49 protein-coding genes (2 of these 49 cut by a window edge) are annotated in these 57,671 nt (G+C 48.9%); 31 read left to right on the top strand and 18 right to left on the bottom strand.

Going from position 1 to position 57,671, the window contains the following annotated elements; all coding sequences use genetic code 11:
- The 9 genes from ACO0LL_RS04975 to ACO0LL_RS04935 form a co-directional block, all read left to right on the top strand.
- Nucleotides 1-1,236 carry the 3' portion of a glycosyltransferase family 39 protein gene (locus ACO0LL_RS04975; RefSeq protein ID WP_422949778.1) on the top strand. 456 nt of this gene lie to the left of the window's left edge, so only the last 1,236 of its 1,692 coding nucleotides appear in the window; its start codon lies beyond the left edge, outside the window; its stop codon occupies nt 1,234-1,236.
- Nucleotides 1,237-1,242: 6 nt separating this feature from the next.
- Nucleotides 1,243-1,614 carry an EamA family transporter gene (locus tag ACO0LL_RS04970; RefSeq protein WP_162041263.1) on the top strand — a complete coding sequence of 124 codons (372 nt, stop codon included), beginning with the start codon at nt 1,243-1,245 and terminating at the stop codon, nt 1,612-1,614.
- A gap of 64 nt (nt 1,615-1,678) precedes the next feature.
- Nucleotides 1,679-2,806 (top strand): DegT/DnrJ/EryC1/StrS family aminotransferase, encoded by a 1,128-nt coding sequence (locus ACO0LL_RS04965; RefSeq protein WP_422949777.1) that lies wholly within the window; start codon nt 1,679-1,681, stop codon nt 2,804-2,806.
- Nucleotides 2,807-2,825: 19 nt separating this feature from the next.
- On the top strand, nt 2,826-3,791 hold the full coding sequence (locus ACO0LL_RS04960; RefSeq protein ID WP_422949776.1) for a glycosyltransferase: 966 nt from the start codon (nt 2,826-2,828) through the stop codon (nt 3,789-3,791).
- A 10-nt stretch (nt 3,792-3,801) separates the two neighbouring features.
- Nucleotides 3,802-4,740, top strand: coding sequence for a formyltransferase (locus ACO0LL_RS04955; RefSeq protein ID WP_422949775.1), 939 nt, complete (start codon nt 3,802-3,804; stop codon nt 4,738-4,740).
- Nucleotides 4,741-4,797: 57 nt separating this feature from the next.
- Nucleotides 4,798-5,838 carry a bifunctional UDP-4-keto-pentose/UDP-xylose synthase gene (locus ACO0LL_RS04950; RefSeq protein WP_110253336.1) on the top strand — a complete coding sequence of 347 codons (1,041 nt, stop codon included), beginning with the start codon at nt 4,798-4,800 and terminating at the stop codon, nt 5,836-5,838.
- An 11-nt stretch (nt 5,839-5,849) separates the two neighbouring features.
- Nucleotides 5,850-6,785: a polysaccharide deacetylase family protein gene (locus ACO0LL_RS04945; RefSeq protein WP_422949774.1), complete on the top strand. Its 936-nt coding sequence runs from the start codon at nt 5,850-5,852 to the stop codon at nt 6,783-6,785.
- 36 nt (nt 6,786-6,821) lie between these two features.
- Entirely contained in the window at nt 6,822-7,304 is a 483-nt protein-coding gene (locus ACO0LL_RS04940; protein WP_422949773.1) for a peroxiredoxin, read from the top strand.
- A 116-nt stretch (nt 7,305-7,420) separates the two neighbouring features.
- Nucleotides 7,421-9,139 (top strand): PhoH family protein, encoded by a 1,719-nt coding sequence (locus ACO0LL_RS04935; protein WP_422949772.1) that lies wholly within the window; start codon nt 7,421-7,423, stop codon nt 9,137-9,139.
- Nucleotides 9,140-9,239: 100 nt separating this feature from the next.
- On the opposite strand, the gene ACO0LL_RS04930 is transcribed toward ACO0LL_RS04935, so the two are convergent.
- The 6 genes from ACO0LL_RS04930 to ACO0LL_RS04905 form a co-directional block, all read right to left on the bottom strand.
- A complete protein-coding gene (locus tag ACO0LL_RS04930) occupies nt 9,240-9,437 on the bottom strand; it encodes a hypothetical protein (RefSeq protein WP_422949771.1) in 198 nt (65 codons plus the stop codon).
- A gap of 365 nt (nt 9,438-9,802) precedes the next feature.
- A complete protein-coding gene (locus ACO0LL_RS04925) occupies nt 9,803-11,689 on the bottom strand; it encodes an MFS transporter (RefSeq protein ID WP_422949770.1) in 1,887 nt (628 codons plus the stop codon).
- Nucleotides 11,690-11,778: 89 nt separating this feature from the next.
- Nucleotides 11,779-12,510 carry a polysaccharide deacetylase family protein gene (locus ACO0LL_RS04920; RefSeq protein WP_422949769.1) on the bottom strand — a complete coding sequence of 244 codons (732 nt, stop codon included), beginning with the start codon at nt 12,508-12,510 and terminating at the stop codon, nt 11,779-11,781.
- A gap of 2 nt (nt 12,511-12,512) precedes the next feature.
- The gene (locus ACO0LL_RS04915) at nt 12,513-13,910 is read right to left on the bottom strand and encodes a hypothetical protein (RefSeq protein ID WP_422949768.1); all 1,398 of its coding nucleotides are present in this window, start codon (nt 13,908-13,910) and stop codon (nt 12,513-12,515) included.
- Nucleotides 13,911-13,916: 6 nt separating this feature from the next.
- Nucleotides 13,917-14,654, bottom strand: a complete 738-nt coding sequence (gene lolD, locus ACO0LL_RS04910; protein WP_422949767.1) for a lipoprotein-releasing ABC transporter ATP-binding protein LolD — start codon at nt 14,652-14,654, stop codon at nt 13,917-13,919.
- A complete protein-coding gene (locus tag ACO0LL_RS04905) occupies nt 14,647-15,903 on the bottom strand; it encodes a lipoprotein-releasing ABC transporter permease subunit (protein ID WP_422949766.1) in 1,257 nt (418 codons plus the stop codon). The genes lolD and ACO0LL_RS04905 overlap by 8 nt, the downstream gene beginning before the upstream one ends.
- Nucleotides 15,904-15,968: 65 nt before the next feature.
- Here ACO0LL_RS04905 and ACO0LL_RS04900 point away from each other — a divergent pair, with 65 nt between their 5' ends.
- The gene (locus tag ACO0LL_RS04900; RefSeq protein WP_422949765.1) at nt 15,969-16,964 is read left to right on the top strand and encodes a hypothetical protein; all 996 of its coding nucleotides are present in this window, start codon (nt 15,969-15,971) and stop codon (nt 16,962-16,964) included.
- Nucleotides 16,961-18,649, top strand: coding sequence for a single-stranded-DNA-specific exonuclease RecJ (recJ, locus tag ACO0LL_RS04895; RefSeq protein WP_422949764.1), 1,689 nt, complete (start codon nt 16,961-16,963; stop codon nt 18,647-18,649). Before ACO0LL_RS04900 ends, recJ begins: the two co-directional genes overlap by 4 nt.
- A 22-nt stretch (nt 18,650-18,671) precedes the next feature.
- Here the strand turns inward: recJ and ACO0LL_RS04890 are convergent, their stop codons facing one another.
- Nucleotides 18,672-19,379, bottom strand: a complete 708-nt coding sequence (locus ACO0LL_RS04890; RefSeq protein ID WP_422949763.1) for an alpha/beta hydrolase — start codon at nt 19,377-19,379, stop codon at nt 18,672-18,674.
- 351 nt (nt 19,380-19,730) lie between these two features.
- Between ACO0LL_RS04890 and ACO0LL_RS04885 the strand changes: the two genes are divergently transcribed.
- From ACO0LL_RS04885 to ACO0LL_RS04860, 6 genes are all read left to right on the top strand, one after another.
- On the top strand, nt 19,731-21,350 hold the full coding sequence (locus ACO0LL_RS04885; protein WP_422949762.1) for an ABC transporter substrate-binding protein: 1,620 nt from the start codon (nt 19,731-19,733) through the stop codon (nt 21,348-21,350).
- 135 nt (nt 21,351-21,485) lie between these two features.
- Nucleotides 21,486-22,490 carry an ABC transporter permease subunit gene (locus ACO0LL_RS04880; protein WP_162041246.1) on the top strand — a complete coding sequence of 335 codons (1,005 nt, stop codon included), beginning with the start codon at nt 21,486-21,488 and terminating at the stop codon, nt 22,488-22,490.
- Nucleotides 22,491-22,538: 48 nt separating this feature from the next.
- Entirely contained in the window at nt 22,539-23,474 is a 936-nt protein-coding gene (locus ACO0LL_RS04875) for an ABC transporter permease subunit (protein WP_422949761.1), read from the top strand.
- A gap of 14 nt (nt 23,475-23,488) precedes the next feature.
- On the top strand, nt 23,489-24,505 hold the full coding sequence (gene dppD / locus ACO0LL_RS04870) for a dipeptide ABC transporter ATP-binding protein (protein WP_422949760.1): 1,017 nt from the start codon (nt 23,489-23,491) through the stop codon (nt 24,503-24,505).
- The gene (locus tag ACO0LL_RS04865) at nt 24,505-25,491 is read left to right on the top strand and encodes a peptide ABC transporter ATP-binding protein (RefSeq protein ID WP_422949759.1); all 987 of its coding nucleotides are present in this window, start codon (nt 24,505-24,507) and stop codon (nt 25,489-25,491) included. Before dppD ends, ACO0LL_RS04865 begins: the two co-directional genes overlap by 1 nt.
- A gap of 191 nt (nt 25,492-25,682) precedes the next feature.
- Nucleotides 25,683-27,713, top strand: a complete 2,031-nt coding sequence (locus ACO0LL_RS04860) for a M13 family metallopeptidase (protein ID WP_422950014.1) — start codon at nt 25,683-25,685, stop codon at nt 27,711-27,713.
- A gap of 136 nt (nt 27,714-27,849) precedes the next feature.
- Here the strand turns inward: ACO0LL_RS04860 and ACO0LL_RS04855 are convergent, their stop codons facing one another.
- On the bottom strand, nt 27,850-29,973 hold the full coding sequence (locus ACO0LL_RS04855) for a hypothetical protein (protein ID WP_422949758.1): 2,124 nt from the start codon (nt 29,971-29,973) through the stop codon (nt 27,850-27,852).
- A gap of 231 nt (nt 29,974-30,204) precedes the next feature.
- Between ACO0LL_RS04855 and ACO0LL_RS04850 the strand changes: the two genes are divergently transcribed.
- Together ACO0LL_RS04850 and ACO0LL_RS04845 are read left to right on the top strand one after the other, a co-directional pair.
- Nucleotides 30,205-30,900, top strand: a complete 696-nt coding sequence (locus ACO0LL_RS04850; RefSeq protein WP_422949757.1) for a response regulator — start codon at nt 30,205-30,207, stop codon at nt 30,898-30,900.
- Nucleotides 30,901-30,962: 62 nt separating this feature from the next.
- Nucleotides 30,963-32,921 (top strand): ATP-binding protein, encoded by a 1,959-nt coding sequence (locus ACO0LL_RS04845; RefSeq protein WP_422949756.1) that lies wholly within the window; start codon nt 30,963-30,965, stop codon nt 32,919-32,921.
- On the opposite strand, the gene ACO0LL_RS04840 is transcribed toward ACO0LL_RS04845, so the two are convergent.
- Both ACO0LL_RS04840 and ACO0LL_RS04835 read right to left on the bottom strand, forming a co-directional pair.
- Nucleotides 32,918-34,918, bottom strand: a complete 2,001-nt coding sequence (locus ACO0LL_RS04840) for an ATP-dependent DNA helicase (protein WP_422950013.1) — start codon at nt 34,916-34,918, stop codon at nt 32,918-32,920. The two genes, ACO0LL_RS04845 and ACO0LL_RS04840, sit on opposite strands and share 4 nt — an antisense overlap.
- A 44-nt stretch (nt 34,919-34,962) precedes the next feature.
- The gene (locus ACO0LL_RS04835; protein ID WP_162041241.1) at nt 34,963-35,163 is read right to left on the bottom strand and encodes a YdcH family protein; all 201 of its coding nucleotides are present in this window, start codon (nt 35,161-35,163) and stop codon (nt 34,963-34,965) included.
- 84 nt (nt 35,164-35,247) lie between these two features.
- Here ACO0LL_RS04835 and ACO0LL_RS04830 point away from each other — a divergent pair, with 84 nt between their 5' ends.
- Entirely contained in the window at nt 35,248-36,048 is an 801-nt protein-coding gene (locus ACO0LL_RS04830) for a PP2C family protein-serine/threonine phosphatase (protein WP_162041240.1), read from the top strand.
- A gap of 46 nt (nt 36,049-36,094) precedes the next feature.
- On the opposite strand, the gene ACO0LL_RS04825 is transcribed toward ACO0LL_RS04830, so the two are convergent.
- From ACO0LL_RS04825 to ACO0LL_RS04815, 3 genes are all read right to left on the bottom strand, one after another.
- Nucleotides 36,095-36,742, bottom strand: a complete 648-nt coding sequence (locus ACO0LL_RS04825; protein WP_422949755.1) for a glutathione S-transferase — start codon at nt 36,740-36,742, stop codon at nt 36,095-36,097.
- A gap of 98 nt (nt 36,743-36,840) precedes the next feature.
- Nucleotides 36,841-38,673, bottom strand: a complete 1,833-nt coding sequence (locus ACO0LL_RS04820; protein WP_422949754.1) for a type IV pilus assembly protein FimV — start codon at nt 38,671-38,673, stop codon at nt 36,841-36,843.
- Nucleotides 38,674-39,167: 494 nt separating this feature from the next.
- Complete coding sequence (locus ACO0LL_RS04815; RefSeq protein WP_422949753.1) at nt 39,168-39,926, bottom strand: RNA methyltransferase; 759 nt, start codon at nt 39,924-39,926, stop codon at nt 39,168-39,170.
- Between the two features lie 199 nt (nt 39,927-40,125).
- On the opposite strand from ACO0LL_RS04815, the gene ACO0LL_RS04810 reads away from it, so the two are divergent.
- The 3 genes from ACO0LL_RS04810 (at nt 40,126) to mutS (ending at nt 45,400) form a co-directional block, all read left to right on the top strand.
- Nucleotides 40,126-40,917 carry an inositol monophosphatase family protein gene (locus tag ACO0LL_RS04810; RefSeq protein ID WP_422950012.1) on the top strand — a complete coding sequence of 264 codons (792 nt, stop codon included), beginning with the start codon at nt 40,126-40,128 and terminating at the stop codon, nt 40,915-40,917.
- Nucleotides 40,918-41,006: 89 nt separating this feature from the next.
- Nucleotides 41,007-42,377 carry a DEAD/DEAH box helicase gene (locus tag ACO0LL_RS04805; protein ID WP_422949752.1) on the top strand — a complete coding sequence of 457 codons (1,371 nt, stop codon included), beginning with the start codon at nt 41,007-41,009 and terminating at the stop codon, nt 42,375-42,377.
- A gap of 392 nt (nt 42,378-42,769) precedes the next feature.
- Nucleotides 42,770-45,400, top strand: a complete 2,631-nt coding sequence (gene mutS / locus ACO0LL_RS04800) for a DNA mismatch repair protein MutS (protein WP_422949751.1) — start codon at nt 42,770-42,772, stop codon at nt 45,398-45,400.
- Between the two features lie 75 nt (nt 45,401-45,475).
- On the opposite strand, the gene ACO0LL_RS04795 is transcribed toward mutS, so the two are convergent.
- Entirely contained in the window at nt 45,476-46,033 is a 558-nt protein-coding gene (locus tag ACO0LL_RS04795) for an FKBP-type peptidyl-prolyl cis-trans isomerase (protein ID WP_422949750.1), read from the bottom strand.
- 78 nt (nt 46,034-46,111) lie between these two features.
- Here ACO0LL_RS04795 and ACO0LL_RS04790 point away from each other — a divergent pair, with 78 nt between their 5' ends.
- Entirely contained in the window at nt 46,112-47,248 is a 1,137-nt protein-coding gene (locus ACO0LL_RS04790; RefSeq protein WP_422949749.1) for a JmjC domain-containing protein, read from the top strand.
- Between the two features lie 444 nt (nt 47,249-47,692).
- On the opposite strand, the gene ACO0LL_RS04785 is transcribed toward ACO0LL_RS04790, so the two are convergent.
- The 3 genes from ACO0LL_RS04785 to ACO0LL_RS04775 all read right to left on the bottom strand — a co-directional run bounded on the left by ACO0LL_RS04785 (nt 47,693) and on the right by ACO0LL_RS04775 (nt 48,694).
- Nucleotides 47,693-47,815 (bottom strand): hypothetical protein, encoded by a 123-nt coding sequence (locus tag ACO0LL_RS04785; protein ID WP_422949748.1) that lies wholly within the window; start codon nt 47,813-47,815, stop codon nt 47,693-47,695.
- A 180-nt stretch (nt 47,816-47,995) separates the two neighbouring features.
- Nucleotides 47,996-48,343 (bottom strand): c-type cytochrome, encoded by a 348-nt coding sequence (locus ACO0LL_RS04780; protein ID WP_422949747.1) that lies wholly within the window; start codon nt 48,341-48,343, stop codon nt 47,996-47,998.
- A gap of 27 nt (nt 48,344-48,370) precedes the next feature.
- Nucleotides 48,371-48,694: a c-type cytochrome gene (locus tag ACO0LL_RS04775; RefSeq protein ID WP_162041229.1), complete on the bottom strand. Its 324-nt coding sequence runs from the start codon at nt 48,692-48,694 to the stop codon at nt 48,371-48,373.
- 271 nt (nt 48,695-48,965) lie between these two features.
- Here ACO0LL_RS04775 and ACO0LL_RS04770 point away from each other — a divergent pair, with 271 nt between their 5' ends.
- On the top strand, nt 48,966-49,829 hold the full coding sequence (locus ACO0LL_RS04770) for an AAA family ATPase (RefSeq protein WP_162058843.1): 864 nt from the start codon (nt 48,966-48,968) through the stop codon (nt 49,827-49,829).
- Nucleotides 49,830-49,912: 83 nt separating this feature from the next.
- On the opposite strand, the gene acs is transcribed toward ACO0LL_RS04770, so the two are convergent.
- Nucleotides 49,913-51,907: an acetate--CoA ligase gene (gene acs, locus ACO0LL_RS04765; protein WP_422949746.1), complete on the bottom strand. Its 1,995-nt coding sequence runs from the start codon at nt 51,905-51,907 to the stop codon at nt 49,913-49,915.
- A 301-nt stretch (nt 51,908-52,208) separates the two neighbouring features.
- On the opposite strand from acs, the gene ACO0LL_RS04760 reads away from it, so the two are divergent.
- The 6 genes from ACO0LL_RS04760 to ACO0LL_RS04735 all read left to right on the top strand — a co-directional run.
- The gene (locus ACO0LL_RS04760) at nt 52,209-52,808 is read left to right on the top strand and encodes a YqhA family protein (RefSeq protein WP_422949745.1); all 600 of its coding nucleotides are present in this window, start codon (nt 52,209-52,211) and stop codon (nt 52,806-52,808) included.
- A 182-nt stretch (nt 52,809-52,990) separates the two neighbouring features.
- Nucleotides 52,991-54,514: a fumarate hydratase gene (locus tag ACO0LL_RS04755; protein WP_422949744.1), complete on the top strand. Its 1,524-nt coding sequence runs from the start codon at nt 52,991-52,993 to the stop codon at nt 54,512-54,514.
- A gap of 65 nt (nt 54,515-54,579) precedes the next feature.
- Nucleotides 54,580-55,425: a glutamate racemase gene (murI, locus tag ACO0LL_RS04750; protein ID WP_422949743.1), complete on the top strand. Its 846-nt coding sequence runs from the start codon at nt 54,580-54,582 to the stop codon at nt 55,423-55,425.
- Nucleotides 55,426-55,565: 140 nt separating this feature from the next.
- Nucleotides 55,566-56,225, top strand: a complete 660-nt coding sequence (locus ACO0LL_RS04745; RefSeq protein WP_422949742.1) for a MarR family winged helix-turn-helix transcriptional regulator — start codon at nt 55,566-55,568, stop codon at nt 56,223-56,225.
- 205 nt (nt 56,226-56,430) lie between these two features.
- Nucleotides 56,431-57,201 carry a hypothetical protein gene (locus ACO0LL_RS04740; RefSeq protein ID WP_422949741.1) on the top strand — a complete coding sequence of 257 codons (771 nt, stop codon included), beginning with the start codon at nt 56,431-56,433 and terminating at the stop codon, nt 57,199-57,201.
- A gap of 30 nt (nt 57,202-57,231) precedes the next feature.
- Nucleotides 57,232-57,671, top strand: the 5' portion of a protein-coding gene (locus ACO0LL_RS04735) for a carboxymuconolactone decarboxylase family protein (RefSeq protein WP_422949740.1). The gene runs 112 nt beyond the window's last position; 440 of the gene's 552 nt are visible here — the first part of the coding sequence; it begins with the start codon at nt 57,232-57,234; its stop codon lies beyond the right edge, outside the window.

Below are 57,671 nucleotides of genomic sequence, written 5' to 3'. Positions count from 1 at the left end.
GGCTTGCTGGTCGCGCAAATGGCTGATGCCAATAGCAAGACTGAGCGCAATGCCATGCTGGTTTGCTGGGCCGGCATGGCGCTGGCGACGATGTCAAAAGGCTTGATCGGATTTGTATTGCCGGGAGGTGTATTGGTTATTTATACCCTGGTGACGCGTGACTGGGGTTTATGGAAGCGCCTGCACATGGGCAAGGGTTTAATCCTGTTTTTTGCTATCACAGCGCCTTGGTTTATCTTGATAGCGATAAAAAATCCTGAACATCCGCATTTCTTTTTTATTCATGAGCACTGGGACAGGTTTACAAGTGACGTGCACAAACGTGGCGGCCCCTGGCATTACTTTATTCCCCTGCTTATCATAGGTATCGTTCCCTGGATAGGCGTCTTGCTTCAGGGCTTGTGGTCTGGAGTCAAAGATAAAACACCGGGTTTTCAACCGCAAAAAATGCTGCTCATTTGGGTCGCTTTCCTGTTTTTCTTTTTTAGTATTTCAGGCTCGAAATTACCAGGCTACATCCTGCCTATCTTTCCTGCGCTCGCACTTCTTATCGCTTGCCACCTGGAGAAATCAGATAATCATCCGGTGAAAATAGCGGGCATTCTGTTCATTATATTTGGCATAGCTATCGCGGTCGGCCTCACAATCTATCTGGGTAAATTACATGAAGCAGACGCATTTGACCAAGCCTTGGCGATTGCATACAAACCCTGGATAATCTGCGTCGCCGTGTTGGCGATCATCGGCGGGGCGCTCACATGGCTGCTGGCACGCAAAGGCACAACAGGAAAAGACTGGGCGATTATTTGCCTTGCTGCCAGTGGTTATCTGGTAGGTCAAATTGGTTTTCTGGGACATAACCCTTGGGGTAAATACATTGCGGGCAGCGAATATATACCCGCAATCAAGGCAGAATTGGTTTCACCAACAACGCCTTTCTATGCAGTTGGCCGTTATGAACAGGCTCTGCCGTTTTATCTGGAGCGCACTACGACACTGGTTGAGTTTCCCGATGAAATGCAGTTTGGCTTGAAATTACAGCCAGAATTGTGGATAGAGCAGCGCGAAGATTTCGTCAAACAGTGGCAGATGCATCAGGACAAGGGTGAAACTGCAGTTGCCATCTTGCGTAATGATATTTATGACGATTTGAAAAAAACTGACTTCCCCATGCGGATAATTGCAAAGGACCCGCGCCGGGTCATCGTCGCCAATCTGGTCAATAAAAACAAATAAATCATTATGAATATCAATACCTTTGGCTTTATCTTCACCGGCATCATGCTCAATGCTGTTGCCCAGCTTTTGCTTAAAAAAGGCACGAATGCAGTTGGTGCCATACATCTCACTGCAGAGAACTGGTTTTCTACAGGATTGCAACTGGCAACGCAGTTACCCATTATTGGCGGTCTGACCTGCTATGTCATTTCTGTCGTCGTCTGGATCATAGGTTTGTCGCGTGTTGATGTCAGCATTGCTTACCCCTTGCTGTCCTTGGGCTATATTGTTAATGCCATCGGCGCATGGTATTTCCTCGGTGAAGTCATGTCCATGCAAAGGATGCTGGCGATTGGTGTCATCATCATTGGCGTAGCCTTGCTGGTAAAAAGCTGAATTGCTTCAATGGCACACCCCTCATATTCCATAAGAATAGCTTTGTTTTATTGAAAGGTTCACCATGAGTGATACACCCAAATTCCTGCCCTTCACCAAACCGACTATCGATGAAGAAACCATCGCTGCCGTCACAGAAGTCTTGCGTTCTGGCTGGCTGACCAGTGGCCCTAAAGTGCAAGCTTTGGAAGCGCAATTGTCTGAATATTTTGGTGGCCGTCCTGTGCGCACTTTCAATTCTGGCACCTGCACCATGGAAATAGCCCTGCGCATTGCGGGCATAGGCGCGGGCGATGAAGTGATCACGACACCAAATTCATGGGTGGCAACCGCCAATGTCATCATAGAAACAGGTGCGACACCGGTGTTTGCTGACATTGATCCAAAAACACATAATATCGATCTCGACAAAGTCGAAGCCGTGATCACACCACGCACAAAGGCCATCATCCCCGTGCACATGTGCGGCCTGCCTTGCGATATGGACAAGCTGTACGCCATCGCTGAAAAATATAATTTGCGCGTTATAGAAGATGCGGCGCAAGCCATAGGTTCCAGTTGGAAAGGCAAGCGCATAGGCGCTTTCGGTGATTTTGCTTCATTCAGCTTCCAGGTCAACAAAAACATCATGACAGGCGAAGGTGGTTGCCTGGTCCTGAACAACGCTGAAGAAGTGCGCCTGGCCGAAAAATACAGGCTGCAAGGCGTGACGCGCAGTGGTTTGGACGGCATTGATGTTGATGTACTCGGTGGCAAATACAATATGACCGATATTGCCGCTGCCATAGGTCTGGGGCAAATGAAGCATCTGGCAGAGTTCAACGCCAAACGTGCAGCTCTGGCAAAGCACTATTTCACCAGCTTTGGTACTGACTTTGAACAAAAGACAGGCGCAGAGTTGCCCGTTGCCGACTTTGAAAACAGTAACTGGCATATGTTCCACCTAGTCTTGCCAGAAAGCGTCAATCGTGCGACTTTCATGCAGCAAATGCTGGACCGACAAATTGGCCTGGGTTATCACTATCGCGCCATCCATTTATTCAGCATGTATCGCGAGCGTGGCTTTACCGATGGCATGTTCCCGATTGCAGAACGCATAGGCAAACAGATTATTACTTTGCCATTATTTCCATCAATGAACACAGAAGATGTCGAAAGAGTCGTGTCTGCGGTAAAATCCTGCCTTCTCTGAAATCGGCAGAACAATACCAATGAAACCCGAACTCTCCGTTGTCATACCCGTCTATAACGAAGAAGCTGGCCTGGCCAAGCTGTTTGAACGCCTGTACCCTGCGCTTGATACGCTGGCAGCACGTGGCGTCAGCTATGAAATAGTCTTTGTCAACGATGGTAGTCGCGATAACACGCCTGCCTTGCTGGCTGACCAGTATCGTCTGCGCCCGGATGTAACCCGTGTCGTGCTGTTCAATGGCAATTATGGCCAGCACATGGCTATTCTGGCTGGCTTTGAAGCTACGCGTGGTGAGATCGTCGTCACCCTGGATGCGGATTTGCAAAATCCACCAGAAGAAATCGGTGCCCTCGTCGATAAAATGCGTGAAGGCTATGATTACGTAGGCTCCATACGTCGCAAGCGTCAGGATTCTGCCTGGCGTACTTATGCATCCAAGGCGATGAACCGCTTCCGCGAGAAGATCACGCGCATCAAGATCACTGATCAAGGCAATATGCTGCGCGCCTATGGCCGCAATGTGATTAACCTGATTAACCAGTGCAGCGAAGTGAATACCTTCGTCCCTGCCCTGGCATATACCTTTGCCCGCAAGCCGACCGAGATTACGGTTGAACATGAAGAACGTTCAGCCGGCGAATCAAAATATTCACTGTACAGCCTGATACGCCTGAATTTCGACTTGATGACAGGTTTTTCCATCATGCCTTTGCAATGGTTCTCCATGCTGGGTATGGTGCTGTCGGTCTTGTCTGGAGGCCTGGTTTTACTGTTGCTGATACGCCGCTTTGTACTGGGTGCAGAAGCGGAAGGCCTGTTCACCCTGTTTGCCATCGCCTTCTTCCTGATGGGTGTGATTTTGTTCGGGATAGGTTTGCTGGGTGAGTATGTAGGCCGGATTTACCAGCAAGTGCGTGGTCGCCCGCGTTATGTGGTGCAAACCATACTCGAGCAATCCAGCGCAGATTTGCCTGAAGTTAATTAAGAAAGCAGAGATGACACCATCAGCATCCCCTGCAACAGCAGCGATAAAAGCAGTGGTTTTTGCCTATCACAGCGTAGGCGTGCGTTGCATCAAGACTTTGCTGGCACGCGGTATAGATGTCAAACTGGTCGTTAGCCACACTGACAACCCGGCAGAAACCATCTGGTTTGAATCAGTGGCCGATCTTTGCCGTGAGCAAGGCATACCCTGCATCACACCTGATGACCCAAAATCAGCTGAACTGAAAGAGCGGGTAGCAGCCATAGCGCCAGATTTCATTTTCAGTTTCTATTACCGTCACATGTTGCCACTGGATGTATTGGCACTGGCCAAACGCGGAGCTTACAACCTGCATGGTTCCTTGCTGCCCAAATACCGTGGCCGTGTACCGGTTAACTGGGCAGTCTTGCATGGTGAAACTGAAACTGGTGCCACTCTGCATGAAATGGCCTTGAAACCTGATGCCGGTGACATTCTTGCTCAAGTATCAGCACCTATTTTGCCGGATGACACTGCCTACGAAGTATTTGGTAAATTGACTGTAGCAGCAGAGCAATGCCTGTGGGCCGCGTTACCGGACTTGATCGCTGGTACTGCCAAGCGTTTGCCCAACGATTTATCTGCCGGTAGTTACTTCGGTGGCCGCAAACCGGAAGACGGACGTATCAACTGGGAACAGACTGCACAACAGGTATATAACCTGCATAGGGCGGTAGCTCCGCCCTACCCTGGTGCATTCACTGATCAAGCTGACCAACGTTTTATTATCGGAAAAGCACGTTTATTCAAATCTGATACCGCAAATTTGCCGACAGGCTTACATGTAGTAGATAATAACGTCCTTGGCGTGTGCGGCGATGGCCGGGCACTGCATATTATTGAATTGTTAATGGATGGCAAAATCGTGGGCACGCAGGAATTGGCAGCCCTATTGAAGCAAGCGGCATAAGCCTTTGTTTTGCGCATCTGAACTGGCAATCAACATTTACTTTAAAAAGAATTCATTATGAAAAAAGTCCTCATACTCGGCGTGAACGGTTTTATCGGTCACCATCTGTCCAAGCGCATTCTGGAAACCACAGACTGGGAAGTGTATGGCATGGACATGCAAACCGAGCGTCTGGGCGACATGATCAACCACCCACGCATGCATTTCTTTGAAGGCGATATCACCATCAATAAAGAATGGGTTGAATACCATGTCAAGAAGTGTGACGTCATCCTGCCTCTGGTGGCGATCGCTACACCCTCCACATACGTCAAACAGCCTTTGCGCGTGTTTGAGCTCGATTTTGAAGCCAATCTGCCTATCGTTCGCTCCGCTGCAAAATATGGCAAGCATCTGGTATTCCCATCCACTTCTGAAGTTTATGGCATGTGTCATGATGAAGAATTCGATCCAGAAGAATCTGAACTGATCTGCGGCCCTATCAATAAACCACGCTGGATTTATTCTTGCGCCAAGCAATTGATGGACCGCGTGATCTGGGGTTATGGCATGGAAGGCCTGAACTTCACCCTGTTCCGCCCATTTAACTGGATCGGTGCTGGCCTCGACAATATCCACACACCTAAAGAAGGCAGTTCACGCGTCGTGACGCAATTCTTTGGTCATATCGTCCGTGGTGAAAATATTTCCCTGGTCGATGGCGGCGCGCAAAAACGTGCTTTCACCTATATCGACGACGGTATCGATGCCTTGATGCGCATTATCGATAACAAAAACGGCGTAGCCAGTGGCAAGATCTATAACATCGGCAACCCGACCAATAATTTCTCCATTCGCGAACTAGCTCACATGATGCTTGATCTGGCCGCTGAATATCCTGAGTACGCTGAAACAGCCAAAAAAGTAGAACTTACAGAAACCACTTCTGCAGCCTACTACGGCAAAGGTTACCAGGACGTGCAAAACCGCGTTCCAAAAATCACCAACACTTGTGAAGAACTGGGCTGGAAGCCAGTAACCACGATGCCAGACACCATGCGCAATATTTTTGATGCTTATCGCAGCCAGGTAGCTGAAGCACGCGCCTTGATGGACTAATACTGGACTACATGCCTACCATCGTTCTCAAGATCGACGTCGATACCTATCGCGGCACCAAAGAAGGCGTACCTAATCTGGTGCGCATTCTCAAGAAGCATAATGCAGGCGCAACTTTCCTGTTTTCTTTGGGCAAGGACCACACAGGCTGGGCCTTGCGCAGAGCATTTCGCCCTGGTTTTTTCCAAAAAGTGTCCCGAACTTCGGTCCTGGAGCATTATGGCTTCAAGACTCTGATGTATGGTGTTTTCTTGCCAGCCCCGGATATCGGCAGTTGCAAGACCGAAATGCAGGCGGTGCGTGATGCCGGTTTTGAGTGTGGCATCCACACCTGGGACCATGTGGTCTGGCAAGACAATGTGCGAGTGCGTGATCTTGAATGGACTCGCAAACAAATGCAGCAAGCCCACCAGCGCTTCCAGCAAATTTTTGGTGTCACACCAAAAACCCATGGTGCCGCTGGCTGGCAAATGAATGATCACGCTTTTGCCCAGCTTGACCAGTTCGGCATGCAATACGCTTCTGACGGGCGCGCCATGCTTAATGATGATGGTAGCCTCGCCAATGCAGACGCTGGCCCCTACCGACTGCAAGTGGGTAGCAATGTCATGTCCTGCATACAGATGCCAACTACCCTGCCGACTCTCGATGAGTTGCTGGGGCGCGACATCGCTGGCAATGTCATTAGTGAGTCAAATATCGCTGCCAATATACTGAAACTGACAGCAAATCCAAAAGATCATGTATTTACCTTACATGCAGAGCTTGAAGGACAAAAACTTGCCCCCATATTCGAGGAATTGCTGACAGGCTGGCACAAGCAAGGTTATCGTTGTATTTCCATGGCGGACTACTATGCGTCCATCAAGAATAGTGACTTACCGACACGTCCATTATCATGGGCAAGCTTGCCAGGTCGTTCCGGAGAGTTGGTCGCCCTGATCTAGTCAGTCAGCAACATTTCTCCACCCCTAACCAAGGAGATGAAAGTGGCTGAGACCCCTTCTGCACTAAATTGTCAGGTACCAGAATTTTCTGCCGTCATGACTGGCGACAAAGCGTTTCAATTAAATGATCATATTGGTAAAAATATCATTATTTATTTTTACCCAAAAGACAACACTCCAGGCTGCACCACGGAAAGTATCGCCTTCCGTGACCTGCACCCGCAATTCCAGCAAGCTAATTCCGTGGTTTTTGGTGTCAGCCGTGACAGTCTGCGTTCTCACGATGGCTTCAAAAATAAATTAGACCTGCCTTTCGAACTGATTTCTGACCCTGACGAAACTTTATGCCTGTTGTTCAATGTCATGAAAATGAAGAACATGTACGGCAAACAAGTGCGCGGCATAGAGCGCAGCACATTTGTGATTGACGGCAACGGTAAATTAGTGAAAGAATGGCGTGGAGTCAAAGTAGCAGGACACGTAGATGAAGTACTCGAATTTGTGAGCGCCCAAACTTAATTGAACTCTCCAGAATTACTCTTGATAAAAGCCGCAAAAGACAGTGCCAGCAGCGATATTGGTATGTCCTTAGCGGCTTTTAACTTTTCAGCTCTCACTTTTTGATTGAGGTTTTCATGCCATTGCCAAAAATGCCGACCAAGCCAGCAGCACTGCTTTCACCAAAGGATTATCCGAAGGCAGAAAAAGGCAAACCAGCCAAAACTATAAAATCCGCAACGCCAGAGAAAATCAAAGCTATTGATGTAGCACCCGCACCACAAAGAAAAAAAGCCGCGCCTGTACCAGCAGTCGTCAGTAAAGCGGTTGCAGAAAAAGTGGCACCAGCCGTTATTGCAAAAACCTTGCCGGTTGTTGCAGTAAACAAGGCCAAAACGCCGCAGGACAGCCGCGTCAAGTCGGGTACCAGCCGTGCTGCAGACAAGTCAGGTACTACCAAGTTGTTTGTGCTTGATACCAATGTCCTGATGCATGATCCATCGTCGCTGTTCCGTTTTGAGGAGCACGATGTTTACCTGCCGATGATCACTCTGGAAGAACTGGATGATCACAAGAAAGGCATGTCTGAAGTTGCCCGCAATGCGCGCCAGGTATCGCGTTCGCTGGATGCACTGGTAGGCGATATCGATCATCACGATATAGAAAAAGGTATCTTGTTGTCCAAACTGGGCAACAAAGATGCCAAAGGCCATCTGTACTTCCAGACCAAGCTGCAAAGTGCAGACTTGCCAGTTGGCCTGCCCAAAGGCAAGGCAGATAACCAGATCCTTGGGGTTGTACGCGCCCTGGAAACAGAAATGCCTGGTCGCCCTGTGGTACTGGTGTCGAAAGACATCAATATGCGCATCAAGGCGCGTGCCATGGGCCTGCCTGCCGAAGACTATTTCAATGATCATGTGCTGGAAGATTCTGATCTGCTGTATTCAGGCATCGTACAATTGCCTGACGACTTCTGGAACAAGCACGGCAAGGGTATAGAAACCTGGCAAGAAAACCGCAATGGCCTGAGCACGACTTTCTACCGTATTACTGGCCCGGTCATCCCTTCGTTGCTGGTGAACCAGTTCGTGTATCTGGAACCCAAGAACGGTGAAGCCTCTTTCTATGGCCAGGTAAGGCAGATCAATGGCAAGACCGCAGTGCTGCAAACCTTGCGTGACTACGGTCATATCAAACATAGCGTCTGGGGCATCACCTCACGCAACCGCGAGCAAAACTTTGCATTGAATCTGTTGATGGACCCGGAATGCGATTTCGTTACGCTGCTGGGTCAGGCTGGTACAGGCAAGACCTTGCTCGCTTTGGCTGCAGGTCTGGCACAAGTGCTCGAAACCAAAACCTATAATGAAATCATCGTTACGCGCGTTACTGTGCCTGTAGGTGAAGACATAGGTTTCCTGCCAGGTACAGAGGAAGAAAAAATGTCGCCATGGATGGGCGCTTTTGACGACAACCTGGAAGTACTCAACAAATCAGACAATGATGCCGGTGACTGGGGTCGTGCCGCCACTCAGGATTTGATACGCTCGAAGATCAAGATCAAGTCACTGAACTTCATGCGTGGCCGTACTTTCGTCAATAAATTCCTCATCATCGACGAAGCGCAGAATTTGACACCGAAACAGGTCAAGACGCTGGTAACACGCGCAGGTCCTGGCACTAAGATCATCTGCCTGGGCAATATCGCCCAGATCGATACGCCGTACCTGACGGAAGGTTCCAGCGGTCTGACTTATGTCGTAGACAGATTCAAGGGCTGGGCGCATAGCGGTCATGTGACACTGGCTCGCGGCGAACGTTCTCGTCTGGCAGATCACGCGAGCGAGATTTTGTAATCAATAAATAGCTGGCGGCAATTGAAAATGGCACCCAAATTTGGGTGCCATTTTTTTAGCCGCTCATGAGTTCACTAGAGTAGAACCCATAACGAAACCATTAAGGTTTAGGCAACTCCCAAGGATAAGGAACATAACCTGGAGGTGGTTCCTCACCTGCACTTGGATCGTGGTTTTGTCCGCCATCACTATTATCACCACCAGAAACCATCAATATTTCCTGCTCACTCAATTCGCGTGCAATCTTCATTCCCATAACATCAGCCTTCGCTTCATTTTTTTCAGCTTGGATATTCATTATCAAAATTTCCTATGATTGCGCAGATTTTATGTGCTTAGGTACATGGTCTGCGGTCCCATGCACCAAACAAGTGCATCACAACCATGTGTAGTCGTCATTCCCTGAAAGAACTATCAAGCAGACTAATTACACAGTACAAGCTAACTTTTATAAAAAATGTTAAATTGCGTATTAAGTATTAATTCCTTACCAAGGCATGTCAAGCGAATTGAATATTATATAAATAATTTGTTGTAAATCGGCTTACAAATCATTGGAGAAATTGAAAATTATTTCACCACAAAAAAATTGGCACCCTAAGGTGCCAAAATTTTCTGTCATAGTCCAGCCGTAGGTGGCTTTGTCAAACTGAGCAGAGCACTTTATTTCCATTCCCCACGCAACTCACTGACCTTTTCCTGCAACGCTTGAGGCGTCACATCCTGAGGCTGCATGACCTCGCCCACAACCAGTTCCAACTTGGAAAATGGCCCCTGACGGAATGCGCGGCCAAAGGAATTACTTTTATCTCGTGAAAATACACTGCCCCACAGCCCACGCAAAGCTAGTGGATAAACAGGAACAGGACTACGTTCCAGTATTTTCATAATGCCGCCTTTGAATTCATTCAATTCCCCTGTCGCGGTCAATTTACCCTCAGGGAAAATACATACCAAGTCGCCTTCATGCAAAGCCTGAGCTACATCGATAAAAGACTTTTCCATCAACCATGGATCTTCTTTGGCTGGAGCGATAGGAATGGCCTTGGCAGTACGGAATACCCAGGACAGGAAAGGTATTTTGAAAATACGGTGATCCATGACAAAGCGCACTGGCCTCGGGCTTGATGCCATGATGACGATGGCATCCATGTAGCTGACATGGTTACAGACCAGAATGCCCGCACCTTCATCAGGCAGGCGCTGAGTATTAATGGTTTTGACCTTGTATATGGTGTGTATCAATATCCAGGCAATAAAACGCATCAGGAATTCTGGCACCAGGCTGAATATGTAGATCGCTACGATGGCATTCAAAATAGCGGTTGCCATAAAGATTTGCGGTATCGTGAAGCCTTTTTCCAGCATCGCTACAGCAGACAATGAAGCAACCACCATGAACAAGGCATTCAGGATGTTCATGCCTGCTATTGTGCGTGACAGATGTTTTGGGTCGCAGCGCGTCTGTATCAAGGCAAACAAAGGCACGATGTATAAACCACCGAAAATACCTATCATTGTGATGTCAAACAGAATATGCAAACTACCAGCTTGCTTGACGAACTCCATAGCGCCGACAGTTGCCACATTGGTATAGCTCAAACTGGATAAATACAAATCAAAACCAAATACCGACAAACCGATGGCACCAAACGGCACCAAACCTATCTCCACCTTATGGCCAGATAGTTTTTCACATAGCAAAGAACCAGCACCTATACCAAAAGAGAATATAGTCAGCAAAAGCACAAAGACACTATGATCGCCATGCAGGTAATTTTTGGCATACAAAGGGAATTGTGCCAATACGATGGCACCATAAAACCAGAACCAGGAATTACCCAGCAGAGATAAAAATACAGGACGGTTTTGTTTGCTAAAGCTGATGTTCCTGATGGTTTCAGTCGCCGGGTTCCAGTTAATTTTCAATTCTGGCGCTGGGGCTGGCGAATCAGGGATACGCAATGCCGTCAGATACCCCATGATGGCAACAACTATCGCGCCACCTGCTACTAACTCAGTACCCCATGGTTTGTGTACAACCAGCATGGCACCGAGAATTTCGCCGAGCAAAATGCCGACAAAGGTACCCATTTCTATCAGACCATTGCCACCGACCAGTTCATCAGTCTTCAGATGCTGAGGCAAGTAGGCATACTTGACCGGGCCAAACAAGGTGGAATGTATACCCATGCCGCAAACAGCGGCAATCAAAAGCCATAAATTATGTGTTTGCCAGCCAACTGCAGCAACCAGCATGATGCCGATTTCGAGCAATTTGACATTGCGGGCCATGCGGCCTTTTTCAAATTTATCAGCCAATTGTCCTGAGGTTGCTGAGAACAGCACGAAGGGCAAAATGAATAAGCCGGGGATCAAGTTATTCAGCAACCCAACATTCATGTCCGTCCAGGACAATGCGTCATAGGTCAGTATGGTCAGCAAGGCCGTCTTGAATACATTGTCATTGAATGCGCCAAGAAATTGCGTCCAGAAGAAAGGGGCAAAACGGCGCTGTGACAGCAGGGTAAACTGGCTATGTTGGCTCATGGATGTTGTCTGCTACCTAGAAATTAAGATTAAAACCGCAAGAATTGTAACTTACCCAAGTCTGAATTGAGTAAAAACCATGTGCACCGTCAGGAAAGAAAAAAATCAATTGCTTTTTGCACTGGCAATATCTGGCAACTTTCCTGTGTTGCTGTCTGCAAGGCGCTTTCCAACAAAGCAGGCGTTGCCCCCCATGGGCCAGGTGTTTCACTGACTTCATGGCTATACAAAATCAACCAGCCACCTGTTGAGGCAGTGTGTTTGATCAGTGCACCAATCTCATCCTGATTGTTGTTCGCAGAATACAGGGCTTGCGCACGCAATGCTGACAAGTCTGCACGGCCAGTCTGGGTGCCACCACCAGTAATGCGGTTATATGAGAAGCGTTTGGTTGCGGCCAGCTTGCTACCCAGGTCATAGGCACCAAAAGGAAAAGCAAAGCCGTGATTAGCGATATTGTTTTGCTTGAAAAAAGCCTGATTGCGTTCCCAGTCAGCCACTAAAAAATCGGAAGAAGCATTGGCGCAATTAGTATGTGAGTAGGTGTGACAACCAATTTCATGCTCGTTTTGTAGCAAGCGCTGCAAGTCTTGTACGCTATGACAAGGCTGATTTTGCTCGACACCACCAGTCAGGCTGCCACATATATAGAAAGTACCGCGTGCCTGATACAACTCCAGCAGCATGGCACCCTGATGACAGGCACTGGCTGGTACATCATCAAAACTGAAACTGACCACCCCCCGGCCCTTATTGAGTGGCAACCAGCGATTTGCTGTGTGGCGCGCCGCAAAGCGGCTTAATTTTTGTGTCAGCCCCATGATCAGCGCAAACTATCCGAAGCACTCAGGGAATGCTGGTAGCGTTTCAAACCCATACGCGAATTACTCCCCGGTAAATTTTCATAGGTATATTCCAGGCCCAGCTTAATCACGGCCTGCTTCAGATTAACGCCATCAGATTCACGCTGGACTTTTTCATAAAAACTATCAAGCACCAGACGGAAACCCCGTTCAAACTCATAAGCGCCCCCCAAACCGACGCGTATCAATTTCTCCTTGCGCGAAGTGCCATCCGCCAGTGTCGCCAGGCGGGGCACCAAAACATTGTCGCTATTTTGAAAAAGCGTGGAGAAATTCATCTGCGATTTGTCTGAATATTTCCATTGTGCGTCAAAGCGCAATGCCTTGCTCAACACATAAACGACAGTGCGGTCAACAATGGTAAAAGGCCGGTCCCACAATTGCAAATCAAGCCGCACTTTAGGCGAGTGATGATAAGTGCCGCGCAAAAGAATATTCGACAAATTGGTGTTTCGTTCAGTCAATACGTCGTATTGGCGCCTGATCACCCCTAGATGCGCACTGGTCACAGACTTGCTACTGTAACGCCACTCAGTATCGAGAAAAACTTCAGATTCTTTATATGCCTTGTCGAGGTCAGCGATATCCTGCTCATTGCGGTCTGGAAAATTAGTTTCAGACAAACGCGTCCCTACCTCAACGCTTGACCCAGTTGGAGAATAATAGCGCCCACTCAATTGCCTGCCGCGCTCGTCAAAGTTATATAACTGATTCAAGGGCAAATCGTAACTCAGGCCAGCCCTGTCCAGGCTGACATTCAAGGACCATTCATCAGTCAGTTTAAAATTGACATTGGCAGAGGCACGCTTTTGGTGCGAGATATCTTTATCTGTGAGACTGCCATTGATGTATTGAAATAACCTGTCTTCTTTACCAGCCGTGATTTGGCCGTTAATAATTTGCCCTGCCGCCCATTGCAGCGTGGCATCGCCGGCTGTCAGGTGGTGATCGAGTTCTTTATAGTTTTTGTAATGCCGGTTACCAAGTGAGCCAGTCAATATCAAGCGGGTTCTGTCCGACAAAATGGGAATGATGGCACCAGCACGCACATCGGTGCCAGTTACACTATCGCGATTGCGGAACTGCCTGTCATCTGCAACACCGGGCAGACCAGTCTGATCACCTTGATCAGACTGGTCTGGTTTGGTTGTCTGCTCATAGAAGCGAAAAGGATTACTGTCGCTGGTCAGCGAGGTTTCCAGTTGCAAAACTAACTCTACAGTATCCGCCGCATAAGCCGATGGACTCAATGCGAATAACAGGCCAGACACCAGCCAGCTACCTGGCCGGGTAGAAAAATGAGCTATGGAGAGTGTGCTATGACGCCTCCTGAGTTTCATTTTGCTGGTCTTTTGCATGTCACTCTATTGTTGTTGCAGTCCACGATCAGTTAAACGGAAAACACGGTCACAACGCCCGGCCAATTCTGCATCGTGGGTCACGATAACAAAAGCAGTGCCCAGAGTACGCGACAATTCCAGCATCAGGGCAAATACCTGCTGGGCTGTGCTGCCATCCAGATTACCGGTGGGTTCATCTGCTAGCACACACGCAGGCTGGGTGACCAGTGCGCGCGCCAATGCTACGCGCTGGCGTTCACCACCGGATAACTCACCCGGCACATGTTTGAGTCTATGGCCGAGGCCTACTTTTTCCAACGTGGCTTGTGCTATTTTTTGCGCCTCAGTCCGTGTCATGCGACGGATAATGAGAGGCATGGCGACATTATCAAGTGCTGAAAACTCAGGCAGCAAATGATGAAACTGGTAAACAAAACCCAATGCATGATTACGCAAAGTACCACGCGCAGTTTCACTCAAACTGGCAAAATCCTTGCCTTGCAGTGTCACAGTACCTTTGCTCGGTGTATCCAGGCCACCCAGCAAATGCAGCAACGTGGACTTACCGCAGCCAGAAGCGCCGATGATGGCAACCCGTTCACCTCTGAAAACACTGAAGTTGATTTCTTTCAAAACATTGACAGATTCCAGCCCCTGAGAAAAAGTCTTGCCCAGGTCAATGCAAGATAAAACTGCCTCTTGCTTATTAACTTGCTTATTAACTTGTTTGTTCTCTTCTTTGTTCAATACTTGATCACTCATAACGCAATGCCTCCGCAGGTTTCACGCGTGAAGCACGCCAACTAGGGTAAATGGTGGCCAACATGGCCCAGATCAGGGCTACACCGCCTATGGTCAATACATCGAATAATCGCACGTCAGATGGCAACTTGCTGATGACATACACTTCTTTGGACAGTAACTGTATGCCTAGCAAGCGCTCTATGAAAGGTACGATGACATCAATATTCAAAGAGATCAATAAACCCATACCGATGCCTGATAGCGTGCCAAGACAACCGACTATCGTTCCCTGTATCACAAATATTTTCATGATGGATGAAGGTGCTGCACCCAGGGTACGCAAGATGGCAATATCCGCCTGTTTGTCAGTCACGGTCATGACCAGCGTGGACACCAGATTGAAGGCCGCCACTGCGACAATGAGTGTCAGGATGATGAACATCATGGTTTTTTCTGTTTTTACTGCAGCAAAATACACTTTATTCTGTTGCGACCAGTCGCGGATCAGCAAGTCGCCCGACAAGGTACGCGACAACTCTTGCGCAATTTGAGGTGCCTTGAGCATTTCCTTGATACGCAAACGCAGGCCAGACGGAGAATTCAGGCGGAAGAATTTTTGCGCATCTTCTATATGCATGAATGCCATGCCAGAGTCATATTCATAGTGCCCAGCTTCAAATATCCCAACCACATTAAAGGCTTTCAAGCGAGGCACGACACCTGCAGGTGTCATTTGCCCTTCTGGTGCGGCCAGGGTAATTTTTTCACCTATGCGTACCCGCAAGCTGCTGGCAAGCGCAGAACCCAGTACGATATTGAACTCGCCCGGCTTCAAGTCTGCCCATTTACCATACTTGATCTTGCTGGCGACATCTGAAACCTTGGGTTCTTCCTCCGGCAAGATGCCCCTGATGATGACGCCGCGCATGACATCTTCGCGGATGATCATGGCCTGACCATCGACATAAGGTGCAGTACCCGTGACTGCCGGATTCTTCTGCACTTCCAGTGCCGTTGCCCGCCAGTCAGGCAAGGCACCGCTGGCATCAAAGACTTCGACGTGTGCCAGTACGGACAACATGCGGTCCCGTACTTCTTTCTGAAAACCATTCATGACTGAAATGACAACAATCATGGCTGCTACACCCAGTCCTATACCTGCCATAGAGATCAGCGAGATAAAAGAAATAAAGCCATTACGTCCACTGCGCCGCCCTGCCCGCGTATAACGCAAACCGACCAGCCATTCAAAAGAGAGATTTTTCACTGCATTTACACTTGTTATGAAGGCAGCCAGCAGTTTGCCATACGTTTGCCCTACAATACAGCACTATGAGCTATTTAGAATTGATAATCCCTTTCGGGATACCGCCAGCAAGCTTTGCCAAAGACCTGTTAAAAGAAATGCATACCTCTGCGTTGGCCCGCTTAATTGCCTGTGCGGGCAAAGCGCAGGCGCAGTCTGCAGACGATTTTTCACGCGCACTGAGCTATGAATACTGGCTTGCCGGAGAGTTTCCTCCCAAAGAAAAAGTCAATAGCCCGTCTATTGCCTGGAACCGCATGCAAACGCATGGTCTGACACCTGAAGCCGGTCATTGGTTCATCTTGCAACCCGTGCACATCCATATTGCCCGTGATCATCTGGTGCTAACAGATCAACGGCAACTGAATATCATCGAAGCCGAATCCCATGCCTTGTTTGAACAGGCGAAAGCAAGTTGCGAGGAAATGGGGCTGCGACTCTCGTTCGGCGACGCGCAGACCTGGTTTTTGCGCGCTGATGAATGGGCTGAGCTGCAAACCGCCACAGTAGATGCTGCTTGCGGACACAATATTGACATCTGGATGCCTAAAGGCGAATTTGAACGGCCATGGCGCAAGCTGCAAAATGAAATACAAATGCAGTGGTTCACCCATGAAGTCAATGCCCAGCGTGAGATGCGCGGTGCCAAAGTCATCAATTCTGTGTGGATATCAGGCGGCGCGCAGAGTTTGAATCCGGACTTGAAAAAAATTAGTACAGCAACTGACTGCACGCAACATCTGTCTCAGTCACAAGCAGCGAACCAACAATTACCTGTTTTGCTCGGTAGTCTATGTGAAGCTGCCATCAATAACGACTGGGCGTTATGGCTGGATAATATGCACGAGCTGGAAAAAAACTGGTTTTCTCCATTGCTGGCAGGTATGCAGAACAAACAAATCACCAGTTTGAAACTGAACTTCAGCGATGCCCATAGAATCGCCAGCTTTGATGTCACTCCGTGGTCTTTGCGTAAATTCTGGGTCAAACCCTCATTACATCACTTATTTTCGATTTCATGACACGTATTACAGTACGCCCCTGCCCTTTCCGTGAATCTGAAATGTTGCGCCAGAATGGCTTGCATCCAGTACTGGCACGCTTGTACGCCTCACGCGGCGCAACAGGTGAAAAAGAACTCAGCACCGAATTGAATGCCATGCTGCCACCTGCCGGACTCTTGCATATAGACCAGGCTGCAAAGTTTTTGGCAGATGCCATCGCGCAAAATAAAAAACTCGTCATCGTGGCCGATTATGACTGCGATGGTGCCACCGCCTGCGCAGTAGGCTTGCGTGGTTTGCGTATGCTGGGGGCAAATGTTGATTACATCGTGCCGAACCGTTTTGAATATGGCTATGGCCTGACGCCAGAAATTGTCGCACTGACGCAAAAAGAAAAATCTCCAGACGTCATTGTCACCGTCGATAATGGTATTGCCAGTGTGGATGGCGTTGCAGCGGCCAATGCCCAAGGCATTGCCGTGGTCGTCACCGACCACCATTTGCCGGGCGATCATTTGCCGGATGCTGCTGTCATCGTCAATCCCAATCAGCCTGAATGCGGCTTCCCCAGCAAGAACCTGGCCGGTGTGGGTGTCATGTTTTATGTCTTGCTGGCTTTGCGGGCAGAATTGCGTCAACGCGGCGTGTTCGACCAGCAAAATCAACCCAAACTCGATACGTTGCTGGATTTGGTTGCGCTGGGCACGGTTGCTGACGTGGTAAAACTGGATGCCAATAACCGCATCCTGGTAGCACAAGGCCTGAAGCGTATGCGCGCTGGTCGCATGTGCGCAGGCATCGCTGCACTCTTCCGCGTTGCTGGCCGCGAGCCGCGCAATGCCAGCCCTTTTGACCTTGGTTTTGCCTTAGGCCCCAGGCTAAACGCAGCTGGCCGGTTGGCGGATATGGCGCTGGGTATAGAATGCCTGACCACGGATGATGAAGGCCGTGCCTGGCAAATCGCCCAGGAACTAAACAGCATCAATGCTGACCGCAAAGACATAGAACGTGAAATGCAGGACGTCGCTCTGCTGCACCTGGACGATTTCCAGCCGCAAGACAGCAATACAATTACGGTATTTGATGAAAGCTGGCATCAAGGTGTCATTGGCATCGTCGCCTCACGCCTGAAAGACAAGTTTTATCGCCCCACCATTACTTTTGCACCTGGTGGCGAGGGATTGATCAAGGGCTCTGGCCGTTCCATACCTGGCTTTCATTTGCGGGATGCACTTGATCTGGTATCCAAGCACGCACCCAGCCTGATCCAAAAATTTGGTGGTCATGCAATGGCAGCAGGCCTGACTTTGCGGGCTGAAGACTTTCCAGCATTCCAGCAAGCTTTTGAATCTGTGGGGAAAAGCTGGTTGCAAGCACACCAGCTTGAACGTGTCGTGGAAACAGATGGTCCACTGGAAGAAGCGTATTACACGACAGACTTTATTCGCCTGCTGGATACTCAGGTCTGGGGACAGGGTTTCCCGCCTCCCATATTTTGCGATGACTTTAAACTGATATCACAGAGGATATTAAAAGAGCGCCATCTGAAGCTGGTGCTGGAGAAAAACAAGCTGCGCTATGATGCCATCTGGTTCGGCCATACTGATACTCTGCCTGAAAACGTCCACGTCGCCTTCAGGCTTGATGCCAATGAATACAATGGCGTCACCAGAGTACAGTTAATGGTGGAGCACATAGATTAACGCCGTGTTGGTGGCGCTCCATTTACTGAAGCAAGAAGTCCTGGATGTGGCAGGCTAGCAAAGCCAGGTTGCGCTCCAGTTTGCTGGTCGCCACCGTCTTATCTTCATCAAGTATCTCCAGGCTGTGATTACCTTCGAGCACTACAATTTTGAATCGTGCTGCCATGGGCCCGGCAAACTCCCGCAGAGTATCCAGTTCGCAATAAGGATCTGCATTCCCGGCCAGCATTAGAACTGGCCTTTTTTCTAGCTCAGCACCGGGATAATTCTGTTTCACCAGGCTGAGTTCATCCCCTCCAGATTTGTCTGCCACACATAAGGGCGTCAATAGCACACAGCTTTTCACAGCAGGCTGTTGCTGAAAAAAACGCCAGGCGACTATGGAGCCAAAAGATTTCCCTGCGACCGAAATATTCTGTTGTTGTATGCGCCTATCGCTTGTTGCAAGGCGCAACACTGATGTCATGTCCTGCAACTCCGGTATTAAATCTGCTGAAGGCTGTCCATGGGCAGCGTCAGAAGTATAAAAAGACCAGTTGAATCTGAATACAGCAAAACCTTGCAACAGCAAGTGATGGGCAACTTGCGCCATGACTGGCCGGTGCATGTCATAGCGCAGGCCTGGTGCCAATATCACTGCAGGAAACGGACCAGGCCCTGCCGGGAACCCTGCGATAACATCGGGGAGTATGTCATCCGACCAGTTGATTTTTTCTAAGTCGATATGCATGAAACGCTGAGATGAATAGTGAAGTGCATTGTTTTTGTAAATTGCTTATACCTGAAACTCATATCGATTTTGACGGCACAAGCAATCTTTTGGTTCCGCGCAAAAAAAGTGAAAAAATTTATTCTCTACTATGCATCATATTTGCAACACTGAGCAAATCTTCTTTGCAAGATATTGCGTTCCATGGTGGCTATATGATTTGTCGATTTTTTTTTCAAAATTTTCTTCGGCCTTGTAACAAAATAATACAAATCTTATCGAATTGCTGCACAATACAAAAATCTGTGCGGTCGGCTATGGCACAATCGTTTTGTCATTTTTACTGGTACTTATTCACTGTGGAGAGTCTGGATGAAAAAAGGTAATTGGTTATTGAAGACTGGCGCTTTTGTTGTGATTGGCGCTTTTGCAGGTTTGCATGCAGGCGCGGCGATGGCCGCCAAGACTTTGGTATTTTGCTCTGAAGGTAGTCCAGAAGGTTTTAATCCGCAATTCTTTACTACCGGCACCACGGCAGATGCCGGCTCAGTGCCCATGTATAACCGTTTGGTAGAAATGGAAACCGGTACCACCAATATCACGCCTGCACTGGCAGAGTCCTGGGATATTTCGGCCGATGGTCTGACCTATACCTTCAAGCTGCGCAAGGGTGTAAAGTTCCACAGCAATGCCAAGTTCAAACCTAGCCGCGACCTGAATGCCGACGATATACTTTTCAGCTTTTATCGCATGGCAGATGAAAATCATCCCTTCCATAAAAACACGCCAGGCCAAACCTATGCCTACTTTCAGGATCTGGGTATTAACAAGATCGTTGATAAACTCGAAAAAGTCGATGACCTGACTGTACGCTTTAAACTCAAACGTCAGGAAGCGCCTTTTCTCGCCACACTGACGATGGATTTCATGTCTGTTCATTCTGCTGAATATGCGCAGAAAATGAAGGCGGCAGGAACGCCAGAACTAATTGATAAAGAAATCATAGGCACAGGTGCCTTCCAATTCGTCTCTTACCAAAAAGACGCCATCATCCGTTACAAGGCACATGATGGCTATTGGGATGGACGTCCGAAAATCGACAATCTGATTTACGCAATCACCCCGGATGCATCAGTACGTTATGCCAAACTCAAGGCTGGCGAATGCCATGTCATGGCCTTGCCAAAACCGGCCGATGTAGAGTTGATGAAGAGTGATCCAAATATCAAACTGCTGACACAACAAGGTTTGAATATTGGTTATGTCGGCTTCAATGTCGAGAAAAAGCCATTTGATAGCAAGCTGGTGCGTCAGGCTTTGAATCTGGCGGTAGATCGCGCATCGATACTGAAATCCGTCTATGCAGGTACGGGACAAATCGCAAAGAATGTTATCCCGCCTACGATGTGGTCGTATAACGACAAGATCAAGGAATATCCTTACGATGTCGCCCAGGCCAAAGAATTGTTGGCCAAGGCAGGTTATGCGAATGGCCTGGAAGTTGAACTTTGGTATTTGCCGGTATCCCGCCCCTACAATCCAGACGGCAAGCGCATGGCCGAATTGATACAGGCAGACTGGGCAAAAATTGGCGTCAAAACCAAGCTGACCACTTACGAATGGACTGAGTATAAAAAACGCAGCAAAACTGGTGAACAGCATGCCATGATGTTTGGCTGGTCTGGCGACAATGGTGACCCGGATAATTTCTTTGAACCAATTCTGGGCTGTGAAGCTGTCAAAGGCGGCGGCAATATTCCAAGATGGTGCAATAAGGATTATGAGGATTTGATCCAGAAAGCCAAATTGACACCAAAACAAAGTGAAAGAGCCAAACTTTACGAGAAAGCCCAGGAAATAGTGCGGGAAGAAGCACCTTTACTCTTGCTGGCACACTCTTTGCGTTTCACTCCTGTACGAAAAAATGTGATCGGCTTCAAAATGGATTCCACCGCCCATCATTATTTCAAAAAAGTAGATTTGGATAAATGAGTACTGCTTACTGGTGAACAACTCGTGGCACCAATTTTGCTCAACACTTGCAATTTGGTGCCATCGTTGTATCTGCTTGTTGCTTTTTCAGTTTTTATGATGCTGTTTGCAGGTTTGTCTTAAAAAGGTTTTTCGATGCTGGGTTTTATTCTCCGACGCCTGGGTGTAGTCATCCCTACTTTCCTTGGCATCACGCTGTTGGTTTTTTCTTTGATACATCTGATACCCGGCAATGTTGTCGAAGCCATGACAGGCGAGCGCGGCATGGATGCCGAACGGTATGCCAGCCTCATGCATCTGTATGGGCTTGATCAGCCTCTGTACCAGCAATATTTTTCTTATCTGGGCAAAGTTCTGCAAGGCGACTTAGGTCGTTCCATCATCACGCAGGAACTGGTCAGCAAAGAATTTTTCACTCTGTTTCCGGCAACGCTGGAACTATCTCTATGCGCAATTATTTTCGCCGTTGTGCTTGGCCTTCCAGCCGGCATATTGGCTGCGTTGAAGCGCAATACCTTTCTTGATTATTCTGTCATGGGCGCGTCCCTGACAGGCTACTCCATGCCTATCTTCTGGTGGGCACTCTTGCTCATCCTGATGTTTTCCGTGACTCTGGGCTGGACGCCGGTGTCTGGCCGCATCGATATTTTGTTTGATCTGCCGCATGTGACTGGCCTGATGTTGGTCGATAGCTTGCTGTCAGGTGAAGAAGGCGCTTTCAAATCAGCCGTCATGCATCTGATCTTGCCGGCGATTGCGCTGGGCACGATTCCACTGGCCGTCATTGCCCGCATGACCCGCTCTGCGATGCTGGAAGTACTCAAGGAAGATTATGTCCGTACTGCGCGTGCCAAAGGCATGTCTTGGATGCGGGTAGTCTGGGTGCATGCCTTGCGCAATGCACTGATACCAGTCGTCACCGTCATCGGCATGCAAGTCGGTACGCTGCTGGCTGGTGCCATCCTGACTGAAACTATCTTCTCCTGGCCAGGCATAGGTAAATGGCTCATCGAAGCGATACAAAGGCGTGATTATCCAACTGTGCAAGGTGGGATATTGCTGATCGCCACCATCGTCATCACTGTCAACCTGATTGTTGATGTGTTGTATGGCGTGATCAATCCGCGCATACGCCACTAATACAATGCGTAACTTCAATCCTCGTTTAAAAGATTTGATCGCAGAATTATGAGCAATACCAATTTACCTGCAAATGCCGTAGCTGTTATTGCAAACTTGTCACCGCCGCATCCCTTGATTGAGTTCTGGCATTACTTCAAGCAAAACCGCGGTGCCGTCATCGGCCTGGTGCTGGTTGGCATACTGAGTTTGTGTGCCTTGTTTGCGGAATGGATAGCGCCGCATTCTGCTATAGAACAATTTCGCGAATCCACGCTGGTACCACCCGCATGGACAGCAACTGGCAGCAGTAAATTCATACTAGGTACGGACCCGGTTGGGCGCGACATCTTGTCCCGTCTCATTCATGGCTCACGCCTGTCGCTGTTTATAGGTCTGGTCTCCGTCACCCTGTCCATGGGCGTGGGTGTGACCCTGGGTCTGATCGCCGGTTTTTCACGTAGCTGGACCGGGCGCTTTGCCCGCATGCTGGAGACGATCATCGTACGTTTCATGGATATCCTGCAAGCCCTGCCCAGCCTGTTGCTGGCAATCGCAGTCGTCGCGATACTCGGCCCTGGCCTGATGAATGCCATGTATGCCATTGCAATTGTTCTCATGCCTTCATATGCAAGGCTGACACGTGCGGCTGTCAGTGGTGAGCTGAACAAGGATTATGTCAATGCATCCCGCATTGCAGGCGCCGGCAATTTGCGTTTGATGTTTAATTGCGTGCTGCCTAACTGCGCGGCTCCTATCATTGTGCAGGCTACGCTGGGATTTTCTACCGCGATACTGGACGCAGCAGCACTGGGCTTCCTGGGTCTTGGTGCACAGCCGCCAACACCAGAATGGGGCTCTATGCTGGCCAGCGCCATGGAATTTATACAAAGTGCCTGGTGGGTGGTCACATTCCCTGGTCTGGCGATTCTGATTTCCGTACTGGCCTTTAACCTCATGGGTGATGGCCTGCGCGATGCACTCGACCCCAAGTTAAAACGCTGAACAAAAGATTCAACATGAAACCATTATTGGATATTAAAAATTTGCGCGTTGAATTTGGCTCGGAAGCTCAGCCATTCAAGGCAGTTGATGGTCTTGATCTGTTCATAGAACAAGGTGAAGTGGTTGGCATCGTCGGAGAATCCGGCTCAGGCAAGAGTGTCACCTCGCTGGCCTTGATGGGGCTGATCGATTTTCCTGGACGTGTGCGTGCCGATCAAATGGAATTTGATGGCCGCGATCTGCTGAAGATGAAGGACAAGGAAAGACGGCAATTGCTGGGCAAGGATATTGCAATGATCTTCCAGGATCCCATGACCAGCCTGAATCCTTGCTACACCGTCGCTTTTCAGTTGATGGAGACCTTGCGTCTGCATCAAGGCGGCAAGGAAAAAGACTTACGCGCCAAGGCGCTGGCTTTATTGAAGCAAGTCGACATCCCCGACCCGGAAAGGCGCATGAACGCCTATCCCCACCAGCTCTCCGGTGGCATGAGCCAGCGCGTCATGGTGGCTATCGCCATTGCCTGCAACCCGCGCCTGCTGATTGCAGATGAACCTACTACGGCGCTGGACGTTACCGTGCAAGCGCAAATGCTGGAATTATTACTGCAATTACAGCGTGAACGCGGTATGGCCCTGATGCTGATTACCCATGATCTGGCCGTCGTTGCCCAGACTGCCAAACGTGTTGTGGTCATGTATGCAGGCCAGGTATTGGAAACTGGCACCGTGCCAGAAATATTCGATACCCCCAAACATCCTTACACCCAGGCATTGCTGGCAGCCCTGCCCGAACACAATATTGGCAAAGCACGCCTGCAAACCATACCGGGTGTTGTACCAGGTTTATATGACAGACCAACAGGCTGCCTGCTATCACCGCGTTGCAGTTATGCGACCGAACGCTGCCAAACTGACAGACCACAATTACAAGGACAGGCAAATGCCCAGGTGCGTTGCCATTTTCCTCTGGATGCGCAAGGTGTGCCGGGTAATGGATGGCAAGCACCACAAATTGATCAGGCAGCATGATGCAAAATACCACTACTACTCCCGTATTGCTCGAAGCAAAAAACCTGGCCAAGCATTACGCTGTATCACAAGGTTTTCTCAAACCCAAAGCGCTGGCAAAAGCACTCGACGGCGTCTCATTCCAACTGACTGCAGGCAAAACCCTGGCCGTGGTGGGTGAATCAGGTTGCGGCAAATCTACCCTCGCCCGCCAGATCACCATGATAGAAACGCCAAGCAGCGGCGAGTTATGGATGGGGGGCAAGAATATTGCCCATGCTGACAAACTCACACTCAAGCAAGTGCGCCCATTGGTGCAGATGGTATTCCAGAATCCTTATGCCAGCCTGAACCCGCGTAAAAAAGTCGGGGCCATGCTAGAAGAACCCTTGATCATCAACACTCGCCTGCCATCTACCGAGCGTGAAGAAAAAGCGCGCGCCATGATGGCAAAGGTAGGCTTACGACCTGAGCACTACGGACGCTACCCTCACATGTTTTCCGGAGGACAAAGGCAGCGCATTGCTATTGCAAGGGCACTGATGCTGGATCCTGAGGTTATCGTCGCCGATGAACCAGTCTCGGCCCTGGACGTATCGATACAGGCACAGGTCTTGAATTTATTAATGGATTTGCAACAACAAAATGGTGTTGCCTATCTGTTCATCTCCCATAATCTGTCAGTGGTTGAGCATATAGCTGACGATGTGCTGGTCATGTATCTTGGGAAAACCGTTGAGCATGGCGACAAGCAAAGCATTTTCCAGCGCCCACTACATCCCTACACCAAGGCATTGCTGGCATCAACACCACGCATAGATCCGGCGCAGCGCCAGCAAAAAATGATGCTGGATGGTGAATTGCCCTCACCACTGGCCCCGCCACCAGGATGCGCCTTCAATAATCGCTGCCCGCATGCCATTGAAAGATGCCGTCAAGAAATGCCATTATTGAGGCCATTTGATAACCGACTCGTTGCCTGCCACAGAGTGGAAGAAATTACCTGAAACTTTTACTAAATCTAGCGAACTTCGTTAAACTCTTGCAGTCTTAAGCAGACAAGGAATTGTTGCAAACGATTTATTTACTTTTGCAATAATTACCAAAGACAGCCTAAAAGGCTGTCTTATTTTTATTCCTACCTTCACTCTCAGGAGACCCCAAAGTGAAAGCACAAGTACTTAGCGCTATCGCGCTGATGATCGCCGGCACAGTTGGCAGTCAGCTCGCAATTGCCGCAGAACCAGCAAAAGCGGCATCGGCGACACCAGTTCTGTTGTCAGGTATAGAATCCATGCATAACGATGCCACAGTGCGTGCCCAGGATGATTTTTTTCGCCATGCAAATGGCCGCTGGTTAAAAAATACCAAAATCCCTTCCGACAAATCTTCTGCAGGTGCCTTCATGGACTTGCGCGAAGCGACCATTCCTCATTTGCACGCTCTCATCGAAAGTTTGTCCAAAACAAAAAATGAGCCCGGAACAGACGCGCAAAAAATTGCGGATATGTATGCCAGTTACATGGATACGGCACACATTGAATCCCTGGGCCTGAAACCGTTGCAAGCTGAATTTGCTAAAGTAGATGGCATAACGGACAAAAAACAGATTTCTGGCCTGATGGCCTGGCTGAACCGTGCCAGCATAGGTGCGCCCTACGATTTCCAGGTTCATCAAGACAACAAGGATTCCACCAAATACGTATTTGACATAGCCCAGGCTGGTTTGGGTTTACCCGACCGCGACTATTACCTCAATAATGACGACGCGAAATTAAAAGATTTCCGCGCCAAGTATCAGAAGCATATAGCAAAAATGCTGACGCTGGCTGGTGACAAAGAGGCAGTAAAACATGCGGCAGATGTACTCGCCCTCGAAACAGAACTCGCAAAAATACAATGGACCGAGGTTGAAAAGCGAGATCCAGTCAAGGCTTACAACAAAATTGAAATAAGCAAACTTGATGCTTTAACACCGGGCTATGACTGGAATGCTTATCTTGCCGAAATGGGCGTCAAAGGCAAGGTCGATTACATCATCGTCAGCCAACCTAGTTACCTGACTGGCCTGAACAAGATTTTACAAGATACGTCCCTGGATACTCTCAAAGTCTATTTCAAATGGCATATCCTGCGTTCTGCCGCAGGACAGTTGCCAACAAAATTCAGTGATGAAAGTTTTGCGTTTAACTCCACCGTATTGTCTGGTGTTCCAAAACAAGAAGCACGCTGGAAACGTGGCGTGCGACTGGCGGATTCTGCGCTCGGCGAAAGCTTGGGGAAACTTTATGTGGCCAGACACTTTCCAGCAGAAAGCAAAGCAAGAATGGAGCAATTGGTCGGCAATTTACTGCTGGCCTATAAACAAAGTATAGATACGCTGGACTGGATGAGCCCGGAAACAAAGAAAGAAGCACAGGCAAAGCTGGCTACCTTCACACCCAAGATTGGCTACCCAAACAAATGGCGCGACTATTCTGGCCTGAACATTACCAAAGGTGATGCAGTAGGCAACTTGCGCAATGCCCGCATGTATGCCGCGCAATTTGAACTGAACAAACTTGGCAAACCTGTCGATCGTGACGAATGGGGTATGACGCCGCAAACCGTCAATGCCTATTACAATCCAGAGCTCAATGAGATCGTCTTCCCGGCAGCGATACTGCAACCGCCATTCTTCAACGCTAAAGCTGACGACGCAGTCAACTATGGTGGCATAGGTGCCGTCATTGGTCATGAAATCAGCCATGGTTTTGATGATCAAGGTGCACAATATGATGGTCAGGGTAATTTGCGCGACTGGTGGACGAAAGAAGATCATGACAAGTTCGCGGCCAAAACTGCTGTCCTGGTCAAGCAGTATGGGGCTTTCAGCCCTATCCCAGGTTACAAGGTCAACGGCGAATTGACTTTGGGTGAAAATATTGCAGACAATTCTGGTCTGGCAATTGCCTACAAAGCCTACAAACTGTCACTTGGTGGCAAACCAGCACCAGTCATTGGTGGCCTGACTGGCGATCAGCGTTTCTTCATGGGTTTTGCACAGGTATGGCGTGGAAAAATGCGTGAAGCAACCATGATTGCGCGCTTGAAAACAGATCATCACTCCCCAGGAGAAATCCGCGCAAATGGCAGCCTGCGCAACATGCAGGGTTTCTACGATGCCTACAAACTCAAGGAAGGTGACAAGATGTTCCTGGCACCTGCTGAGCGTGTCAGCATCTGGTAATCACTGCCGTTCTTTAAGTCTGCATTAAGTTAAAAAGCCAGCACTGAAAACAGTGCTGGCTTTTTGCATTCAGGCTTGATCAGTTTGACTTACTGATTGCCTGCAATTTCACGACTACTTCCCGGCTATTTCCCGGCTATTTGATCCTGACTCTGACGGCACCTTCGGCAAGCAGGAGTGCCTTTTTCGTCGGATCTTCGGTAGAGCTCAGACCCAGATTTTCCAGGGTAATCTCAAATTTTTTCCCGGCTATTGTCGCGTTGATCTCAGGGATGGTGTACACATCAAATGTCTTGCCACCCAGCCCCAATCTTACGGCAGCCATCACAACGGGATCAAAGGCATTCAATATGCCACTGATCATGCTATCCATCCAGCCAGGCAAGCCGTTGAAATGCCAGTTCACGACAATAGCGTCCAGTGACTGGAAGATCAACCTGACCTTGTTATCAGAAGTAACATCAACTGACGCCGTCACATGCGCAAACCCATCGCCACCTGCACCTGGATTAACAATGCCTATGGCAAAATCTGCATATCCTGAAATATCTATTTTGAGTTTATAGGTATTGCCAGAGCGTGCTGTCACTGTGAAATTCGGGTTCTTGAATTTCAACTCATATCTTGCAGAGATATCAAAAGACCCAAGTATGCCAAAGTTGATGCGCGTACTCCATTTATCGTCAATCGAAAAATCTTTCAAGACACTGGCAGCGGCGGCGTCCAAAGCGTTCGCGTCTACACCACAGAACAGGCGTCCGCGCGGCCATGCTTGTGGAAATGGCGGGTTGACTGAGTCCGGAAGTATGCTGGTTGATGCCAGTATGTATGGTGGCTGGGAAGAAATAACTGGATTAGCAAATGGAATACCATTCAACTCAAGAGCAGGGATCGCTATATGGTCCAGAATATTTTTATTCAGGTGGTTCAACAAGAGAGGCAGGAAGACGTGATTCAAGGATGCTTCCAGCAATTTTTGCAGATGCTCATCCATCTGATGACCAGGTAGATGCAACGCGCCGGCATTCAAATGTATCGTCAGGCCATGCTCTGGATTAGTGTGAATAAGGGCAGAAGCATCCAGCGTAGCGTGTACTTCGGCGGCAATACCCCCTCCGACATTGAGTCTGATCTCATCCACCCGCACTGAAAAACTTGCCGAGTTTGCAGCCGTCAACCAGGCTTTTTTCTCTTCTGGCAAATCTTGCTGATTTTCCAGCTGCTGCTGGTAGAGTCGTGATGGCTGAAGACTGAAAACCGGTACGGTAGCAATATCAAAACCCACGGTCGTGATGCCTTCGTTGCCTACGTCTATGGACTCTTTAAACACTTGCGGATAACAACCATGATAAATCGCCTCTGAAACCCTGTTCAATGCAATCTCATCGCTGCCTGCGACAACATTGTAAGTACGCATTGCTGTGCGCCACAGCTCATTGTCCGCACCAGCTGCCCATGGATACGCCAGTAAAGTATTACCCTGATCCCGATAAGGATAATTACCGCTGATGTTTAATTTTAATTCCCAGTTTGTCCATGAGTTAATGGCATTGTAGAGACCTGCAACATTGTCATCTCGCCAGACACAAGCATCATTCTTGTCAATCTGGCTCACGTCTTTTAGCTCGGTTGACATACCCTGTCCACGAGCTATGCATAAATTTGATTTTGCCTTATTGATCAAGGCATAGCCTTGCCCGGCTTTCACCATGCGCTTTTCCCAGGTTTGTAAATCGTCATCGGTACGGACAGAGACTTCCAGCTCGTTGCGGACAGGATTAAGCGTTATGAGTAAAGGTTTTCCAGAAACCGACTTGGCCTTGGAAATGATGGATACATAATTCGGCGCCCTGAGAGCAAGCCTGACGATGATGCCGTCGATTGCCCTGGATTGCCCACGGCTTCCACAAAACGCTCCATTGGAAAACCAGGCGGTCTCTGTGCCATCCCGCAAATACGCCATATAAAAAATATCGTATTTCGCCAGTTTGTCACCGTTCACTTCAATCGCAAAACCTTCAACAGGCAGTCGCTTGCCACGATTGCCGACAAATTCACCGTCGTTCACCCAGCCAGTGTCACCATTTTTGCTGACATGCGCCATGTAGCGCAGCCCCAGACCGCTGGCAGGCGGGAAAGTTATTTGAAAACCTTCCAAGGCTTTAATCTTGCCAGTGTCACCGGCAAATTGATCCGGCCCAAAACTTAAATCACCTTTATCTTCCACATGCACGAGCACAGTAAAGTTGGGGGTAGTCATTTCTTTTCCTCTTTCAAAATAAAAAGCCAGCCTTCATCACCTGAATGACCTGACTGTCAGTTCTTCACCGCGTGGCATTTGTTTTCCACATGAATCTGATATTCAGTGATCCGGATTGAATCCTGAACTCAGTTTTTAAAACTGCTTTCAGTGTATTTATGCAAACAAATCTTGTATGTAGAACAAATGTGCTACAGATGCCGATTGCGATTACGTCGTACAATGTCATATATGCAACCAACAAGTCTCAGTCCAGAAACAGGTCCCATTCATGTCGCAATCGTCGAAGACGATCACGATTTTTGTAATGCTCTGAGCCAGGCGGTACAGGAAGCAGAAGACATGCGTCTGGTTGGTATAGCCGACACACGCCTGGCTGGTCTTGTCATGCTGGAGGGGCCACCTGCAGATGTACTATTGGTTGATTTAGGTCTGCCGGATGGCTCTGGTATAGACATCATCAAGGCAGCAAGCACATGCTGGCCGAGTTGCAACATCATGGTCAGCACCAATTTTGGTGATGAAACACATGTCATGCGCTCAATTGAGGCAGGCGCTGCAGGCTATCTGCTGAAAGATAGTTCACCAACAAAAATGGCGGTTGAGATACGTAGCCTTGCTAGTGGTGGTAGTCCTATCAGCCCTATCATTGCAAGGCAGGTTCTGGCCCATTTCAGGCATAACAGCAATGAAAACTCCGGCACGCAAGAGCGAGTGCCTGACTCATCGCAACTACTATCAGCGCGCGAAAAAGAAGTACTGGATTTCATCACCAAAGGTTTTACGGCCAATGAAATTGCCAAACTGATGCAGTTATCCCCTTTTACGATACGTGCCTTTGTACGGAGGATATATAGCAAACTCAAGGTCAAATCCAGGACGGAAGCCATCTATGAAGCAAGGGCACTTGGTTTGTCACTTGATTGAAGTAGATGCGTCCATATTTTGCCGCCCCCAAACCTGTTCTGCGCACTCTGCATCATCTCTTTATGATGCAAAATAACCGCTATTCTCCGGCGAAGATACTGCTGACCATTTTGCTGACTTTGTTGATTCTGTTGACTGGTGCGGTAATCTGGCATGTGGCTGCAGACACTGCGCAATCGTCTGCATCAAGCCTGCATCTGACAGAAGCCCACTGGCAGCTCGCAAGTGAACCTGGCATGACTCCCCCGCCATCCATAGTCAACAGCAACAGTCTGCCAGCCAATTGGCAAACAGTGGCATTGCCGCTGGCACTTCCCGTTGCCTTGTTGCGCCAGGCTAAATCAGGCACAGGCAGTAATGCGGCGACCTCGATTACCTGGCTCAAGCTTTCGCTTACTGGCTTGCATGAGCAAGCTGCTCCGCTGGCACTGTATGCCAGTCGTATCAAAACCGATGGCAGCATCGCCGTCTATGCAGATGGCCATTTGATACACAGCGCGCAGCAACAAGGCCCATTATGGAATAGTACCCGCACTCCCCTATGGATAATTCTTGGCAAAAATAGCGGGGCCCCATACCCAAAAGAAATACTTATACGGCTTGAGCATTCGGCAAAAACGCAGATAGCAATGTCTTCTGTGTGGATAGGGAGCGTCGAATCATTACGCGGCCGCTACAATGTGCGTCAATGGCTGCAACAAGAATTGCCTGCCATGCTCAGTGCAGCATTTCTTGCTGTGGGCATATTCGCGCTTTTTGTATGGTTAAGGCGCAGACATGATATCGCTTACCTGCTTTTTTTCAGCCTCGCCGCGGCGTCCTTTTTACGTGGCTTGCACTTTTATGTAAGTTTTCCCATTGCAAACAACTGGTTTGCCTGGCTCACGGTCAATTCCCTGTTCTGGCTGGTCATTACAGTGCATTTCTATTTGCGCCTGCTGCATGGCAACCCACTGATCTGGCTTAGCCGTATCCTGACTGGTTTGACAGTATTGATCGCGGTATTAACGCTCCCAGTGCTTGCCGTGCTGCCAAATACGCCAAAAGTGACTCCACTGATCTATGTAATTGCGGCAATGATGGGCGCAGCAGTAGCACTAATTGGCGGAGTGAACGTCTGGCGTCGCTCGCGGGATGGGCAATTAGTCGCTATCGGTGTAGGGATATGCACTTTATTTGGCGTTACTGATTGGCTATTGCAAAATAATTTTATCAGCCCTGAGGCTTTGTATCTTGGTTCATATGCCAATGCCGTCGCCTGCACTATCTTCGGTATTGTGATGTACCGGCGCTATCTCAATGCCATCTTGGAGGTGGAATTATTGAATGCCAGTCTGGCGCATCGTTTGCAAGTTCGTGAAGCCGAGCTGGAATTAAGTTATCAGCGTTTGCGCGAGATTGAATTGCAGCAGCAAATCAGTGACGAGCGCCAGCGCCTGATGCAGGATATGCATGATGGACTGGGATCATCGCTGATCAGCGCGATAAGATCAGTAGACCGACACGACATCAGCAATAGCAAGGTTTCGCAAATCCTGAAAGATTGCCTGGATGATCTGAAACTGACGATAGATTCTCTGGAGCCAGTCGCTGCAGACTTGCTGTTACTACTGGCAACACTGCGCTTTCGCCTGGAGCCGCGCCTGGAGGGCACAGGCATCGTACTGCTGTGGGAAGTCCAGGAGTTACCTACTCTGCCCTGGCTGGATCCATCGAGTGCCTTGCATATACTGCGCATTGTCCAGGAAAGCATCGCAAACATACTGCGTCATTCACACGCCAGTGAAGTCAGGCTGACTACTGCAGTGGCAAACGGAGGTGTAGTAGATGGTGTGGAAGTGACAGTCACAGACAATGGCCGGGGCTTTGATGTTGCCAAAGCGCTTGATACCGTTGCTGGTCGCGGCTTGCACAATCAACAGCGGCGCGCCAGGGCGCTGAATGGCACGGTCAGTTGGGATTCAAACCCTGCCGGTACGCGCTTCACACTCTGGTTGCCACTACAACGGATACTGACTTAAACAGTGTCAGGTGGTGTTTTTATTTTTTTGAAAAATGCCTGCACATCTGCCAATTCTCTGGTGCGTGCGAAACTCGGCAGGCTTTGCCAGATGCGCTTGCCATAAGGCTTTGAAATAAGCCTTGGGTCGCAGATCATCAAAACTCCTTTGTCGCCCTCATCACGGATCAGGCGACCGGCACCCTGCTTCAAATTGATAATCGCTTCCGGCAATTGGTGATGAACAAAACCGTTCAAACCTTTTTTCTCCATCGCGGCTATGCGTGCAGACAATACCGGGTCATCGGGTGGAGCAAAAGGCAGCTTATCGATAATCACTAGGGACAAGGCATCGCCACGTACATCTACGCCTTCCCAAAAACTTTGACTACCTATCAGCACGCCATTGCCTGCTGCCCTGAAACGGTCGAGTAATTCAGTCCTGCCAGCATCGCCATGCACGAACAAAGGGAAGTCCAGGCCACGCTTTTGAAATTCCTCGCGCAAACGTTCTGCACTGTGTTTCACTGCTTTCAGGGTCGTACATAACAGGAAGGTCTTGCCACCAGCTGCTTCTATGACCGGCAATGCGGCATCAATGACCGCATCCATGTAGCCAAAGGAATTTGGCTGTGGCATGCCGTTCGGCACATACAAATAACCCTGCTCCTGATAATTAAAAGGACTTGGCCAGGTGCGCGCCGGCTGATCCCACAAACCCATTTGCGACACATAATGGCTGAAGTCATTCTTGACGGCCATGGTAGCGGATGTAAATATCCAGGCACGGGGCACGCCTTCGCGCTGCTTGTTAAAAATCGGGGCGATTGACAAAGGAGTGCGATGCAATTGCAAAGAAGTAGAGAACGCTTCTACCCACAATACATAGTCGCCGGATTTACCGTCATCTGCGGCATTCCATTTTTCATATTGCTCAGCCAGAGTGATGGCACGCGCCCGGCACTGCTCCAGGGTCTCGGCACGTTCGGCCTGTTTCTCCAGCACGGCAATCATGGCATCCATACTGGATTTCAAAGTTTCCAGGGCTTCAAAGAAAGGGCTGGATGGCGCAATCTGGTCTATGGAATAGCGCACGATATCTTGCGGGAAGGCCAGACGTAAATCGCGTGCAGCCCGCTCAACAGGGGCAACCAGCTTGGACCACTCCGCTCCATCCCGTGCATGCGACAGACCTTCTGCCTGTACATCGCGGCAAAGCTCGAGCACTTGCGAGGTTGAGACGGTATCGCCAAAAAACAGGGTTGCGGTTTCCGGTAATTGATGTGCCTCATCGAAGATGACTGTATTTGCAGAGGGTAATAACTCTGCAATACCGGTATCTTTCAAGGCCACATCGGCAAAGAACAGATGATGGTTCACCACGACCACATCTGCCTGCTGCGCCTCTTTGCGCGCCTTCATCACAAAACAGTCCTGATAATACTGGCACTCTGATCCCATGCAAGTATCTTTGGTCGAGGTCACCAGGCTCCAGACCGAGGCGTTTTCCGGCACCCGTGCCAGTTCGGCCTTGTCCCCCGTCATTGTGGTTTTAATGAAACGACTTATGTCACGCAGATAACCAACATCTTCACGCGAGCTCAGACGGCCATTTTGTATGGTTCTCTCAAGATGGTAATGACATAGATAGTTTGCCCTGCCCTTCAGCAAGGCAACCGATACTGGTGCCTTCAACACTTTGCGTATCGTAGGAATATCGCGCGAAAATAACTGATCTTGCAGGTTTTTTGTCCCCGTAGAGACAATAACCTTGCCCCCCCACAATAATGCCGGCGTCAGGTAGGCATAAGTCTTCCCGGTTCCAGTTCCTGCTTCTGCCAACAAGGTTTTTTGTCCTGCAATGGCATCAGCGATGGCTTTTGCCATCTCTGTCTGTGCCTGGCGCGGACGATAACCACTGATGGACGCACTTAATGGTCCGGTCAAGCCAAAAATATGTTCTACTTCTGTATCATGAATGCCGTTTGCATTCGGTGTGGCAAGTGGTTCAGTCAAAATGAGGCAATCAGAAACTAACTATAAAGCTAAGGAAAAGTGGATAATCATGCAGGGACATCAGGTGTCAATTGCATTCTTAGTAATGTAATATGATCTTTAAGCTGCAATTTGCGTTTTTTAAGACGCCGCAGTTGTAATTCATCATGAGAGGGATCTTTAATCAGGGTCTCGATTACCACATCCAGGTCTCTATGTTCAACCTCGAGCTCGATAATGCGTTGTTGTATTTGTTCAGGGTGGCTCATAGTCTTCTGGTTGCAGTAAAATAAAGTTTAATTAAGGAAAGACCATTTTTGGGTTTATCCCGTTAGTTTAATCTACCAAGACGTATGAGCCAATATAAGATCGAAGCTGGAACCGGACAACATATCGGCGACAGGCAGGAACAACAAGACCGCACTGCACTTTTTGCGGCACCACATGCGCCAGGTTATGTCATGGCCGTGGTGGCCGATGGCATGGGCGGCAAAAGCGGTGGCGCACTTGCCGCTGAGCAAGTCGTGCGCACGGCAAAACAATTATTTGATGAATTTTACCCAGGGAATGATGTACGCAGTCTTTTAGAAAATATCGTCAATGAAGCACACACAGTCATTAAACTGTCTGGAGTTTCATCAGAAAAAGAACCACATAGTACAGTAGTCGCACTGGTAATTACCCCGCAGCAAGAAGCTATCTGGGCCTATGTCGGCGATTCTCGCCTGTATCGGTTCGACGGCCCGAATTATGCCGAAAAAACCAAAGATCACTCTTATGTAGAAAAATTGGTGGATGAAGGCAAGATTACCGCAGAAGAAGCCAAGACCCACAGACTATCGAATATCCTGGTAAATGTACTTGGCTCAAGCACTGCAGCCCCCTATATCACCTTTGGTGAGCATACGCCTTTGAAAGCGCATGACAGTTTCTTATTGTGCTCAGATGGCCTCTGGCATTATTTTGAAGACCATGAGCTATCAGCAGCTGTTGCGGCCAATAGCCCTCGTCAGGCTTCAGAGTTCCTGATCAGAAAAGCCAGGGACAGAGCGAGTGGTCGTGGTGACAATTGCACCTTCGCGATTGTCAAACTGGTAGAGCCGCCCGCACAAGCCAAAACATATACAGTACAAAAAATGCGCAGAGCAGTCTGAATTTGCGCTGATGGCGCTACAAATCAGCTTTGTAGCGCCGTCAAATTCATTTACCCTTGTTTGCCATCAATTCCTGATTAGCTTTACGGTCAGCATTGACCTTTTGCATGTGCGGCCGCTCTGAAATAAATTTCACATAGTCACGCGTGGGCAATTCCGCCAGAAAATCCCTGCCATAAATAATCTTGGTCGCTATGGATATCAGTGGAAAATGCACAACGGCAGCACAATCTGCCAGTGTGAATTCCTTACCACCGACAAAAGGCTCAAACTTTGCGAGCTTTGCAAATGCAGGGATATTGCGGCTCAGTTGCTTTTCTACTTTTGCCTTGACCTCGTCAGTGATCTTGCCTCCAAAAAAGGCTTCGGCATAAAGCTCGCGTGCGGGCAACTCCATGTGCAGCTCAATAAAGGTAATCAATTCGCGTAATTTAGCGGCTGCGAATGAGTCTGCTGGCATCAGGGGATGATCAGGGAAGCGATTTTCCAGGTATTCAACGATGACTTGAGACTCACACAGCGAGCCGTGTTCAGTTTCTATATAGGGAATTTTCCCCAGAGGTGAATGCTGCAATAATTCAGGTGCTTTTCCGGTCCAGACTAATTGCTCCTCAAAGGGAATAGCTTTCTCCAAAAGCGCCAACTTGACTTTATTGTAGTAATTACTGACTGTAAAACCGCATAACTTGATCATATATCTCCATTCTTTATTTTTATTTGTACAACAAAAATTTGCAGTCAGGTCAGTAGAAACTGGCCTGCTGCATTCGGGCTTACCCGGATCATTAGGTGTTATTTTTCTTTCGGGAAGTCTATCATCTCAAAATCAATGACATTCGAATCTGGTTGCGCTTGCTGTTCCTGACTGGAAGGCTCATCCGGCGGCAAACCTGGCACATTTGCCCAGGCGCGATTTCTTTCAGGCGCACCAAAAGAATTCGACTTCTCAAGCTCATTTGCAACCGAGATCAGCAACAGGATATCGCGGTAAACCGGCAATTCAAAGCCCATGCGCTTACCATCCCTGTCGTCGACCAGAAGACTTTCAAGGAAAGGCAAAATGTCATTTGAGCTCCACATATTGCAGATGCGATTCATCAAGTGCTCAAAGTCATCAAGGTGTCTGCTAGGCAAGGTCGCCGGATCGACTTCAAATTCAGGGACATTTGCATTAAAAAATACAATGAACCTGTCTCTGAGCGTGTCGTATTTTTCTTTATTCGCAGTGACCCGGTATAAATCGATCAGGTATAGCCAAGGTACTGGCGACTCAGGGTGATCAACGTCAGCAAGGGGTTCAAGAATTTCAATCGCCCTTTGCGGGTCGTTGACAGAAATCCAGAATTCAGCTTCCTGAGTCACATCAGAAATTTCTTCTACCTTGACCGACTGACCTTTGGTGGAAAAGAAATTAAAGGTACTGCTATTACTGTCCTCCAGCGTCGGGACATAGGCTTTACTGAATATGGAAGGCGTGTCGAGCTTGCCAAGACTGCTATCTGCCGCAACTTTTCTGGATGGTTTTGTCACCGGGCGACTGGAGCCAGGCTCGTCGTCATCATGAACCTGATACAGTGAACTGGTTGTGGTAGGCCCATAAGAAGCCTGTATGCTGTCGACGATTTCTTCTATATTCTTTTTAGATTCAGGCTCAGAAGCAGGTTCTTTTTGCTGCCACCAGCTCTCATGCAATCTCTTACGCATGCGACTGACGTAGAGCAGGAGCAAAGCAATGATGGCGAGGCCTGCAGCGATGAATACACTCAGGCCCATCACCCAGTTGCGTGAAAAACTGGTTTCGTGAACCTCTTCGAGCGCCGCCTTATCCAGCTGACTCTGACGCTTGAGTTGTTGTGCTTCTTGTTGCAGGCTCAGAATTTTTTGTTGTTCATTCTTGAGCTTGTCAGCAGCAAGCTGCCCTGGTTTTTCATCCCGTAACATGGCAGCAAGCTGTGCCTGCGCTGCGCGCAACTCTTCAATATTGGACTGCGGTGTACCGATAGACAAACTGTCACTGAGACGCAAACCTTGCATTTGTTCCAGCACTGGCAAGTCATCCGATAGTCTCAGCGTATCTCTGGGCTTGCTGATTGGTTTGTCAGTCGATTTGGCTGGCTTTTTTTTTGTTGCAGGTGCATTACCGGGTATAGCAACAATTTCTGTCAACTCACTGGCGGGCTTCTCTTGCTTCTCTTTCCTGATGCGCGGCCTGATTTTTACCTGAGGCGTTTGATCGCCTGTCGCGACGTCTTTGCCTGCGATATCTTTACCAATTAAAGCTGGTGCAGGACTTGCTTTCCCTCTGGCAGAGCTAGCAGTTGGTGCTGTCAAAGCCGGCGCAGACAGAGGTGGGTCTAGCAGGATCAGAAATTCTCTATGCAACTGAATTTCGCAACCCATGTTCACCAATATCTTGACTGCGGGCTCGGCGATGGTGCTTCTGGTGACCAGAGTCAGGAAACGTGCTCCCCCCCCCTTTTGCACCAAAGTGACATTCACTGGGGCGATGGCGTAGCCATCTGGACTTTCGACTTTTGCCTTGAAGCAGGACTGATCGATTTCTGCCGCATCATTTCCCGTCAACTCCAACTGAGCCCGCAATTGCTGCCCCAGTGCTGACTGCACAGTCAGATTGCTAAACCCCAGTGCATACGCATTCCCTGTTGCGCCGGATGCCAGGGCACCAAGGCAAAGCAGGTGTAGCGTTGATCGGCGAAATGGAACAAAAATAATAATGACCTCAGAATGAAAGTAATTACTTCAGAAAATCAATTGTTATTCCTGAATGTATATTAACTGCAATCTTACTGGCTTTATAACAATCCTTGAAGTCGTTACCAAATGTAAAACGCAAACAAAGGTAACAATGTTTGTTGATTTCAACATATTTATCAATTGCAACAACAATACCTACTGCTACTTCCCTCAGCATACATCAAACTCTTAATGTATTTTCGATACATTTGAAAGAAAACTACGTATTAAAACAATGGCAAATGCAGGATATAGTCATTTAGTACAATTTGCTAAAAAGACACAAAGCTCAAATCATTTATGCCTTATTCATGCTTTACTAATGTCTTATTAAAGCAGAAATTCTATTATTTTTCAGGCACTTTCTATTTTTTACTGACATCCAGTATTTTATTTGCAATGCCGCGCAAGATATTCACCTCTTCAACCTCCAATTGCGTACGCGACAGCATGCGCTTCAGGCGAGGCATCAGTTTCTTGGGTTTATCCGGATTCAAAAACTCTATGGCGACAAGTGCTTGCTCCAGATGGGTATACATTCCATCTATTTCATTCACAGTTGCCAACTGCCCTTGAAAGCCGACATTCCCTGCAACTGGCGCACCAGTATCAGCAGCCATCCGGCATTCATAAGATAAGAGTTGTATCGCTTGCGCCAGGTTCAATGAAGAATAAGCGGGATTGGCGGGAATATTGATGAGGGCATGGCAATTCATGACGATCTCGTTAGGCAGGCCAAATCGTTCATTGCCAAAAATCAGTCCAATTTTGGCATGCTGACTTTGCACCATGGTTTCAGCAAATACCCTGGGTGTGAGAATGGGCGGTGAAAATTCGCGCAATCTGGCACTGACGGCGGCCACATATTCACATCCTTCCAAAGCTTCCTCAATGTGATCTACGATACGGGCACTGTCGAGTATGTCTTGCGCACCGCTGGCAAGGGCGATCGCTTCCGGGTTTTGCAGGGCGTCAGCAAAGCGCGGCTTGACCAGCACTAACTCACTAAAACCCATGGTTTTAATGGCCCTGGCGGCTGAACCAATATTGCCGGGATGACTGGTTTCAACCAGGACGAAACGCAGGCGCTGAAAAAGAGATGTGTCAGTTTTGGGCAAGTTCATTTAAAATAGCGGTATCCCGCGTTAATTTTTTATTCGGTTGTGCGTCTTGTTATACGTCTTATTTATCAGACGGATGGCAGTCGGACAAGAATTACGCACGCTCTTTATCATTTTTGTCTAGCATCTTAATGACATCCTTACTCTTTTTGAGGGATAGTCGTTTGCATGCTGCCATTTTATCGGAAACCTTATGCACCCAATGCTGAATACGGCAGTTAAAGCCGCTCGTCGTGGCGCGACGATTATCAATCGCGCATCTTTTGATCTTGACCGTGTCCAGGTCACAGAGAAACAATTCAATGATTTCGTGACTGAAGTCGATCATGCTGCCGAAGCTGCCATCATCGAAGTATTGACTTCTGCCTATCCTGATCATGCCATTCTGGCTGAAGAATCGGGTGCCTCCGCTAATTTGCATGACGAAAATGATAATGTCTGGATCATTGATCCACTCGATGGCACGACTAACTTTATCCACGGCTTTCCACAATACTGCGTTTCTATCGCCCTGCAACAACGCGGTGTGATCACACAAGCCGTCATTTATGACCCTACCCGCAATGAAATGTTCACAGCCAGCAAAGGCGCTGGCGCTTTCTTGAACGACAAACGTATCCGCGTTACCCGCTGCGACAAACTGGCTGATGCATTGATCGGCACAGGCTTCCCATCCCGCGACCTGTCTGGTCTGGATGAATACCTGGCCATGTTCAAAGTCATGACCACTAAATGCCAGGGTCTGAGAAGACCAGGCTCTGCCGCGCTTGACCTGGCTTATGTAGCTACTGGCCGTCTTGATGGCTTCTTTGAAAAAGGCCTGGCACCTTGGGACATCGCTGCCGGTTCACTCGTTATTACTGAAGCTGGCGGCATCGTCGGCAACTTCTCTGGTGATTCCGATTATCTGCATAAAGGTGATGTATTAGCAGGCACACCTAAAGTTTTTGCCCAGATGGTCAATGCATTGCAACCGTTTTCCGCTAAAAAGTAAATTCTCACGTCCCGGTTATTTGACCGGGACGCCCCTCTCTCCGGACTGGTGAAAATCAGTCTGGTCATAAAGAAACACAGTAAAACCACATGGCATCATTCAACGAACTCGGCTTATCCGAGAACATTGTCCGCGCAGTCAGCGAACAAGGCTATACCTCTCCAACGCCTATACAACAGCAAGCAATTCCTGCTGTCATCAAAGGCGGTGACTTGCTGGCTGGTGCGCAAACCGGCACTGGCAAAACAGCTGGCTTTACCCTGCCTATTTTGCAGCGTCTATCGACCTCGGCCAATGCGCCAAAAGACAAAACTAGCCGACGCCCTATCCGCGCCCTGGTACTGACACCAACCCGCGAGCTGGCAGCACAGGTAGAGGAAAGCGTCAATACCTATGGCAAATATGTGCCTCTAAATTCTGGCGTGATTTTTGGTGGCGTTGGCATCAATCCGCAAATCAAATTATTGAAGCAAGGTGTCGATATTCTGGTGGCAACACCTGGTCGCCTACTTGACCATCACCAGCAAGGCACGATAGACCTGCGCAATATCGAAATCCTGGTATTAGATGAAGCCGACCGCATGCTGGACATGGGCTTTATCCATGACATTAAAAAGGTATTGGCGATTTTGCCTGCCAAGCGTCAGAATTTGCTGTTCTCTGCCACCTTCTCCGACGACATCAAGGCACTGGCAGACCGCTTGCTTGATAACCCAGCAATGATAGAAGTCGCACGCCGCAACTCTACCGTTGAAGTCATCGCACAAAAAGTACACCCGGTTGATCGCGATAAAAAACACCCGATGTTGGCCCACCTGATCAAGACCCATAAATGGTCACAAGTGCTGGTGTTCACCCGCACCAAACATGGCGCCAACAAGCTGGTAGAACAATTAGGTAAAGACGGCATTGCCGCCATGGCCATCCACGGTAACAAGAGCCAGTCTGCGCGCACCAAGGCCTTGGCAGAATTCAAGGATGGCAGCCTGACCGTGCTGGTAGCGACCGACATCGCAGCACGTGGCATCGACATCGACCAGTTGCCTCACGTCGTCAATTACGATTTACCGAATGTGCCAGAAGATTATGTGCATCGCATAGGCCGCACTGGCCGTGCTGGCGCCACCGGCGAAGCAGTTTCCCTGGTTTGCGTTGATGAATTCAAATTGCTTGCAGACATAGAAAAACTTATCAAGCGTCAGATACCGCAAGAAATCATCGATGGCTTCATCCCTGACCCACATGCCAAGGCCGAACCTATACAGTTGCGCAGCTTTGATCATCGTGGCGGCGGAGGTGGTGGCAGAGGTCAACGTCCTGCAGGTAATGGCCGCGGACAGCCAGCACGCACACCGGGCAAGGCAGCGGCACCACAGGCAGCCAAACCTCGTCCAGCAGGCCCAAGACCAGCGGTAAAACAGTCAGCTCCGCGCAGGTCTGGCAGCCGTGGTAACGGTTAATATCCTGATCAAGCCGGATTAATAAGCACAAAGGGCCATTTTGGCCCTTTGTGCTTTATCCAATTCCGTTATCCTTAATGGAGTCGGAGCAACAAAGCCCGACAACCATAGACCAGGGCAATCGTCGATTATAATGCGCTCACCTGGAGCAAGTAGCTTCGCTTGTCGGGCATCGAATGTCATAGCAAATGGCGTAGGTTTTACTGCTGAAATTTTGAGCAAAATTTTATTGGCGTAGGTTTAGTTAAACAACATGACCAAAAGCTACGCTAAAACAGAAGTGTACAGATGTTTTGATGGGTTTTGGTGGTACTCAGACAAATAGTAACGCAGGCCACATTGACTATTAAAATCAAGCACTTACAAGAATAAATAATAAGAATCAACTACTTATGAGCAACAAGGAAACACAACACACCCCAATGATGCAGCAATATCTGCGCATCAAAGCAGACTATCCAGAAACTCTGGTGTTCTATCGCATGGGCGATTTTTATGAACTGTTTTTTGGCGATGCCGAAAAAGTTTCGCGTTTGCTGGGTATCACTCTGACCCAGCGTGGTAGCTCTGGTGGCGAACCGATCAAGATGGCGGGCGTGCCCTTCCATTCCCTGGAGCCTTATCTGGCCAAGCTGGTCAAGATAGGTGAATCAGCGGCAATCTGCGAACAGATCGGTGATCCGGCGACCAGCAAGGGGCCCGTAGAGCGCAAAGTCATGCGCGTGATCACCCCGGGTACGCTGACTGACACTGATTTGTTGCCTGAGAAATCTGACCGCCCATTGGTGTCGCTGTGCATGCTGCAGCAAAGAAAAACCGTCAGCATAGGCCTGGCCTGGCTGTCACTGGCCAGCGGCGCCCTGAAGTTGATGGAAGTATCGACGGATGAAAAATCCTTGCCACAACGTCTGCAACAGGAACTTGAACGTATCAGCCCTGCTGAAGTATTGCTGTCTGCCGGTACGCTTTTGCTGGATGAGCATTATGCTCAACTCCCGGGCAAATTCTCTGAATTACCCGACTGGCACTTTGATGTCAAGCAGGGGCAAAAAGCCTTGCAGGACCAACTGGGCACAGCCTCATTGACGGGCTTTGGGGTAGAAAACCTGAGTGCGGCACTGGGTGCCGCTGGTGCATTGCTGCGCTATGCGGAAAGCACGCAAGGCCGTGGCCTGAAGCATGTCAATACCCTTAATGTCGAGAGCGAACATGAATTCATAGGACTGGATACTGCGACGCGCCGCAATCTGGAATTGACAGAGACCCTGCGCGGTCAAGAATCACCTACGCTGTTTTCTTTGCTTGATCATTGCCGCACTGCCATGGGCTCACGCCTACTGCGTCACTGGTTGCACCATGCACGCCGCGATCAGGCAGTCGCCAGGGCACGTCATGACGCGATCAAGGCGCTGATACAGGCAGACTCCACCGATGGCCTGGCGACCACTTTAAAAGCCATCCCTGACATAGAACGTATTACGACGCGTATTGCCCTGCAGTCGGCGCGCCCACGTGATTTATCCGCGCTGCGTGATGGCATGCAAAACCTGCCGGGCTTGCGCAATTATGTCAGCCTGTGTATTGCCGATAACCAAACCAGCCTGCTTACCAAGGTCTTGTCTGATCTGGACACGCCAACAGAATGCCTGGATCTGCTGGAGCGTGGCTTGATGCTGCAACCAGCGACCATGGTACGTGACGGGGGTGTGATCGCGACTGGCTTTGATGCAGAGCTCGATGAATTGCGCGCACTGTCTGAGAATGCCGGGCAATTCCTGATAGATCTGGAAGTGTCAGAACGTGAACGTACCGGCATTGCCAATCTGCGCGTCGAATATAACCGTGTGCACGGTTTTTATATTGAAGTCACGAATGGGCAAAGCGATAAAGTGCCGGACAATTATCGACGTCGCCAGACTCTAAAAAATGCTGAGCGCTATATCACGCCAGAACTGAAGGCGTTTGAAGACAAGGCCTTGTCAGCACAGGAGCGTGCCCTGGTGCGTGAAAAAATGCTGTATGAACGCCTGCTGCAAGATTTGCTGCCACAAGTACCCCTGCTGCAAAGAGTGGCGAATGCAATTGCCCAACTCGATACCCTGGTCAGCCTGGCTGAACATGCCACCAAAAATAACTGGTGCGCGCCGCAATTGGTGGATGAACCTACGCTGCATATCGTCCAGGGTCGCCACCCTGTAGTTGAAAACCAGATAGAACGCTTTATCGCGAATGATTGCGATTTTTCTGCCGAGCGTAAATTATTGCTGATCACTGGCCCCAACATGGGTGGTAAATCGACCTTCATGCGCCAGGTGGCCCTGATCACGCTGCTCGCTTATGTCGGCAGTTATGTACCAGCCTCTGAAGTGACGATAGGCCCGATAGACCGTATTTTCACACGTATAGGTGCGGCGGATGACCTGGCCGGTGGCCGCTCTACCTTCATGGTGGAAATGACAGAATCAGCAGCCATCCTGAACGGGGCAACTGACCATTCACTGGTATTGATGGATGAAGTGGGTCGTGGCACATCAACCTTTGACGGCCTTGCCCTGGCATGGGCAATTGCCAAACATCTGATACAGGTATCCAAGAGCTACACGCTGTTCGCCACGCATTATTTTGAACTGACGCAATTACCTGAAGTGCACCCGTCTGCAGAAAACGTGCATTTATCGGCAGTGGAGCATAAGGAAAACATCGTTTTCCTGCATGCGGTACAGGCCGGCCCTGCCTCTCAAAGCTATGGTTTGCAGGTGGCGCAACTGGCGGGCATACCTCAGCCAGTTATCCGCTCTGCACGCAAGCATCTGGCAGATCTGGAAGCGCAATCACTGCAATCTACGCCACAGTTTGATTTATTCTCTTCAGCAGCTTTTGCACCAGAAGCGGAAGTCGTGGAACAGGCACCAATCAATACTGAATTGATGGATACGCTTGACACCATGGACCCGGATAGCATGACGCCAAGGGAAGCATTGGCAGCCTTGTACGAATTAAAAAACCTGGCAAAGCAGGCCTGATTTAAACAAGCCCCTACAAGTCCCTTCAAATGAAAAATGCCGCTGAAATCAATCAGCGGCATTTTTTATTACTGCTTAGTGCAAAGGGTGGCTGCGATATTCATCGCCAGTACCTTCGTCATCCTCATTATCTTCGTCGTGATGATGACCGTGAGCACCATGCACATGGCCATGGGCGACTTCTTCATCAGAAGCGGCACGTACATCTTCTACCGTCAGGCTAAAACGCAAAGCGATGCCAGCCAGCGGATGATTGCCATCAAGCACGACTTTATCGTCAGCAATATCCGTGACGGTAAAAATATGGGCATTGTCTTCATCGGCATCATCATCCGATTCTTCTGGCATGCCTTCAAACTGCATGCCGACTTCCAGCGGTGACGGGAAGCGCTCGCGTGGCTCGACCTTTACCAGGGCGGCATCGTAATCACCAAAGGCATCTTCAGGATTGAGTTGGATAATCGTGCTGAAGCCCTTTTCCTTGCCTTCCAGAGCCTCTTCTATCTTGGGAAACACATTGTCGTACCCGCCATGCAGGTAAACCATAGGCTCCTGACCTTCTTCTATCAGATTGTCTTGTGCGTCTTTCAAGGTATAGACTGCAGTAACAACTGAATTTTTGCCTATCTTCATAGCAATTCCTTAAAAATTTATGTGCCTTGCGATTATACCTGTCTAGTCGAGTCCTTTGCCTCAGCCTATAATGCGGGCATGAAAAAAAATACCACTCCCCTGCCCCTGCTGGGCGGCATTACAGCAGAAGAATTTCTCAGCGAATACTGGCACAAGAAGCCCTTGCTGATACGCCAGGCTATTCCTGACTTCCAGCCACTGATCCCCAAAGATGATTTGTTTGACATGGCTGGCCGTGAGGATGTTGAATCCAGGCTCATCAGCTTCTTCAACAAACACTGGGAAATGAAGTCTGGCCCGCAGGCCAGCATACCAGTCAAGGAAAAGAAAGACTGGACCCTACTTGTCCAAGGGGTTAATTTGCATGATGACAAGGCTGATGCGCTGCTCAGGCAATTTCGCTTCATCCCTGACAGCAGACTTGATGACCTGATGATCAGCTTTGCCGCTGACGGCGGTGGCGTTGGCCCACATTTTGATTCTTATGATGTATTCCTGCTGCAGGCGCATGGTCAGCGTAAATGGCGCATAGGCGCACAAAAAGACCTGACATTGATTGATGGCATGCCTCTCAAGATTTTGCGCAACTTCAAGGCTGAACAGGAATTCGTGCTGGAGCCGGGCGACATGCTCTATCTGCCGCCAAAATATGCCCATGATGGTGTCGCTATCGGTGAGTGCATGACTTACTCCATAGGTTTCCGTGCGCCGTCTTACCAGGAACTGGGGGAATCCTTCCTGCACTTCATGTCTGACTCGATAGACTTGCCAGGACGATATGCAGACCCTGACCTGAAAGTCAGTACCAAACCGGCAGAAATCAGTAATGAAATGCTGGAGCAGGTTGCTGAAGAGATTGCCAAGATTCAATTTACTGATGATGACGTACTCATTTTCCTGGGTGAACACCTGACCGAGCCCAAGCCCAGTGTTTTCTTCAGCGGACCGGAAAAACCACTGGCACCTAAACGCTTCCATCAATCGGCCCTGAAAAATGGTCTGAAGCTATCGCGCAAGTCGTTGATGTTATATAAAGGCAAACATGTGTTCATCAACGGAGAGTCGTTCGCCGTTGGCAAAGAAGACAAAATTTGCCTGAACAAATTAGCAAATCAAAGAGAGCTGGACGGCGCTGATCTGGCGAATATTTCCGCAGATGCGATAGAAACTTTTTGCCTTTGGTATGAAGACGGCTGGCTGGATCTACGTCAATGATTGCTGCAACGCGTCATTATTTTGAAATATGAAAGAAAATTTTCTTCCTAAAAGTAGTTTATTTTCATGGAAAACCTGAAATTTCCTACTAAAAATAGCGTCTTGTCTAGAAATAATGATTGATTTGAGTGCAAAAATGCATCTATGCCTATTCCATTAATGGAAAAATCATTATAATTCCGGGTTAGGAAACTTTCGTAGGGGCCGAATGTCGTTTTGGCGAGAAGCTCGCGAATTAACCTATAGAGCGATAATTACCGGTAATTATTCATCGCAAAGTTTTGATCTTCTTTTTTGATCTATTTATTGAAAGTACAAACATGAAAAAATCACTCTTGCTCGTTTCCCTGTTGGCATTGACTCTGGCTGCTTGCGGCGAGAAAAAAGCTCCTGAAGCATCCGCTCCAGCAGCTTCCGCATCTGCAACAGCACCAGCACCAGCTTCTACTCCAGCAGAAGCCCCAGCAGCAACTCCAGCTCCAGCTCCAGCTTCTGACGCAGCTGCAGCATCTGGCGCAGCTCCTGCGGCATCTGCAGCAGCTTCCGCTCCAGCAGCAGCTTCTGCATCTGCTTCCAAGTAATTTTTAATTACTTAAGAAAAACCGGCTTTCAGCCGGTTTTTTTTCGCCTTGAAATAGGCAAACAGTCATAACAAAGAAGCAAACAAGTTAAAGCGCAAAGATATAAAAAAAGCCACGAATCATCGTGGCTTTTTTGTATCAAGCAAAAACTGTTTTTTGCAAGAGCTTATTTCTTCAACACCAGCTCGCTTGGCAAGCTATGCAGATAAGCAGCGATATTTTGTATATCCTGGTTTGACAATGCCTTGGCCTGTGTTGCCATGGTCGGGTTGGAACGGCCATTTGCTGCATCACCTCCACGCTGATAAGCGTGCAAAGCCTGGGCAATGTAATCGGCGTGCTGACCAGCTAACTTAGGATAGCTGGGATCGATAGGCTTGGAATAATTGTCACCATGGCAAGAAGCGCAATTGAATTTTTTTGCCGCTTCTTTACCAGCTTCTATATTGCCACCCGCATGAGCTGCGAAAGACAAAGTGGACAACAAAGTTGCCATCAACAGAGTTTTCTTCATGATCGTATCCTATTCCTATTTCTATTCTTATTTTTGTTGAGAGTAATATGCCGCCAGATCTGCGATGTCCTGCTCTGTCAAACTGCCAGCAATACCACGCATGGATGGATGCTTGCGATCACCTTTTTGGTAGGCCTTCAAAGCACTCTCTATGTATTTGGCAGATTGCCCACCTATCATAGGCACCTGATACACCTCAGGGAAGCTCGCTTTGTAGCCAGGAATACCATGGCAACCAATACACATCGCGATTTTTTTATCAGCAGCATCTTTAGGATTGCCAACCGGATCTGCCGCAGTAGCAGCTTGAGCGAGGCTCGCCATAGCGAGGAGTGCAAACAATTTTTTCATATTAGCGATTATTAATTAGCAGGCAGATCAATAAATTCAGTGTTTTGATATAACTCAGCATTTTAGCTGATTACAATCAAATTTGCGTAAAAAACCTGGTACACGCGCCTCTCCAAAGGGCAAAAAAGCTGCACTTACGCAACTCCGGGTAAAAAAATTATTGCCTTTCTGCGCTGTCTGCACAGAAAAAAGAACAGCCGTTCACAAGAGGACAAATTCTCGCTTATACTCTTTACACTCTCAAGCAACCCTACACGTCGAGTTTATATCCATGACACAAGCGCCAACTACTTTACGCTTTGACGGTGCCGACAATTATGTCGCTACCGATGATTTGAAACTGGCAGTCAATGCTGCCCTGAGTCTGCAACGTCCACTCTTGATCAAAGGTGAGCCAGGCACAGGCAAGACCATGCTGGCAGAAGAAGTCGCTGCCGCCCTGAACATGCCCCTGATGCAATGGCATATCAAGTCCACGACCAAAGCACAGCAGGGACTGTATGAGTACGATGCTGTTTCGCGCCTGCGTGATTCCCAACTCGGTGATGAAAGAGTCAAAGACATCCACAACTACATCATCAAAGGTGTGCTGTGGCAGGCCTTTACTGCTGACGAGCCTGTGGTTTTGCTTATCGATGAAATCGACAAGGCAGACATAGAATTCCCGAATGATTTGTTGCGTGAGCTGGACCGCATGGAGTTTTATGTCTATGAAACCCGCGAGATGGTGCGCGCCAAACATCGCCCGCTGGTCATTATTACGTCCAACAATGAAAAAGAGCTGCCAGATGCCTTCTTGCGCCGCTGCTTCTTCCATTACATCAAATTCCCGGACAAGGAAACGATGCAAAAGATCGTTGATGTGCATTTCCCAAAATTAAAATCAGACTTGCTGGCCCAGGCATTGCAAACTTTTTACGAAATCCGCGATGTTGCCGGCCTGAAGAAAAAACCTTCCACCTCGGAATTCATAGACTGGTTAAAACTTTTGCTAGCAGAAGATATACCGGCAGAAGCGATGCGCAGCAAGGACAATAAAGCCATTGTCCCTCCCCTGCATGGAGCCTTACTAAAGAATGAGCAGGATGTGCATTTATTTGAACGCCTAGTGTATATGTCACGCACTAATCGCTAAACAAGATGCAATGATAAAAATGGCGCTGCAGTGCAGCGCCATTTTTTTACGACTCAATTAATGCACTTGCTTATTGCGCTTGCCTATTGTGCTTGCTTCAGTTGCTCCAGAATAGCTGGATTTTCCAGTGTCGAAATATCCTGGGTAATTTCTTCGCCCTTGGCCAATACACGCAGCAAGCGACGCATGATTTTGCCAGAACGTGTCTTGGGCAAATTATCACCAAAGCGGATTTCCTTGGGCTTGGCGATAGGGCCAATTTCTTTCGCTACCCAGTTGCGCAATTCAGTCGCAATTTGTTTGGCTTCATCACCTGTTGGGCGTGTACGCTTCAATACCACGAACGCACAAATCGCTTCGCCAGTAGTCTCATCGGGCTTGCCAACTACAGCAGCTTCTGCGACCAGCGGGTTTGCCACCAGGGCAGATTCAATTTCCATCGTACCCATGCGGTGACCAGAGACATTCAACACGTCATCGATACGGCCAGTGATGGTGAAATAGCCGGTATCTTTATTGCGTATCGCGCCGTCACCGGCCAGATAAACTTTGCCGCCGAACTCTTCCGGGAAATAGCTTTTCTTGAAGCGCTCAGGATCGCCCCAGATCGTGCGTATCATTGACGGCCAAGGACGTTTGACAACCAGGATACCGCCCTGCCCGTTCGGCAAATCATGGCCAGTTTCATCAACAATGGCGGACATGATGCCTGGCAAAGGCAAGGTGCAGGAACCAGGCACCATAGGTGTTGCGCCTGGCAATGGTGTCATCATATGGCCACCCGTTTCTGTCTGCCAGAAGGTATCAACAATCGGGCAATTGCTGCGGCCAATATTATTGTAGTACCACATCCAGGCCTCAGGATTGATAGGCTCACCAACAGAACCCAGCAGGCGCAGGGAGGACAAATCATATTTATTGGGATGGATATTGGCATCACCATCCGCAGCCTTGATCAGCGAACGTATCGCTGTCGGCGCAGTATAGAAAATGGTGGCCTTGTGTTTTTCTATCATGCTCCAGAAACGCCCGGCATTCGGGAAGGTTGGTATGCCTTCAAACACGATTTCAGTAGCGCCTGCCGCCAGTGGGCCATAGGTAATATAGGTGTGGCCCGTGACCCAGCCTATGTCGGCGGTACACCAGAACACATCAGACGGTTTGATATCGAAGGTCCATTTCATCGTCAGGATAGCCCACAACAAATAGCCACCCGACGAATGCTGCACACCTTTTGGTTTACCGGTAGAGCCTGAGGTATAGAGTATGAACAGAGGATGTTCTGCGCTGACCCATTCAGGCTCACACACTGCGGATTGCGTAGCTACCAGCTCATGCATCCAGACATCACGACCAGCCGCAATATTAACATTGCCACCTGTACGCTTATAGACGACAACGCTTTTTACCTTTTCGCAATCGCCTAGAGCCAGCGCTTCATCGACGATGGCCTTCAGGGGTAAATGCTTGCCGCCACGGACTTGTTCATCGGCAGTGATAACAGCAACCGCACCCACATCCACGATACGTTCTTGCAGGGATTTTGCTGAGAAGCCACCAAACACCACGGAGTGTGTTGCACCTATGCGTGCGCAGGCCTGCATGGCAACCACGCCTTCAACGGACATGGGCATGTAGATCACAACACGGTCACCCTTGCTGATACCCAGAGACTTCAAGCCATTGGCAAACTGACAGACTTTTGCATGCAAATCCTTGTACGTTACCTTGGTAACATCACCACCATCCGCCTCAAAAATCAGCGCTACTTTATCGCCATTGCCTTTTTGCAGATTCACATCCAGACAGTTGTAAGACACGTTCAATAAACCATCTTCAAACCATTTGTACATGGGTGCGGTGGATTCATCCAATACCGTACTGAAATCTTTGTGCCAGTGCAGGTTTTCGCGTGCCAGACGCGCCCAGAAACCTTCGTAATCCTGTTCAGCTTCTTTGCATAGTGCGTTATACGCTTCCATGCTTGGGATAGCTGCATTGGCAACAAATGCGGCCGGGGGGTAAAAAACGCGGGATTCTGTTTTAGCTTCAGCTTGCGCAGCGTTGAGGTCAGACATTGTTATCTCCAGCTTGTTATCGTTAGATTAAAATCTTCACTACAGCTTCACCCCAAGCTGGCATTGCACCAGATTGTGGCAGTAATTATCACCTTTAAGCACAGGGCAAACCATAAACTTGGAGACTTACTCAAGCCTTACGCTTGCACTTTTGAAAAATGATACCACAAAGATACCATTACATCTCCACTACATACCTGATATTGAAATAGCTATATCTGCCGCGCTACACGAGCAGGCCCTGCACATGTAAAATACTGACTTGCGTTAAAAACTGCCCTTTCCACCAACGATTGCCGACATGACCAAACCAGTTGCCCCAGCCAAACTATCTCCCCTTGCCAGCCTGATTTTCTTTAGCCGCTGGCTGCAGCTACCACTTTATCTCGGATTAATACTTGCGCAATGCGTTTATGTATTTCACTTCTGGGTGGAACTGGTGGATTTGATAGGTGCAGCAATGGGTAACGAATCCGCGCTGAAGCATATCTTGGACGCAGTTTCCACCGGTGGCACGAGACCAAGCAAACTCACAGAAACCACCATCATGCTGGTCGTGCTTGGCTTGATTGACGTCGTCATGATTTCCAACTTGCTCATCATGGTGATTATTGGCGGTTATGAGACTTTTGTATCTCGCCTGGGCCTGGATGGACATCCTGACCAGCCCGAATGGCTGTCTCATGTCAATGCATCAGTACTTAAAGTCAAACTGGCCATGGCGATTATTGGCATTTCATCCATCCATTTATTAAAGACTTTTATCAATGCAGGCAATTACGACGGTCAAGTCATACTTGCCCAGACGGGCATACACATGGTGTTTTTGTTGTCGGCCCTGGCAATTGCGCATTGCGATCGCATCATGACGGATACCGCACTGGCGGCCGATAAACATTGATAGTTGCCTATTGATAGCTACCTATTGAGAGTCGCAGACTAGCAACTACAATTAACAACAAGAGCTGCATGGCAATGAATGATTCCGTCATGCAGCACACACAAGTTTGAGTAATTTACTTTTAATTATCAGCTGTAATATCTGTAACACCAGTTTTCTTTCACCTAGCCCAGAGCCAAATCATGACAGTCATCAAGCAAGACGATCTGATCGAATCAGTAGCCGCCGCGCTGCAGTACATCAGTTACTATCATCCAGCCGACTATATCGCCCACCTGGCGCGCGCTTATGAAGCCGAGCAAAGCCCGGCAGCAAAAGATGCGATTGCCCAAATTCTGACCAACTCGCGCATGTGCGCGGAGGGCCGCCGTCCTATTTGCCAGGACACAGGAATCGTCAATGTATTCCTGAAAATCGGCATGAGCGTGCGCTTTGAAGGATTCAGCGGCTCCATCATTGATGCAGTCAACGAAGGTGTGCGTCGTGGTTATAACGACCCCGACAATAAACTGCGCGCCTCTATCGTCGCCGACCCGCACTTTGAACGCAAAAACACCAAGGACAACACACCTGCTGTAGTACATATGGAACTGGTTCCTGGCGATACGGTAGATGTCAAAGTCGCAGCCAAAGGCGGCGGCTCTGAGAACAAAACCAAGTTTGTCATGCTGAACCCGTCTGATTCTCTGATTGACTGGGTCATGAAAACCGTGCCTACCATGGGCGCGGGCTGGTGTCCGCCGGGAATGCTGGGCATAGGTATAGGCGGTACTGCAGAAAAAGCCATGCTGATGGCGAAAGAATCCTTGATGGATGACATCGACATGTATGAGCTCAAGCAACGTGGCCCGCAAAACAAAACTGAAGAATTGCGTATAGAACTGTGCGACAAGATCAATGCACTGGGCATAGGCGCACAAGGCCTGGGTGGCTTGACGACAGTACTCGACGTCAAGATCAATATGTACCCTACACATGCTGCATCCAAGCCGGTTGCCATGATCCCTAATTGCGCGGCCACACGTCATGCGCATTTTGTGCTGGATGGTTCTGGCCCCAGCTATATAGAACCACCAAAACTGTCTGACTGGCCAGATGTAAGCTGGGCGCCTGATACAGAAAAATCCAAGCGCGTTGATCTGAACACTCTGACCAAGGAAGAAGTCGCCTCCTGGAAACCAGGCCAGACCTTGCTCCTGAACGGCAAAATGCTGACTGGCCGTGACGCTGCCCACAAACGCATTCAGGACATGCTGGCCAAAGGTGAGCAATTGCCTGTCGACTTCACCAACCGCGTGATTTACTACGTAGGCCCGGTTGATCCCGTACGTGATGAAGCAGTTGGCCCAGCTGGCCCGACGACTGCCACCCGCATGGATAAATTCACCGACATGATGCTGGAAAAAACCGGCCTGATCTCGATGATAGGCAAGGCAGAACGCGGCCCGGTCGCCATCGAATCCATACGCAAACACCAGTCTGCATATCTGATGGCAGTGGGTGGTGCGGCTTACCTGGTTTCCAAGGCCATCAAATCAGCGACCGTAGTTGGTTTTGCTGACTTGGGCATGGAAGCGATCTATGAATTTGATGTTGTCGATATGCCAGTCACGGTTGCGGTTGATTCCAGCGGCATATCTGTACACAACACTGGCCCTAAAGAATGGCAGGCGAAGATAGGTATCATTCCTGTCAGTGCATCCTGATCACGTCTCGATCGCATCCTGATTATTGTTGAATATTACTGGCTGAAACAGGAATAAATACCCCGATGGCATCAGAGGAATTTGCACGCTCTGCTCCGGTTGGGGTATTTGATTCTGGCCTTGGTGGCCTGTCAGTATTGCAGCACATACGCCAGACCCTGCCACATGAAGCATTGCTGTATGTGGCAGATTCAGGTTTTGCACCTTATGGTGACAAGACCAGTGCAGAAATTCTGAAGCGCAGCATCGCCGTCACAGATTTTTTGCTGAGCAAGAAAATCAAGGCATTGGTAGTTGCCTGCAATACGGCCACCGCAGCAGCCATTAAACATCTGCGACTGCATTATCCAGACCTTATCATTGTTGGTATGGAACCAGGTTTGAAACCGGCAAGCCTGCTCAGCAAGACAAAAAAAGTCGGCGTACTGGCCACCCTCTCCACAATACAAAGCGAAAAATATCAGCACTTGAGCACAAAGTTAAGTGCAGAGACTGGCGTGGAATTCATTCCCCAAGCCTGCGTAGGCCTGGTCGATCAAATAGAAAAAGTAGAAGCAAATGGAGATCAAACCCGGCTTTTGCTGGAAAAATATCTGAACCCTTTGCTAACCGCACAAGTCGATACCCTGGTCCTGGGTTGTACCCATTATCCCTTTGTAGCCAAGCTTATACAGGAACTCACGTCTGCGCATATTCCTGACGGTGAACCCATCACACTCATTGATACCGGAAAAGCCGTTGCATCCCAAATGCAACGTTTGCTGGCTGAGCACGATCTGACAAATACTAGCAGCGCTATTCCCCGCATTAATGCTTACACCAACGGCAATCCAGATAAGTTGAAACACGCCTGCACTCAATGGATTGACATACCAGAAGACAAATTAAGTGTCTCCACCTTCAGCAACTGATTTCAGCACCAGCTTCATCCTTCTTCAACTGCACTGATAAAACCCTATCATAGAAGCAGGTAAATCCACAATAAATCAAAACACAAACAATTTAATTAGGACTCCTTTACATATCTATTTTATTGCGCCATAATGCTCACATGAAAAAGCCAGCCAGCCATCCTTGGGAAGAAACGCCAGCAACCAGTGAACGCATACTGGATGCGATTGCCAGAATTGCTGGCGTATTGCGCTCGGGCACCTGGCAATTCGCCACGTCAGAAGGTTTGAACCCTACGCAAGTCGATATCATAGACATGCTGGCGGCACGCAAAGATGCTGTCAGGCTGTCGTGGATAGCCGAGCAATTGGGCGTCAGCACAGCCAGCGCCAGCGATTCTGTGAGCTCATTGACTGCCAAGGGATTAGTAGAAAAAGCCCGCGCTCCCGACGATGGTCGTGCCATCGCTCTGAGGCTTACTGCCGATGGTCATGCGTTGGTCAAAAAAATAGCTGGTGCAACCGACTTTGCCAGTGACGCTATCGAGCAGTTGTCACCTGCAGCACAAGAGCAAACTTTTACCAGCCTGCTGAACCTGATAGGCAAATTGCAGCAAGCCGAGCATTTTCCGGATATACGCGCCTGTGTCACTTGTGCGCACTTCATGCCGGACAGAAACGACGATGTGCTCGCGCCCCACCATTGTGCGCTGGTGAATGCCCCTTTACGCAAAGAGCAATTGCGCCTGGATTGCCCTGAGCATCAACAAACAGCAAGCAACATCATTCGCAATAACTGGAAAAAAATAGAAATGAAATAAAAACTGAAATAAATAAGAATGGAATAGCTGAAGATGAGTTAGCCAAGGCAGATCGCCTATTTTTTTAACTTATTTAATTAGGACTCCTACTAATAATATTTGATGCTGTGGTTCTTGCATCGGATTTGAGCAGTACGCGCATAAAAATTAGCCTGGCAATGCGCGGCAATAAACAGAACCGTCACATGACATTTGAAAGATAAACATGGAACACAGATACAAAAAACTCTGCATCAGTCTTGGTTTTGGTCTCAGCCTGACAATGGCCAGCGCAACGCATTGGGCAGCAGCGCATGATCACGCACATCATGGCGGCATACAAACCGAAGCCAGCAGCAAGATCAAACCTGACTTTGATATTTTCCATACCAAGATCACGACTGAAGGCAATGTGGCGATTTTTCATATTGCCGTCTCTGGCAAGGCTGGCAAGACCAGGCCTACCAAATCAGGCAAGCTGGCGGGCAGCTCTGTTTTCTCTTATGTGTGGCCAACGACCCTGGACCCATCCGTAGTCGGTTTCGAGCCTAAAAGTGGCATCCTGGCTTTTGCCGTAACTTCTCACCCTGACTTTGATGACACCCCGTTGTTTGATGAAAACGGCGATGGTAATCCCAATAATGATGGCAATGTCTGGCACTCACACTGGGTGGTCTTGCAGCCCGACCAGGCTTGTGGCAAAGATTCGCTGAAGGTAGTTGATATTCCCGAGGGTAGCAAACCTCGTCTGCCCAAAACCTGGCCAGGCTTGCCAATACTCATAGACAGCCCTGGCTGGAGCCCCACATTCAAAGGCAAGACACTGGAAGTGCGTGTGCCCTTTGATGATATAGCCAGCATTCAATCTGCCGGTTTTGATGGTGTCACCGCTGCTCTGCGCGTCAATGCCAGTGTCCATGCCCCACTACTTTGCGTCAGTAATGTTTTCAAAGTCGCCTCTGGCAATCTCAGCCTGCCAGGTAAATTCAATCAATAAGTGGAAACCACAAACCAACAAGGAATCACCATGTCCAACGTCCAACTCATCAGTCTCAAAGAAACTTCTGGTACTCGTCATGCTATTTTGAATGACATCAATACTGCCTTTGGTGCTACGCCAAATATGTTCCGCGCTGTCGCCAACTCTACTGCAGCCCTTAATAGCATGTGGTCTGCGTTTGCGGCCTTGGGTAATGGTGTTATTCCAGCAAAACTGGGAGAGCAAATTGCGGTTGCCATAGCCAACCAGAATCAGTGCGAATACTGCCTGGCAGCACATACCGTATTGGGACAAAAAGCAGGTGCCAGTGCCGCAGAAATGGCGGCAGCCCAGTCAGGCAATTCAGATGATGCTAGAACTGATGCAGTACTGAAATTTGCAATGAAGGTAGTTACCCAGCGGGCGCAAATCAATAAAGATGATGTGGAAGCCTTGCGGTCACATGGTTATGACGATGAACACATCGT

The sequence above is a fragment of the Undibacterium sp. TC4M20W genome, from assembly GCF_049340245.1.
Lineage (GTDB): Bacteria > Pseudomonadota > Gammaproteobacteria > Burkholderiales > Burkholderiaceae_D > Undibacterium.
The sequence above is the reverse complement of the archived record's forward strand: the minus strand, read 5'-3'. Positions and strand labels throughout refer to the sequence as shown.

Coding starts and splice junctions, on each gene's coding strand:
- ACO0LL_RS04945 (WP_422949774.1), top strand. CDS start 5,850: ATGCCTACCATCGTTCTCAAGATCGACGTCGATACCTATCGCGGCACC.
- ACO0LL_RS04930 (WP_422949771.1), bottom strand. CDS start 9,437: ATGAATATCCAAGCTGAAAAAAATGAAGCGAAGGCTGATGTTATGGGA.
- ACO0LL_RS04830 (WP_162041240.1), top strand. CDS start 35,248: ATGAGCCAATATAAGATCGAAGCTGGAACCGGACAACATATCGGCGAC.
- ACO0LL_RS04815 (WP_422949753.1), bottom strand. CDS start 39,926: ATGAACTTGCCCAAAACTGACACATCTCTTTTTCAGCGCCTGCGTTTC.
- ACO0LL_RS04760 (WP_422949745.1), top strand. CDS start 52,209: ATGACCAAACCAGTTGCCCCAGCCAAACTATCTCCCCTTGCCAGCCTG.
- ACO0LL_RS04770 (WP_162058843.1), top strand. CDS start 48,966: ATGACACAAGCGCCAACTACTTTACGCTTTGACGGTGCCGACAATTAT.
- ACO0LL_RS04805 (WP_422949752.1), top strand. CDS start 41,007: ATGGCATCATTCAACGAACTCGGCTTATCCGAGAACATTGTCCGCGCA.
- ACO0LL_RS04845 (WP_422949756.1), top strand. CDS start 30,963: ATGATGCAAAATAACCGCTATTCTCCGGCGAAGATACTGCTGACCATT.
- ACO0LL_RS04795 (WP_422949750.1), bottom strand. CDS start 46,033: ATGAAGATAGGCAAAAATTCAGTTGTTACTGCAGTCTATACCTTGAAA.
- ACO0LL_RS04925 (WP_422949770.1), bottom strand. CDS start 11,689: ATGAGCCAACATAGCCAGTTTACCCTGCTGTCACAGCGCCGTTTTGCC.
- ACO0LL_RS04855 (WP_422949758.1), bottom strand. CDS start 29,973: ATGACTACCCCCAACTTTACTGTGCTCGTGCATGTGGAAGATAAAGGT.
- acs (WP_422949746.1), bottom strand. CDS start 51,907: ATGTCTGACCTCAACGCTGCGCAAGCTGAAGCTAAAACAGAATCCCGC.
- ACO0LL_RS04785 (WP_422949748.1), bottom strand. CDS start 47,815: ATGCAGAAGCTGCTGCTGGAGCGGAAGCTGCTGCAGATGCCGCAGGAG.
- ACO0LL_RS04940 (WP_422949773.1), top strand. CDS start 6,822: ATGAAAGTGGCTGAGACCCCTTCTGCACTAAATTGTCAGGTACCAGAA.
- murI (WP_422949743.1), top strand. CDS start 54,580: ATGGCATCAGAGGAATTTGCACGCTCTGCTCCGGTTGGGGTATTTGAT.
- recJ (WP_422949764.1), top strand. CDS start 16,961: ATGACACGTATTACAGTACGCCCCTGCCCTTTCCGTGAATCTGAAATG.
- ACO0LL_RS04880 (WP_162041246.1), top strand. CDS start 21,486: ATGCTGGGTTTTATTCTCCGACGCCTGGGTGTAGTCATCCCTACTTTC.
- ACO0LL_RS04965 (WP_422949777.1), top strand. CDS start 1,679: ATGAGTGATACACCCAAATTCCTGCCCTTCACCAAACCGACTATCGAT.
- ACO0LL_RS04740 (WP_422949741.1), top strand. CDS start 56,431: ATGGAACACAGATACAAAAAACTCTGCATCAGTCTTGGTTTTGGTCTC.
- dppD (WP_422949760.1), top strand. CDS start 23,489: ATGAAACCATTATTGGATATTAAAAATTTGCGCGTTGAATTTGGCTCG.
- ACO0LL_RS04850 (WP_422949757.1), top strand. CDS start 30,205: ATGCAACCAACAAGTCTCAGTCCAGAAACAGGTCCCATTCATGTCGCA.
- ACO0LL_RS04970 (WP_162041263.1), top strand. CDS start 1,243: ATGAATATCAATACCTTTGGCTTTATCTTCACCGGCATCATGCTCAAT.
- ACO0LL_RS04775 (WP_162041229.1), bottom strand. CDS start 48,694: ATGAAAAAATTGTTTGCACTCCTCGCTATGGCGAGCCTCGCTCAAGCT.
- ACO0LL_RS04780 (WP_422949747.1), bottom strand. CDS start 48,343: ATGAAGAAAACTCTGTTGATGGCAACTTTGTTGTCCACTTTGTCTTTC.
- ACO0LL_RS04835 (WP_162041241.1), bottom strand. CDS start 35,163: ATGAGCCACCCTGAACAAATACAACAACGCATTATCGAGCTCGAGGTT.
- ACO0LL_RS04955 (WP_422949775.1), top strand. CDS start 3,802: ATGACACCATCAGCATCCCCTGCAACAGCAGCGATAAAAGCAGTGGTT.
- mutS (WP_422949751.1), top strand. CDS start 42,770: ATGAGCAACAAGGAAACACAACACACCCCAATGATGCAGCAATATCTG.
- ACO0LL_RS04920 (WP_422949769.1), bottom strand. CDS start 12,510: ATGGGGCTGACACAAAAATTAAGCCGCTTTGCGGCGCGCCACACAGCA.
- ACO0LL_RS04950 (WP_110253336.1), top strand. CDS start 4,798: ATGAAAAAAGTCCTCATACTCGGCGTGAACGGTTTTATCGGTCACCAT.
- ACO0LL_RS04790 (WP_422949749.1), top strand. CDS start 46,112: ATGAAAAAAAATACCACTCCCCTGCCCCTGCTGGGCGGCATTACAGCA.
- ACO0LL_RS04810 (WP_422950012.1), top strand. CDS start 40,126: ATGCTGAATACGGCAGTTAAAGCCGCTCGTCGTGGCGCGACGATTATC.
- ACO0LL_RS04890 (WP_422949763.1), bottom strand. CDS start 19,379: ATGCATATCGACTTAGAAAAAATCAACTGGTCGGATGACATACTCCCC.
- ACO0LL_RS04745 (WP_422949742.1), top strand. CDS start 55,566: ATGAAAAAGCCAGCCAGCCATCCTTGGGAAGAAACGCCAGCAACCAGT.
- ACO0LL_RS04825 (WP_422949755.1), bottom strand. CDS start 36,742: ATGATCAAGTTATGCGGTTTTACAGTCAGTAATTACTACAATAAAGTC.
- ACO0LL_RS04865 (WP_422949759.1), top strand. CDS start 24,505: ATGCAAAATACCACTACTACTCCCGTATTGCTCGAAGCAAAAAACCTG.
- ACO0LL_RS04885 (WP_422949762.1), top strand. CDS start 19,731: ATGAAAAAAGGTAATTGGTTATTGAAGACTGGCGCTTTTGTTGTGATT.
- ACO0LL_RS04900 (WP_422949765.1), top strand. CDS start 15,969: ATGAGCTATTTAGAATTGATAATCCCTTTCGGGATACCGCCAGCAAGC.
- lolD (WP_422949767.1), bottom strand. CDS start 14,654: ATGAGTGATCAAGTATTGAACAAAGAAGAGAACAAACAAGTTAATAAG.
- ACO0LL_RS04755 (WP_422949744.1), top strand. CDS start 52,991: ATGACAGTCATCAAGCAAGACGATCTGATCGAATCAGTAGCCGCCGCG.
- ACO0LL_RS04935 (WP_422949772.1), top strand. CDS start 7,421: ATGCCATTGCCAAAAATGCCGACCAAGCCAGCAGCACTGCTTTCACCA.
- ACO0LL_RS04960 (WP_422949776.1), top strand. CDS start 2,826: ATGAAACCCGAACTCTCCGTTGTCATACCCGTCTATAACGAAGAAGCT.
- ACO0LL_RS04875 (WP_422949761.1), top strand. CDS start 22,539: ATGAGCAATACCAATTTACCTGCAAATGCCGTAGCTGTTATTGCAAAC.
- ACO0LL_RS04860 (WP_422950014.1), top strand. CDS start 25,683: ATGATCGCCGGCACAGTTGGCAGTCAGCTCGCAATTGCCGCAGAACCA.
- ACO0LL_RS04915 (WP_422949768.1), bottom strand. CDS start 13,910: ATGCAAAAGACCAGCAAAATGAAACTCAGGAGGCGTCATAGCACACTC.